Raw genomic sequence first — 56,658 nt, forward strand, 5'->3', positions numbered from 1 at the left:
GCCCAGTACGGCCAGGACGACGGCCCGTGCCTCCAGGCGATGCGCACGGGCCGGGAGGTCAGCGTGCCCGACACGCTGCGGGAGAGCCGCTGGGCCGACTACCCCGCCTACGCCGCGGTCTGCGGCGCCCGATCCTCCCTGTCGTTGCCGATCGCCCCGCACAGCCACACGGCAGGAGCGCTGAACTTGTACGCGCCCGCCCCGCACGCCTTCGACACGGCCGACCTGACGGCGCTGAGGCTGCTCACCGCACAGGCCACCGGCGCCATCGCACTGGCCCAGCGCATCGCGGACACCGAGGAGTTCGCCGCGGACCTGGAGGCCGCCCTGCGTTCGCGTACCGTCATCGACCAGGCGATCGGCGTCGTGGTCGGCCAGCAACGCTGCACCCCGGAGAAGGCCTTCGACGTTTTGCGCACCGCATCCCAGCACCGCAACATCAAACTGCGCGAACTCTGCGCCGAGCTGATCGCCAGCATCACCGGCGAGGTCCCGCCCGAGAGCCGCATCCAGCCCCGGGGCTGACGCGCCGCCCGGCCGTCGTGCCGTCAGGACGCCGGGTACGGGCGGTCGGGGAGCGGCCGGGTCGGATGGGCGTGGCGATCAGCAGGATGTCGGCGGCCAGGACCTCACCACGTCCGCGCCCTCCCGTGCGAAGGCCAGGGCCACCGCGCGGCCGATGCCCGAATCCCCGCCGGTGATCAGGGCCTTGCGGTCGACGAGCAGGTCACTGCCCCGGTAGGAGTCCTCGCCGTGGTCGGGCGGGGGGTCCATAGGGTCGGTCCCCCCCGGGTGCTGCTGGTCCTGCTGGGGGAAGTCCGGGCGGGGTTGGAGCCGGTTCGGGTCCTGCGGCTGTTCGCCACTCGTCATGGTGCTGTCTTGCTGCTCGACGGTGACCGGGGCTCTGGGTGCCCCTCCATATTCGACCGAAACACCCCGTCGGCGGCGGCGCACCCCGGGTGAGCCGCGTCTCACCCGGGCTCCACGACTTGTCTATGCAACGAGTTGCATAGCAGGATCGCCGTATGGCCCTCGACCACGCGATCCTCGTCTCCCTGCTGGAGCGGCCCGGCTCCGGCTATGAGCTGGCCCGGCGGTTCGAGCGGTCCATCGGCTACTTCTGGACCGCCACCCATCAGCAGATCTACCGCGTCCTGGGGCGCATGGTCACCGACGGCCTCCTCCTGGTCCGCGAGGTGGAGCAGCAGGGCCGGCCGGACAAGAAGGAGTACTCCGTCACCGGGCCCGGCCGTGCCGCCCTCGCCGCGTGGCTGCACAAGCCGATCGAGCCGGAGAGCCTGCGGCACGATCTCGCCGTGAAGATCCGGGGCGCGGCCTTCGACGACCCGGCCGCCCTGATCGACGAGGTCGAGCGCCACCGCCAGGCGCACCGGGACCGGCTCGCGCACTACCTCGCCGGGGAGCTGCGCGATTTCACCGCGCCCGACGCCCCCGCGCCGCAGGACGCCGGTCAGGAGCTCCAGCACGTCGTGCTGCGGGGCGGCATCGCGTACGAGCGCATGACGATCGCCTGGCTCGACGACGTACTCGCCACGCTCCACCGGCTCGAAGCGGCGGGCCCGGGCGCCTGAACGGCGCGCCGCCCGCCCACCTCCGTACCACCGACGAAACCCTCACCCTCCCGGAAGGCACCCGCCATGGCCGACTCCGCGTCGCTCCTGTTCAACCCGCGCACCTACGACCCCGAGCACTTCGACCCGGAGACCCGCAGGCTGCTCCGCGCCACCGTCGACTGGTTCGAGGCGCGCGGGAAGCGCCGGCTGATCGAGGACTACCGCTCCCGCGCCTGGCTCGGCGACTTCCTCGACTTCGCCGCGCGCGAGGGCCTGTTCGCCACCTTCCTCACCCCCGCCTCCGCCGCGGGCAAGGACGACCAGCGCTGGGACACCGCCCGGATCGCCGCCCTCAACGAGATCTTCGGCTTTTACGGCCTCGACTACTGGTACGCCTGGCAGGTGACCATCCTCGGTCTCGGCCCGGTCTGGCAGAGCGACAACGCCGAGGCCCGCGACCGTGCGGCCGAACTCCTCTCGCAGGGCGAGGTGTTCGCCTTTGGTCTCTCCGAGAAGACCCACGGCGCCGACATCTACTCCACCGACATGCTGCTGACGCCCGACGGCGACGGCGGCTTCCTGGCTTCCGGCTCCAAGTACTACATCGGCAACGGCAACGCTGCCGGTCTCGTTTCCGTCTTCGGCCGCCGCACCGACGTCGAGGGCCCCGACGGTTACGTCTTCTTTGCCGCCGACAGCCGCCACGAGGCGTACCGGCTCGTGAAGAACGTCGTCGACTCCTCCAAGTACGTCAGCGAGTTCCGCCTCGCCGACTACCCGGTCGCGCCCGCCGACATCCTGCACACCGGCCGAGCCGCCTTCGACGCCGCGCTCAACACCGTCAACGTCGGCAAGTTCAACCTCTGCACCGCCTCCATCGGCATCTGCGAGCACGCGATGTACGAGGCCGTCACCCACGCGAGCAACCGCATCCTCTACGGGCGCCCCGTCACCGCGTTCCCGCACGTGCGCCGGGAGCTGACCGACGCCTACGTCCGGCTCGTCGGGATGAAGCTGTTCAGCGACCGCGCCGTCGACTACTTCCGCTCCGCCGGACCCGACGACCGCCGCTACCTCCTCTTCAACCCGATGACGAAGATGAAGGTGACCACGGAGGGCGAGAAGGTCATCGACCTCATGTGGGACGTCATCGCCGCCAAGGGCTTCGAGAAGGACAACTACTTCGCCCAGGCCGCCATCGAGATCCGGGGCCTGCCGAAGCTGGAGGGCACGGTCCACGTGAACCTCGCGCTGATCCTCAAGTTCATGCGGAACCACCTGCTCAACCCCGTCGACTACCCGGCCGTCCCGACCCGCCTCGACGCCGCCGACGACGCGTTCCTCTTCCAGCAGGGTCCGGCGCGCGGCCTCGGCTCCGTACGGTTCCACGACTGGCGCACCCCGTTCGACGCGTACGCCGACGTGCCGAACGTCGCCCGCTTCCGCGAGCAGGCGGACGCCCTGTGCACCTTCGTCGAGACGGCCGCCCCCGACGAGGAGCAGAGCCGCGACCTCGACCTCCTCCTCGCCGTCGGCCAGCTCTTCGCCCTCGTCGTCCACGGCCAGCTGATCCTGGAGCAGGCCCGGCTGACCGGCCTGGACCAGGAACTGCTGGACGAACTGTTCGCCGTGCTCGTCCGCGACTTCTCCGCGCACGCCGTCGAACTGCACGGCAAGGACTCCGCCACCGAGGACCAGCAGAGCTGGGCGCTGGGCGCGGTCCGCCGACCCGTCGTGGACGCGGACCGTTCGACGCGGATCTGGGAGCGCGTGGAGGCGCTGTCGGGGGCGTACGAGATGGGGCAGTAGACCGCCTACGGCCGGGGCGGCACCGGGGGCCGCTCCGTTTGCGGGGTGGTGTACATCGCGTTTGAGTGGGAGGGCCCCCTCGCCTTCCCTGGAGCAGACATGTCGATGGCGTTCGGTTCCCCTCTCGGTCCGTCCGATCCGTTCAGCGATCTGCTGAACCGGTTCTTCGGTATGTCGCCCGCCTCCTCGCCCCCCGCCATGCAGCGCGTCCCGATCGGGCGGCTGCTGACGGAGTCCTCCCACGAGCTGCTGGGCCGGGCGACGAGCAAGGCGGCCGAGGACGGCACCGCGGACCTCGACACCGAGCATCTGCTGTGGGCGGCGACCCAGGTCGAGCCCTCGCGCGGGCTGCTGTCCCGGGCGGGGGTCGACCCCGACGCGCTCGCCTCCCAGCTCGACGATGTGCTGCCCCGGGAGTCCGCCGAGCCCTCCGCCGAGCCCGGGCTCACCCCGGCGGCGAAGCGGACCCTCACCGCCGCCTATGCCCGCTCGCAGGCGGCCGGGGTGTCCTACATCGGGCCCGAGCACATCCTCGGCGCGCTCATCGACGACGCGGACTCCGGGGCCGGGCGGTTCCTGGGGCCGGACGATCTCGACGTGGGGAAGCTGCGCGGCGCGGCCGACCGGGCGGCGGGGCCGGAAGGGGCCGCCGGCGGGGCCAAGCAGCCTGCGACGACCCTGGACGAGTTCGGCCGGGACCTCACGGAGGAGGCGAAGGCGGGGAAGCTCGATCCCGTGGTCGGGCGGGCCGAGGAGATCGAGCAGACCATCGAGATCCTCTCGCGGCGCTCCAAGAACAACCCCGTCCTCATCGGCGAGCCCGGCGTCGGCAAGACCGCCATCGTCGAGGGCCTGGCCCAGAGCATCGTCGCGGGTGAGGTCCCCGACACCCTCAAGGACAAGCGGGTCGTCTCCCTGGACCTGTCCGGCATGGTCGCCGGAGCCCAGTACCGCGGCCAGTTCGAGGAGCGGCTGAAGAAGGTCATCGAAGACGTGCAGAAGGCCGAGGGGGAGATCATCCTCTTCATCGACGAACTCCACACCGTCGTCGGCGCGGGAGCCACGGGCGAGGGCTCCATGGACGCGGGCAACATGCTCAAGCCCGCCCTCGCCCGCGGGGAGCTGCACGTCGTCGGCGCGACGACGATCGACGAGTACCGCAAGCACATCGAGAAGGACGCCGCCCTGGAGCGTCGCTTCCAGCCCGTCCTGGTGCCGGAGCCCACCGTCGAGGAGACCGTACAGATCCTCGAAGGGCTGCGCGACGCCCACGAGGCCCACCACCAGGTCCGCTTCGCCGACGGAGCCCTCACGGCCGCCGCCGAGCTGTCCGACCGCTACATCGGCGACCGCTTCCTGCCCGACAAGGCCATCGACCTGATGGACCAGGCCGGGGCCCGCGTACGGCTGCGCAGCGCGAACCGCTCCACCGAGGTCGTCAGCCGCGAGGACCGCCTCGCGAAACTGCGGCGCGAGAAGGACGAGGCCGTCTCGGGCGAGGAGTTCGAGAAGGCGTCGGACCTGAAGCGGCAGATCGTCGAGGTCGAAGGAGAGCTGGCCGGGATCGAGGAGCGCCGCGAGGGCGTCGTCTCGGTCACCTCCTCCGACATCGCCGACATCGTCTCCCGCCGCACGGGTATCCCCGTGTCCCAGCTCACCGCCGGCGAGAAGGAGAAGCTCCTCAAGCTGGAGGAGGAGATGCACGCCCGGATCGTCGGCCAGGACGAGGCCGTCACCGCGGTCTCCGAAGCCGTACGCCGCAACCGCGCCGGCATGGGCGACCCGAACCGCCCCGTCGGCTCGTTCCTCTTCCTCGGCCCCACCGGCGTCGGCAAGACGGAGCTGGCCAAGACGCTCGCCGAGCTGCTGTTCGGCCAGGACGACCGCATGATCCGCTTCGACATGAGCGAGTTCCAGGAGAAGCACACGGTCGCCCGGCTCGTCGGAGCCCCTCCCGGATACGTCGGTTACGACGAGGCCGGCCAGCTCACCGAGAAGGTCCGGCGCAACCCCTACAGCGTCGTCCTGTTCGACGAGGTCGAGAAGGCGCACCCCGACGTCTTCAACACGCTGCTCCAGATCCTCGACGACGGCCGCCTCACCGACGGACAGGGCCGCACCGTCGACTTCCGGCACTGCGTCGTCATCATGACGTCCAACATCGGCGCCCACCGCATCCTCGCCCACGAGGGCGACGCCGCCGAGCTCAAGGACGAGCTGATGGAGGACCTGCGCGGCCGGTTCCTCCCCGAGTTCCTCAACCGCATCGACGACATCATCGTCTTCCACAGCCTCACCGAGAACGACCTGTCCGAGATCGTCGATCACCTCCTGGACCGCAGCAAGCACCGCGTCCACGCCCAGGGCATGACCCTGGAGGTCACCGAGGCGGCGAAGAAACTCCTGGTCGCGCACGGCTACCAGCCGGAGTTCGGCGCCCGCCCGCTGCGCCGCACGATCCAGACGGAACTGGACAACCGCGTCGCCTCCCTGCTGCTCGGCGGCGAAGCCGACCCCGGGGACACGATCGTCGCCGACGTGGTCGACGACTCCCTGCACTGCACCATCCGCAAGGGCGACGGCGACGGGGAGACCCGCGCCGCCGACACCCCCGACGGCGAGGAGTGAGCGATGTCCCATCACCACCACAAGTCGAACGAAGAGGTCGAGGGCGACCCGGACACCGGCCACAGCCGGGGCATGCCCCGCCGCCCGGACGAGAAGCGTCTCGACGAGCGACTGGAGGAGGACCGCGAGGAAATGGGCCTCGACCTGGACGGGAAGAACCGGAAGAAGAAGACCGACTAGAGCCCAGGTCCGGGCAAGCGTCGTGCCGCACACCTGGCTGGTAGCCGCGCGGCCTCCGCCCAGGTCGCGGCCGTCCGGTGGGCGGGGGGCGTCGGCGGTACCGGTGTTCGCCCGGCCGGAGTGAGAGCGGGCCCGCGACCGCTCAGGCGCCCGGCACCACCGTGATCCTGACGTGTTTCATGATCGGCTGATCGCTCTGGGTGCTGTAGTCGCCCAGCGCGCACAGCACGTTCATCTCCGGCATGTACCCGGCCGCACAGCCGCGCGGAATGTCGTACGGGATCGCCGTGTAGCCGTTCAGGAACCGCCGGCTGCCGTCCTTCGCCGTGCTCGTGATGTCGACAGGACCCATGTCGGCGATCCCGCGCTCGCGCATGTCGGCCCGGTTCATGAAGATCAGCGTGCGCAGGTTCTTGATGCCCCGGTAGCGGTCGTTGTCGGAGTAGATGGTGGTGTTCCACTGGTCGTGCGACCGCATCGTGCCGAGCGCCAGGGTGCCGGGCTCGGGCACCACGTCGGGCAGCGGGGCCGCGGAGAACTCGGCGCGCCCCGACGGGGTCAGGAAGACCAGCTCGCGCGCGGGCTGCTTGATCCGGAAGCCGAGGGGCAGCCGCACCCGGCGGTTGAAGTCCTCGAAGCCGTCCAGGGCTTCGGCCATCGTGTCCCGGATCCGGTCGTAGTCCTCGATGTACCAGTCCCAGGGGGTCTCGCTGTCCGGCAGGGCGGCGCGCGCCATCCCGGCGACGATGGCCGGCTCGGACAGCAGGTGCGGGGAGGCGGGGCGCTTCATCCCGAGGGACAGGTGGACCATGCTCATCGAGTCCTCGACCGAGGTGCTCTGGACGCCGCCCCGCTGGTGGTCCTTCTCGGTGCGCCCGAGGCACGGCAGGATCAGGGCCGCGCGGCCGTGGACGACATGGCTGCGGTTGAGCTTGGTGCTCACCTGGACGGTGAGGTCGCAGGAGCGCAGCGCCGCGTACGTGGCCGGGGTGTCGGGCGCGGCGAGCGCGAAGTTGCCGCCCATCCCGACGAACACCTTCACCGCGCCCTCCTGCATCGCCTGGATCGTTCCCACGGTGTCCAGGCCGTGTTCGCGCGGCGGGTCGATCCCGCAGGTCTCGGCGAGCCGGTCCAGGAACTCCTCGGTGGGGCGGTGGTCGATACCGCAGGTGCGGTTGCCCTGGACGTTGCTGTGCCCGCGCACGGGGGAGGGGCCCGCGCCCTCCCGGCCGAGATTGCCGCGCAGCAGCAGGAGGTTGACGATCTCGCGGACGGTGTCGACGCCGTGCTCGTGCTGGGTGAGGCCCAGGCACCAGCTGACGATGGAGCGGTCCGCCTCCTCGTACACCTGCGCCGCCTTCAGGATCTCGGCGCGGCTCAGCCCGGACTGGTGCTCCAGCTCCTCCCAGGGCGTGGCCTCGCACAGCTCCCGGTACTCCTCGAAGCCGGTGGTGTGCCGGTCGATGAAGGTACGGTCCAGGGCCTTCGGGTCGCTCGCCGACTTCTCCAGGACCGCCTTGGCCATACCGCGCAGCAGCGCCATGTCACCGCCGATGCGCGGCTGGAGGTTGAGCGTGCTGGTCTTCGTGGTCTTGAACAGCGCCATGTCCGTGAAGTCGTGCGGCACGATCGTGCGGGTGGCCGCCGCCTCGACCAGCGGGTTGACGTGCACGATCTGCGCGCCGCGGCGGTCGGCCTCGGCGAGGGCGGTCAGCATGCGGGGCGCGTTCGACGCGGCGTTGACACCCAGGATGAACAGGGCGTCCGCGGACTCCCAGTCCTTGAGATCGACCGTGCCCTTCCCGGTGCCCAGGGAAGCCTGGAGGGCCCGCCCGCTGGCCTCGTGGCACATGTTGGAGCAGTCCGGCAGATTGTTCGTGCCCAGCTCGCGGGCCATCAGCTGGTAGAGGAAGGTGGCCTCGTTGCCGAGCCGGCCGGAGGTGTAGTACGCCGCCCGGTTCGGGCTGTCGAGCCCGCGCAGAGTCGATCCGACCAGGGCGAACGCCTCCTTCCAGCTGATCGGCACGTAGTGGTCGGACTCGGCGTCGTACACCATCGGCTCGGTCAGCCGGCCCTGGTTCTCCAGGTCGTAGTCGCTCCACCCGTACAGCTCGGTCACCGAGTGCGCGGCGAAGAACTCCCGTCCCACGCGCTTGGGCGTCATCTCCCAGGTGACGTGCTTGATGCCGTTCTCGCAGATGTCCAGGTGCAGGCCCTTGGTGTCGTCCGGCCACGCGCACCCGGGGCAGTCGAAGCCGCCGTTCTCGTGGTTCATCCGCATGATCGCGCGCGGTCCGTCCACCAGCGCGCGTTCCTCCACCAGGAAGCGGGTCACGCTCTTCGCCGCTCCCCACCCGGCGGCGGGATGGTGGTAGGGCCGGAACTCCGGATCGCCCTCCGGGACGGGACCGACCCGGGGCTCCAGGGGCTCCTGCGCTTCCTTGCCGGTGCTCACGTCCTTGTCGATGCTCACGGCGCTTCCACTCTTTCACCTGCGATGACGGCGGGTCGATGGACATGGTGGGACGTAAGGGGTCCTTCCGGCAGGCTATGCCCGGGGTTTCCCGGCTGCCAGTCGGCTGCGGGGCCGTTGCCGGTCGGCTCCGACACCGCTCCGGGACTGCTCCGACACCGCTGCGGACGCCGCTCCGGAACTGCGGGCCGGATCACCCGCGCATACGCTGACAGGGTCCGGCCCCGGCTGCGGGGAACGCCTCGCGGCACGGGGCTCAGGCCCCTCGGGCAGCCACGTGAGGCCCCCTCCATGAACCACCTGAACCACATGAACAGCTACCGTCGGTTCCTGCTCCCCGCCGTTCCCCGGCTCGCGGGCTCCGCGCTGGTCGGAGCCGCCGTAGGCGTGCTGGTCGGCGTCCTCCTCACCAACGCGCCGCTGGGCTTCCTCGTCGGCATCGCCCTCGCCCAGACCGTCTTCGTCGTCACGGGATGGCTCGTCCTGTGGCCGATGGACGCCGCCGCGACCCACGACAACGCCCGGCGCGAGGAGTTCCGGCCCGTCGCCGAGGAACTCGTCGTCGTCACGGCCGCCCTCTCCGGTCTGGTCGGCATCGTGCTGTTGCTGCTGATCGGCGACTCGGACCTGAGCCACGCGGCGGCCGCCCTGGCGCTCGGCGGCGTGTTCATGTCCTGGGCGGCACTGCACCTGATGTACGCCGCCCGCTACGCGTACATCTACCACCAGACGCCCGGCGGCGGGATCGACTTCAACATGAAGGAACCGCCGCGCTACATCGACTTCCTCTACTTCAGCTACAACCTCGGCATGACGTACCAGGTCTCCGACAACAACGTCTCCACTTCCAGGATCCGCGCGGTCGCCCTTCGGCACTGCCTGCTGTCGTACATCTTCGGCGCCAGCATCCTGGCCACCACGATCAACCTGGTCGCCGGCATCGTCACCGGCTGAGGGGCCGGGGCGAACGGATCAGTACTCGGGGAGCGTCAGCCGCCGGGTCACGCGCAGCGCCGAATCCAGCAACCGCGCCCTGACCTCCGTGGTCCGGTACATCCGGTCCGACCGGAACGAGATGCCGATGGAACCGACCTGGTCACCGCTGTACACCGGCACCGCCGCGCACGTCGTACCCCGTGAGTACTCCCCCCGGTCCATCGAGAGCGGGCCCGCGGCGGCGTCGAGCTCCCGCAGCAGCTCCTCCCGGCGCGTGATCGTGCGGGGGGTGAGGTCGGCCAGGGAGTGCAGGGATAGATAGTTGGCACGTGCCTCCGCGTCCAGCTCGCGCAGCACGCTCTTGCCGAGCGCGGTCGCGTGCCCGGCCTCCTGGAAGCTCACCCAGACGTTCACCCGGGGTGCCCGCGGGCTGTCGACGATCTCCAGGACCCGGATCTCGCCCTCGTCGTAGAGCGTCAGATAGACGGCGGCGGACAGGTTGTCGCGCAGCGAGGACAGCAGGGCGCGGATGCGCTCGTGCGACGCCACGCCGTCGTCGGCGGTCAGCAGCCCGGGGCCCCGCTCGTGGAGGGCGAACGCACCGTCGTCCAGCTCGTCCAGATAGCCGTCCCGGGCGAGCTCGTGGAGGAGCCGCCGGGCGCTGAGCTCCGGCAGCTCGGCCGCCCGGGCCAGCTGCTGTACGGAGGCGCCGTCCGGGTGTGCGCCGACGGCCTCCAGCAACCGGAGGTCCTGCCGGACGGACACCGTCGGCTCGGGGCCGGCCTGGTCACCCATGGCACCAGGATGGACCCGGCGCCGGGGAGCGGCAAGGCCGGTCCTCCGGCAGGACGCACGCCCGGCGGGTGACGCGCCGGGCGTTCGGTACGCTCTCGTCTGATCTTCGGGGCACGTGCGGGCTCCGGACTGCCGTGACCAGGGGGATGGTTCCTTGATGAGCAGCGCGACTTCGACCGATCCGTTCCAGCCGCTCAAGGCCGACGACCCGGCGGTGGTGGGCGGCTACCGACTGGCCGCCGTGCTGGGCGCGGGCGGCATGGGCAAGGTGTATCTGTCGTACACGCCCGGCGGCCGGCCCCTGGCGCTCAAGGTGATCCGGGCCGAGTTCAGCGAGGACCCGGAGTTCCGGCGGCGCTTCCAGCAGGAGGTGCGGTCGGCGCAGCGGGTGCAGGGGCTGTACACCGCGCCGGTCATCGACTCGGACACCGAGGGCGCGCAGCCCTGGCTGGCCACGGCCTATGTGCCGGGCCCCTCGCTCGCGCACGCGGTGGCCCGGCACGGCGGGCTGCCGTTGCGCAGTGTGCTGCTGCTGACCGTCGGGGTGGCCGAGGCGCTCGGGGTCATCCACGGTGCGGGCATCGTGCACCGCGACCTGAAGCCCGCGAACGTCCTGCTCGCCGCCGACGGCCCGCGGGTCATCGACTTCGGTATCGCCCGGGCCGCCGACACGACCGCCCTGACCGGTACGGGCGTCAGCGTCGGCACCCCGGCGTTCATGGCGCCGGAGCAGGCGGCGGCCGGCACCGTCACCCCGGCCACCGACGTCTTCGCCCTGGGCCAGATCGCCGCCTACGCCGCGATCGGCGCGCCCGCGTTCGGCGAGGGGCCCTCGCACGCGGTGCTCTACCGGATCGTCCACGAGGACCCCGACCTCAGCCGGCTGCCCGACGAACTGCGCCCCCTGGTCAGCCGCTGCCTCAGCCGCGACCCCGCCGACCGCCCCGCCCTGGCCGACATCATCGCGATGTGCCACGAGATCTCGCCCGAGCCCCTGCGCCAGGGCGAGGACTGGCTCCCGCAGGCGGTCGCCGGGTCGATCACCGAGCGGCTGCGGATGCCCGCCCCCGCGCCGGCGCCGCCCCCGCCGCCGAGCGCCGCGCCGACGCCCACCGAGTTCGCCCCGGCGAACGCGCCGACCCCGCCGCCGGGATCCCCCCACCACACCCCCAGCGGTTACGCGGTCGCCGCCGCGCCGACGCAGACCGGGCCTGGTACTCCGGGTGGGCCCGGCGCCCCCGCGGCCCCGCCCCTGGCGCCGGGAGTCCCGGGTACGCCGGGAACCGTGCCGCCCGGCCACTGGCCGCAGCACACCCACCCCCAGGGCTACCCCACCCCGCCGCCCCAGCGGCAGTCCGGATTCGCCCAGCCCGGCTTCCAGCAGCCCGGCTTCCAGCAGCCGGGCTGGGGCCGGCCAGACTTCCAACCCGCCGGGCCCCGGCCCAAGCGGACCGGCCTGATCGTCGGCGCTTCGGTCTTCGCCGCGCTGATCGTCCTCGGACTCATCGGCAAGCTGGTGCCGGACGACTCCGACAGGACCGGCAAGGGTGACCGGGCCACGTCGTCCTCCGACGGCGGTTCGAGTGGCAGTGGTTCGGGCGACAAGGCCCGTCAGAAGCCGGTCGACCCCAGGCCCGTCTCGTACAAGGGCATCGACGTGACGGCGAACTACGCCCTGAAGCTCGCCGACCATCCGCCCCGGCCGGTGGAGGACGAGGACAGTGGCGTCAGTTACGGCAAGGGGGACTTCTACTTCTACCGGGACGACCTCTTCGGCGACGAGAGGGTGGGCAGCGCCAACGGGAAACTGGTGGTGCTGAAGAACTCGCAGAAGGGCTCGCTGGAGGTCTGCCGCCAGGAGACCCGTTTCACCGAGAAGATCGAACTCGAACAGCTCACGTCCGGGTCGCAGATCTGTGTGCTCAGCAAGACCGGACACATCGGCGTGGTGACCTACCGGGGCAAGTCGGGCCCGAACGACCCCAGTCGCTACATCACCATCGACGTGACGGTCTGGCGCAACGCCGAGGAGGCGCAGGAGAGCTGACGGGCGATCAGCTGCGGTGCCTCAGCACCTCGCGCCAGGGCGGACGGGCTTCAGGCCGACCAGATAGGCGTCGACCTTCTCCGTGACACAGGCGCCCCCGCGCCCGTACGCCGTGTGCCCCATCCCCTCGTACGTGAGCAGCATCCCGCCCGGGAACTGGTCCGCGAGGCTCACCGCCTCCTCGTACGGGGTGGACGGGTCACCGGTGGTGCCGACGACCAGCACCGGCACCACCCCGTCGGCGTCGACCCGGTGCGGCGTCCGGTCGCCGGACGGCCAGCCGCGGCAGGTGAGTTCGGCGGTCACCCCGGCCGTGCCGTAGACCCCGGCGGCCTTCTCCGCGCGCGGCAGGGCGTCCCAGTAGGCGTCCAGGTCGCGCGGGTGCGGGACGTCCAGGCAGTTGACCGCGGTCAGCGCGGCGCCCTCGTTGTCGACGGGGGTGAGGTCCTCGGTGGCGGCGCCCTCGTCACCGCTCTCCTCCTCGGTGCCACCGCCGGTGTTCTCCGGAGCGGGGTCCTCCTCCGTCGGGGCCGGCTCCTCCTCCTCCTCCTCGTCCAGCGCGCCCAGTTCGGTCGCGTCCCCCGCGTCTGCCGCCGCCAACGCCCGGGAAAGCGGATCCCATTGGTCCTCCGGCGTGTACATCGCCATCGACACCGCGTCGAGTACGGCTGTCGCGTCCATCCCGCCGTACTCCGCGTACGAGCTGTCCTCGGAGACCGGCAGAGGCTCGCGTTCGGCGCGCGTGTAGAGCCGTTCGATCAGCGCGCGTATCGCGTCGGGGCTGTCGGCCGGGCAGCTGTCACCCGCGACCTCCGCGCAGTGGTCGGCGTAGTCGTCCACGCTCCGCCGGAACCCGGCCGACTGGTTGAGCACCCGCTGCGACCAGTCCAACGACGGGTCGATCGCCCCGTCCAGCACCATCGCGCGGACCCGGCGGGGGAACAGTTCGGCGTACGCGGTGCCCAGACTCGTCCCGTACGACCAGCCCAGGTAGGTCAGTTCGCGCTCGCCCAGCGCGGCGCGGAGCACGTCCAGGTCGCGGGCCGCGTCCTGGGTGCCGACGTGCCGCAGGAGTCCGCCGCTGTGCCGCTCGCAGTCCTCCGCGGCGGCCCGTGCCCCCTCGTCGGCGGCGGTGCGCTCCTCCTCCGTACGAGGGTGGAGCGGCGCGACGCCTTCCGATACGGAGGGCTCCGTCGCGTCCTCCTCGCCCTCGGCCTCGTCGTCGCTCGCCGTGCAGGTCAGGGCAGGGACACTCGCCCCGACCCCGCGCGGGTCGAAGGCGACGATGTCGAAGCGGTCGCGGGCCGCCCGGCCGAACGCCTCGTCCATGCCCTCTTCGAGGGACTGGACCCCGGCCGCCCCCGGCCCGCCCGGGTTGTAGACGAGTGAGCCGATGCGCCGTTCCGGCTTCCCGGCCTCCGCACGCGCCACCGGCAGGACGAACGTTTCGCCGTTGCCCGGGTCGTCGTAGTCCCGGGGAACGGTCAGCCGCGCGCACGCGTACCCCTCCGTGTCGCACTCCGTCCACCGCAGCCGCTGGCCGTAGAACGGCTTGAGGCCGGGCCGGGACGCGGGGTCGGCCGAGGCCGGGGCGGTGGTGGCCCGCCCCGGCCCGGCGGCCGGTCCGGCCGTGCAGGAGGTGAGCGCGACCGAACAGGCCAGCGCCCATGCGGTGACGAGGGCGGGGCGGCGGACGGAACGGCGGACGGGGTGGTTCAACGGAGTGCTCCCGGGGATCGGACCGTGCGGTTCCCCGGCAGCATTCCTCGTCGATGCTTAAGGTTTGATGAGTCGGCCCGGCGGCGACCGCGCAGCCCCTCGTCAGCCCTCCGACGACGGCCGCTCGCCGTTCGGCAGGCGCAGCACGAACCGGGCCCCGCCGCGCCGCCCGGGTCCGGTCGTGAGGCTGCCGCCATGGGCGTGCGCGACCCACGAGGCGATGGACAGACCGAGCCCCGTCGACCGCGATCCGCTGCGGAACCGGTCGAACAGCGCGCCCGCCACCTCGGGCGGCAGCCCCGGCCCGGCGTCCTCCACCGTCACGGTCGTCGACGGCCCGTCGGCGGCCACCGTGACTTCCACCTCGGCCGGGGCCCCGGGCGCATGGCCGTGGACGAGCGCGTTGCCGACGAGGTTGGCCACGGCACGCCGTACGAGGTCGGGGTCGGCGACCACGACGGCCTCCCGGGTCTCGACCGTCACCCGGTGGCCGTCCGTCGGCGCGTCCTCCACCACCGCCTCCACCAGCTGGTCGAGACGCAACGGCTCCACCGCGAGCACGGCCGTCCCGGACATCAGCCGGGCTCGCGTGAGCAGCCCGTCCACCAGCGAACCCATGCCCTCGGCCAGCCGTAGCGTGCGACGGTGCACGTCGGTGCTGTCGGTGTCCCCGCGCAGCGCGGTCTCGGCGAGGGTCCGCAGCGAGGCCGCCGGGGTCCGCAGGTCGTGCGCGGCGTCCGCGAGGAACGACTCCTGCCGGTCCAGGGCCTCCAGGGCGGGCCGGACCGCCCGGCCCGACAGCAGATGCCCGACCAGCGCCGACAGGCACACCAGCAGGGCGCAGCCGCCGGTCACCCGCCAGGCGAGCCGCCGGTGGTCGGCCTGCTGCGCGGCGGTGTCCGCCACGGTGACCAGGGCCCCCTGCGGGCGGGTGTCCTCCTCGGCCTCGGGCGGGTAGAACGGCAGGGCGAACAGGCGGACCGGTTCTCCCGTGGTCGTACGCCCGTCGAGGGACCGTTCCTCGTCGGCGTTCACGGCCGCCGCGGCCGCCCGTCGTACGGCGGCGCCGCCGACGGTGAGGCACGGCTCGCGCGGCGCGTGCTCCACGACGAGGTCCGCCGGGGCGATCCGCCGCGCGTCCCGCGCGGCGTCCGGCGGGACGGACAGCAGGTGGAGGGGCGGGCAGGCGGTCCCGGCCGTGTCGAGCAGCACCCCGGCGTCCAGCCGCCCGTCCTCGTCGGTCTCCAGCAGCCCGAGCGCCCAGTTGGTGTCCGCGCTCATCGTCCGGTCCATCTGATCGCGCCAGCGCACATCGTCGGCGCGCACCGCCCAGGCGGCCATCGCCACCAGCCCCACCGCGCTGGTCAGGGCGAACAGCAGCGTGATCCGGCGGCGGAGCCGACGCACCCGGGCCGTCGGCGTGAGGGGGCGGGAGCGCCGCGACGGCGGGCGTACGGCTCCGGTCACGAGGCCGGGTCTTCCGCCACGGCCAGCCGGTAGCCGGTGCCGCGCACGGTGTGGAGCAGCGGGGGAGCGCCGAGCTTGCGGCGCAGCTGCGAGACCAGGACCTCCAGCACGTTGGACCGGTGCTCGGCCATCTCGTCCCAGCAGCGTTCGACCAGCTCCGCCCGGCTGACCGCCTGGTCGGCCCGGTCCGTCAGCACCTCCAGCACCGCGAACTCCCGGCTGGTCAGCGTCAGCAGCACCCCGCCCCGCCGCACCCGCCGCCGCGCTGTGTCGATCTCCAGATCGCCGACCCGCAGCACCGGCGGGGTGACGGCCGGGGCCCGGCGGCACAGGCTGCGCACCCGGGCGACCAGCTCCGGGACGGCGAACGGTTTCACCAGATAGTCGTCGCCGCCCCGGGCGAACCCCTCCACCCGGTCGGCGACGGTGTCCCGGGCGGTCAGGAACAGCACCGGCACCGCCCGCCCGGAGCGCCGCAGCTCCTCCACGTACTCCGCGGCGTCCCCGGCGGGCAGCATCCGGTCGAACACGACACAGTCGTACGCGGTGACGAACAGCGCCTCGTCGGCCTGCGGCAGGTCGACCGCCTCGTCGACGGCGAGCCCGGCGGCGCGCAGGGCCGCGGCCACGCCGAAGCGGAGGTTGGCGTCGTCCTCGACCAGCAGCACTCTCACGCCGTCACCCTAACCGCGCCGGGCGATGCCCCTGACCCGCAGGTCAGGGCCCGGCCGCCCACGTCAGGGCCCGGCCGCACGCGGATTCAGCGCCCGACCAGCTCCCCGTCCCGGGCCACGATCCGCCCGCCCCGCACCACCATCTCGCGCCGCGGCAGGTCCACCACGACCTGGGGCAGGCACTCCCCGCGCACCAGCAGGAAGTCGGCCGGCGAACCCGGCTTCAGGTCCGCCTCGGGGAGCCCCAGGAGCCGGGCCCCGCCGTCGGCACCCGCACGGAAGGCCGCCTCCAGCTCCTCGTCGAGGCGGGCGTCCCGCACCCAGGCCAGCAGGTGTGAGCGGTGCAGCATGTCCGCGTTGCCGAAGGGGCTCCAGGAGTCCCTCACGCCGTCGGAGCCGAGGCCCACCTCGACCCCGTGCTCCCGCAGCCGGTCGATCGGCAGCACCAGGTCCGAGGAGGGGGCGACCGTCGTCAACGAGATCCCGGCGTCCGCCAACTCGGCGGCTAGACGGTCGAGTTCACGCTCGGGCAGGCCGGGTACACAGAAGACGTGACTGACCGTCACCTTTCCCTGGAGCGACAGCGCCTTGGTACGAGCGATGATCCCGCGCAGCGATTCCATCCCCGTCGCGGCCCGCTCGTGCAGATGGACATCGACGCCCACGCCGTGCCGGTCGGCGATGCCGAAGACGATGTCGAGCTGTTCGTCGAGCGCCTCGTCGAACCCGATCGGGTCGATGCCCCCGACCCGGTCGATCGCCCCGGTGCGCGCGGCCTCCTCCAGCAGCTCCTTCGTCCCCGGTGTCCGGACCACCCCGTGCTGGGGGAACGCGACGATCTCCACGTCGAGCGCGTGCCGCAGCGCCCGACGGGCGGATCCGACGCCCTCGACGCCCACCAGGTCGTAGGCGGGAGCGACGTCGACATGGGCCCGCATCGCCCGGGTTCCCTGGGCGACGGCATGGCCCATCAGGCGTTCCGCGCGCTTCTTCAGCGGCGTGCGGAGCGCGTGGTACAGCTTCACGTCCTCCTCGGTGTACTCGGCGATGGAGCTCGCCGGGTTCCGGGTCACCCAGGGCTCGCCCCACGCCGTCTTGTCGGGGTGGATGTGCGCGTCGACCAGGGTCGGCAGCGCGATCCGGCCCTGGCAGTCGACGACCTTCGCACCGCGCGGCGCGGGGCCGGCGGTGACAAGGCCGTCGACGACCGTGAGGTCGACGGGGTGCTGCGCGCCGTAGGGCCGGACGTTCTTGAACACCGTGGCGCGGGCGTGGCCGCCCGTGCGGTCGGGCTGTTCGGTGATCCGGTCGGCGGCGGTGGGCGCGGCGGGCGTCCCGGCGGGCCGGGCCTCGGCGGCCTGCGCCCCCGTGGCCGCCGAGGCGCTGAGCGTCGCCGCGGTGCCCGCGACGGCGGCGGCCCCGGCCAGCATCGAGCGCCGGGAGAGACCGGCGGTGGCGGATGCGGTGGACTCGGCGTGCATCTGGACTCCTTGGAGGAGAGGGAAGGGCGGGAGGGGAGAAGCGAGGAGAGCGGGAGGGAGGGGGTGGGGACGCCGGGTCAGGCGGCCGCTACCGCGAACCCTGCCCGGACCACGCGCGCCGGGCGGCTCAGCACGCCGAGGTCCGCCAGCGGATCGCCGTCCACGACGAGGACGTCGCCCGCGAAGCCCCGTGCCAGCCGACCGGCCGTGGAGTCGAGGCCGAGGAGCCTCGCGGCGCCCGTGGTCGCCGTGCGGATGGCGTCCAGGGCAGAGAGCCCGGCCGCGTGCATCAGCTCCACCTCGCGGCCGATCGGGTCGACCGTTCCGCCCGAGGAGTCCGTGCCCGCCGCCAGGGGGACGCCCCGTTCGTGCGCGGCGAGGACCGCCCGCTTCAGGACCGGGAGATAGGTGCGGCCGCGCTCGGCCAGGACCGGGTCCGAGGACTCGGCGAGCCCGGCGATCGCGGTGAGCGTCGGCGTGAAGTACGTACCCCTGCGGGCCATTTCGCGCAGTGTGCGCTCGCCGACGAACGCCCCGTGCTCCAGGGAGCGGATGCCGGCCGTGACCGCGTCGTGGCAGCCCTTCTCGCTGTAGCTGTGGCAGAGCACCCCCTTGCCCCGGCGCCGGGCCGCCGCCACGATCGTGGACAGCTGCTCGTGGTCGTACACCTGCACCAGCGGGTCCTGCTCGGGCAGCCCGGCCCGCTCGTTCACCCGGGTCTTGATGGTGTCGGCCCCGCGCGCGAGGTTGACCTCGACCACCCGGCGCAGCGCCTCGGCCGAACGCACCCCGTCCCGCAGCCGGGCGAGCGGCGCGAGGTCCGGGTCGGCGAGGATCGTGTCGCCGAGGTCCGGGGTGACGAAGACACCCGCCGCTCGGAGGCGGGGCGCCCGCTCCGGCGCCTGGCGGGCCAACTCCCGTACGGCGATGTCCTGGTAGAAGTTGGTCGAACCGCTGCGCGCGCTCGTCGCGCCCTTGAGGACCGCGTCGCGCGCCTCGGCCGCCGTGTTGAGGTGGATGTGGGCGTCCACCAGGCCGGGCAGGATCCACTGCCCGTGGGCCCGCAGCACCGGTACGCCGCCGGGGACCCGGCCGACCCGTCCCCGGGACCCGGCCGCCCGGACGACGCCCCCGGCGATCACCACGACCGCGTCCTCCGTGACCTCGCCCGTCGCCGGGTCGAGCAGCCTGCCGCCCTCGACGACGAGATCGCCGCCCCGGCCCGGTGCCTCCCCGCGCCGGGCGCCGGACGACGCGGACGCGGACGGGGCCGTTCCCGCCAGCACGGCCGAGGTGCCGGCGAGCGCTGCGGCACCGGCGAGCACGCCCCGCCTGGTCAGCCTGCCGGAAGGGGGCGGGGTGTTCTCGACGCACATGGGAGGGCTCCTTGGGTCGCGGAGGGATCGCGGAAGCGAGCGGGAGCATTTTGTATACCAGAACTGTCCCGATTCCGGGAAGGAGTGATTCCGCTCCCCGCGCGTGCAGGGAACGTGCAGGAAATGGGCTTTAACCTTGCGAGGCCCTCGAAGGATCGGTGTGATTGGTATACAAAGAGTCAGGCGTCGTCGAACAGGGATCGCAGGGCCACGGCCCGGCTGTCCCGCACGTGCAGCAGCGTGCTCGCCGCGGCCGACTCCTCGTCGCCCGCCGCGATGTACCGGAACATGACAGCGTGCTGCTCCCGCATGTGCTGCGGCTCCTCCCGCATCCCGAACAGCAGCTGGAGCTGTCCGCTCAGCTGCTCCATGGTGCGGGCCAGCATCGGGTTGCCGCTCAGGGCCACGATGTCCTCGTGGAAGGCGGTGTGGGCCGCGACCTCACGCGTGCCCTCGTCGTCGGACGCCGCCTCCTCCGCCCGGTCGAGGGAGGCCCGCAGCGCCGTGACGCCCGGCGGCTCCACCGGGGCCGACCCCGCCACCCGCCGCGCCGCGAGCCGGGAGGCCTGGACCGCGAGCGGCTCCCACACCTCGTACAGGTGCTCCACATCGGCCCGCTCCAGCCGTCGCACCCGGACCCCGCTGTGCGGCAGCAGCTCCAGGAGCCCTTCGCCCACCAGGGCGCGCAGCGCCTCACGGACCGGGACGCGGGACATCCGCAGCTCCTCGGCGACCTCGCGCTCCACGAGCCGGGCGCCCTGCGGATAGCGGCGGTCGACGATCCGCTGCCGGACCGCGTCCCGTGCCCGGACGCTGAGCGACGTACGCTCCGGCCGGACGTCCGCACCGGGCGCCGGGCGGCCCGGAGCCGTCGCCCGCTCGCCCCCGGGACCGCCCGGCCGCGTTCCGTTCCGCCCTGCGCTGCTGCCCGCCACGTACGCCATCCTCCGCTCGGCATGCCTCCGGCCGAGGATACGCGGGCCCGCGGCTCTCAGGCCGTGCCCGGTGTCCGCCCGTCCGGCAGGAACAGCACCGAGTTGATGTACCGGTCCCGGTGCGGGACGAAGGCCCGGCGCAGCAGACCCTGGTGCACCAGGTGCTCGGTCCGCGCCTGATGGGCCACCAGGTCGAACCCCTCCAGCGGAATCCAGCGCCCGCCCGCCAGCAGCCAGCCCGCGTAGCCCTGGCCGGTCAGCAGCTCGACGGCCGGGGCGATCGGGCCGAGCCGGCTCTCCAGCTCGATGAGCAGCGCCGGGCGGTCCCTGCGCAGCAACTCCGACGCGCCGAGCAGCGCCGCCTGTTCGGCGCCGTCGACGTCCATCTTCACGAAGCCCACCCCACGCAGCCCGAGACCGTCGACGGTGATCGACGGCACCTCCAGACAGTGCGCGTGGATGTCGCGGCGGGCCAGCGAGGACACCCCCCGGTCGCCCCGGTCGCCCTCCGGGAACCACAGCTGTGCCGTGCCCGCCCGGTCGGTCGCCGCGCCCTGGACCACCCGGGCGTTCGGCGGCAGGGTCCGGCGCAGATGCTCCGCCAGATGCGGCACGGGCTCGACGGTGACCACCTCGGCGCAGCGGGCGGCCAGCCGCCGCGACCAGGGCCCGTACCAGCCCCCGATGTCCAGGGCGATCCCGTCCGCCGGGCAGAAGTCGGCGAGCCGCCGCAGCTCGGGTTCGAAGCGCGGATACAGGGCGACGGCGGCGGAGGCGACGAGGCCCTCGGGCAGCCGGGACGCCACCGCCGCGGCGAACGTGGTCACGTGGCCGAGGCCTTCAGCCGGGTGAGCAGGCGCTCGTGGTCGTCCGCCTCGACCTTCCGGCCGGACGAGGGAAGCAACTGCGGTATCCCGTCCACGATCGGGTAACTCAGGCGCAGCCGCGGGTTGTACAGCGCCTCCTCCTCGGGAAGCAGGGACAGCGGGCCCTTGTCGAGCGGACAGGCCAGGATCGTGAGCAACGGGTCGTCGGTACGCATCAGGGGCTCCTCGGGAGTCATCGGAACGACAGCGGAAGGTACGTCAGGGGGTCAGGCCGCCGCGGCGGGCGGCGGATCGTGCCGCGGCATGGCCAGCAGGACGGACAGGGCGAGCGCCGTGCCGCCCACCCGCAGGGCCAGCAGCAGCGGATCATCGGGCAGGCTCTCGCCGAACGCGAGCGTCCCCAGGACCGCGGTGAACAGACAGGTCACCGTGGTGCAGACCGGCACGATGAGGGACGCCCGGCAGCGCTGCAGCGCCGCCTGCGACATCACGAGACCGGCCCCCGCGGTGAACAGCAGCAGATACGGATACGGGGACCCGAGCAGCGACAGTGCGGCCTCGCCCAGGTCGGTGGTGGTCAGGCGGCTGGACGTGCCCTTGATCGCCAGGGAGCTGACCCCGTAGAGCAGGCCCACCGCCACGCCGTACCCGATGCCGCTCGTCGGGACCCGGTGCCGTTTGGCCGCCAGGCTCTCGACGCGTACGTACAGCCAGACGCCCGCCGCCAGTGCCGGCACACAGACCAGCAGCACCAGCGTCCACGGGGCCCCTCCGCTCACCACGTCCTCGCCCTCGCGGACCGAGGCCACCACCATCAGCAGCGCCACCAGGACCCCGCCCAGCGCATAGCGCTCGCGGCCCGTCGACTCCTCGCCCAGCACCGCCGACGACAGCAGCAGGAGCAGCACCAGGCCGGAGACGAAGATGCCCTGCGCCGCCGCGATCGGCAGCGCGCGGTAGACGACCAGCTGCGCCCCGAACCCGGCCGCCAGCGCCAGCGCGCCGACGATCCACAGCGGACTGGTCGCCAGCACCCGGATCACCTGGAGCGGCCGGCCCGCCGACAGCGCCGGCAGCGACCCCAGGGCCCGTTTCTCCACCACGAACCCCACGCTGTACAGCGCGTTGGCGACCAGCGCCGCGCCGACACCCCACCACATGCGGCTACCTCCGCCGCGCGTGGGCCAGCAGGATGGAGGACGCCCCGGGCAGCGCGCACGCCGCCCGGTCCAGCAGGCGCAGCGGACGCGGCACCCCGTGGAAGGGAGCGCCCTTGATCGTCACGTCGGTGAAGCCGGACGCCGTCAGGAACGAGCGCAGCGCACGGGCCGTGTAGAGCCGCAGATGCCCCACCACCTCCGACCCGGGACGGCCGTGGATCCCGCGCAGACTGACCTCCGAGAACACCGGCTGCACCCCGGCGAGCAGCAGCGCCCGGTTGTACCAGGCCGCCAGGTTCGGGGTCGACAGCATCAGATGGCCACCGGGCCGCAGCACCCGCCGCAGCTCGTCCAACGCCTGGTCCGGGTCGACCAGATGCTCCAGGATCTCGCTGAACAGCACCGCGTCCGCGCACCCGTCGGCCAGCGGCAGCCCGCCGTGCTCCAACTCGCCGCGCACCACATGCCCCATCCGGGGGCGTGCCCTGCGCAGCGCGTCCTGCGACCAGTCGACCCCGATCAGCCGGTGCCCGGCGAGGAACGGGGCCGCCGTGGCCGCCGCCGTACCGTCGCCGCACCCGATGTCCAGGATCACCTGCCCCGGCGCGTCCAGCGCGTCGGCCAGCAGCCGGGCCTGCCGCAGGGTGCGCCCGTCGCCCGAGGCGACCGGGACGGACGGGTTCTCGTAGAAGTCCCGCAGCCCGGGGGAGGGGGACGTAGTGCCGGTCATACGGCCTCCGAGGACGTCGCGGCCAGGTGGCGGGTGAACAGGTCCAGCAGCCTGGCGCCGTCGCCCTCGCCCAGCAGGGTGCGCGACCAGCGCAGCGCCAGATGCAGCCGGCCACCCGTGGACGCCGTGGTGAAGGTCAGCCCCCGGGGCATCCGGGCGGGCGCGGAGAACCACACGGCCGTCGCCCGGCCCGCTTCACCGAAGTCCAACGGGTACGGAATCCGCCCGATGTTGCTCAGGAGCGTCGTCGAGGTCCACGGACCGGCCGCCACCCGCAGCCCCCGCGTGAGGGCGGCCCGGGCCGCCACCGGCAGCAGCGGCACGGTCAAAAGCCCCGCACCGTGACCCAGTTGAGGGCGTGGCTGGGCCTTGAGCGCCCGGGTCCGCTCGGCGGTCGTCCGCAGCAGCGCCGCCACGTCCGCCCCCGCCGCCACCTCGGCCGCGGTGAACCCGACCTCCACCAGCCGGGTGCCGTTGCCGATCGGCATCTCGGGACCCCGGGGGCGGTCGTCGACCGGCATGGTGATCCGCAGCGGCCGCCGGTCAGCCCCCGGCGCGCCCTGCGCCCGGTTCCAGTCGGCCACCGTCAGGGCGGTGGCCACCATCAGCTGGTCGTTCACCGTGTACGGTGCGCCGGACTCCCGGCGCGGCACCGGGAGTTCGGCCAGCAGCAGGGCGTTGCCCGGCACCGGGGCGGGCCCCGGCGAACCCGGAGCCACCTGGGCGGGCCGGGCCAGCGCCGGGGTCCGGGACTGCCGGGGCAGCGCGGCGGCGGCCGGCCGGGCCGGGGCCGGCGACGGCGGAATCGGAGACCCGCTGTAGATCTCCGCGGCCGTCGCCGCCAGCCGCATGCACGCCGGACCGTCCAGGGCGGTGTGGTGCACGGTGAACAGCAGCACACAGCCCTCCCGGTCCGGCTCCCGGACCACGTCGAGCCGCAGCGGCGGCGAGGCGGTCAGCGCCGGGGCGCGGTCCAGCGCCCCGGCCCGCGCCCGCTCCAGCGCACCGGGCGCACACGGCGGGAAGGAGACCGGGTCCGTGTCCGGACCCTCGGTCAGCTCCCACTCGTACCGCCGGGCCAGCGGCCCCCGGGGCCGCTCGCGCATCAGCGCCCGGGGGTGCCGGGCCAGCGCGGCGGCGAACGCGGAGCGCAGCCGTTCCTCGTCGACCCGGCCCGGCAGATGGATCTCGATGTGCACCGTGCTCGGCTCGGCGTCCTGCGCGCAGTGCCGGGCCACCTCGTCGACGACCGGGAACGGCACCCGGACGGGCTGCCCGGACGGCTGGCCGCCGCCCGGGGCCCGCTGGTGCTGCGTGGTCGCCATCAGGCGTCCTCTCCCTTCGCCGGGTGCCTGCCGTCGGCGGACAGCGTCCGGCCCGACGGCGGAGCGGGCTGCGCCGGGAGCTGGACCGTCGGCCTGTCGTCGCCCGCCGGGGCCGGCTCGGCCGCGTCCTGGCCGGCCCGGACCGCACGCCTGCCGAGCGGTTCCCGGCCCACGGTGACCAGTGCGGCGAACAGCCCGATCAGGGCGAGGAGTTGAGCCGTGGCACCGAAGGCGCCCTCACCCGTCGTCGTACTCTCCCCGGTGCCCACCGCGGCGACAACCCCCGCGGCGGCCATCGCCGCGAACGCCACCGGAACGAGCAGCCGCGGCCGGAAGTGCGCCAGCACGGCGAGCAGCGGAACGGCGACGGCGACCGGACCCGCGATCACCACACCCACCAGGGTGAGAGCGATGGTGCCCAGGATCAGACCCGGCCCCGGCGGCGCCGGCAGCTCCTCGGTCTCCTCCCGGCCGGAGCCCTTGCGGCCCACGAGGGCGAGCACCACGAGCGCCAGGAACAGCACGCCCGCACCGATCAGACCCCACTGGTAGATCTTGGCCGGCTCGTACTCCAGGGTGACCGTGCCGCCCTCGCCCTCCGGCACCAGCCAGGCCTGCTGCCAGCCGTCGATCCGCAGCGGCGTCAGCTCCTTGCCGTCCAGGGTGGCCTTCCACCCCTTGTTGTGGTTCTCGTGGATCTGGAGGTAGGAGGCCTCACCGGCCCCGACCTCGACGGTCCGCCGGTCGCCCTCGCCCTGCTCGACGTCCACCGAGCGCGGCGTCGCCGCTGCGGCCTCGGTGGTGCCGTTGCTCAGCGTCACGTCGGTGATGGCCAGCGGACCCTCGTCCCCCGCCTGCACGGTGGTGGACGAGGCGGCCAGCTCGACCTTGCTGTCGTCGGTGCACAGGGAAACCTCGATGGGCCTGCGCTGGGTCAGATCCCGCACCCGACCCTCGGCCCTGGTCTCCATGTACGTGCCGCCGACGGAGAGGACCGGACCCTTGCCGCAGGGCAGGCTGAACTTCTGGTCCGGCTTCGGCTGCGGCGAACGGAACTCCTCCAGCGCCGGGATGTAGACCTCGCTCAGCCCGACCGGCAGCTGCAACTGGCCGTCGGCCACCGGGTTGTGCACGGTCAGCGGTGCCGTCTTGGAGATGGTGATGTCCATCCGGTCGGTGTTGACGGGCGAGAAGCGGGCCATGCCGTTCTCGTCCACCGAGGCCACCGCCGTACCGTCCGGCGAACTGATCTGGACCTGTTCGGCGCGGGCCGACAGACCCCCGGCCGCGGCGAACACGATCTCGCCGACCGGCCGCTTCTCGGGCCACGTCAGGCGCAGTACGGGACGCTCGCCCGCGATCCACGCCGTCGTGAGGTCACCGTCGGTCAGGTTGCGGGGGCTGAGGTTGGTGCCCAGGCGCGCCGTGGAGTCGGCGGTCACCTCGATCTTGTCCCGCTCACCCGTCAGCTCGAACAGCAGCTTGTCGAGCGCCTCTCCGGGCACCGGCAGCGCGGTCGCCGACACGGTGTAGTCGCCCGCCTCCGGCGCGGTGAACTGCCGGCCGAGCCCGACCTCGGCGGCCACGGACGACAGACCGCCCGGGTCGCTGCCCCGCTTCAGCGAGAACATCGTCGCGTCGGCGCCCTCGCGCGGCGCGTCGTTCGGCAGCTCCAGCATCCGGGTCACCTGCACGCCGGGAATGGCGATGTCGGTGAATCCGGCGCCGGTCAGCCCCGGGCGCCCCTGCTGGGACTCCAGGATCGTCACCTTCAGCCAGGCGGCCTGCCCGGTGGGCGCGGCCACCTGCTGCGCCGAACCGTCGGTCCGCAGCGGGCTGTCCTTGGAGCCCTTGTCGGTCTCCACCCGGATCACGGTCGGCGCGGCCCGGACATTGCCGCTGGGCAGCGGCGTCACCTGGATCGAGCCGGGGATGTCCGTGGGGGTGGAGAAGTCGACCCGCACCCACTCGCCCTTGGGCGCGCCGGGGGAGCCCTCCGCCCAGCCGGTCGCCGGGTTGCCGTCGAACGCGTTGACCGGGTCGTACTGCGGCAGATGGAACAGCCAGTTGCCCACCGAGGACGCGCTGACCGACTTCGCCCCGCGGATCACCGCCGTCGTCTGGTGCTTCGCCCCGGACGTGGGCAGGATCTGCCGCGGCTCACGCCCCGGGTCCTGCGCCGACTCCTCGGCGTTGCGCTCGTCGGCGGTGTACGTGTACGAGGTGTTCGAGTTGACCAGGCCGAACCGGGTGTCGGCGCGCCGCAGCCCGTCGCCCGCCGCGTACAGCGACGGCCGTCCCAGACCCGGGTGCGCGTCACCGGCCAGCACGGTCGGCCGGCCCTCGATGGCGCCGTTCGCCGACAGCGGCAGCAGCGACTCGGGGCCACCGCTCACCACGGCCGTCGAGGCGACCGGGGTGGCCTCCGCCCGCCCGGGGCGCTCGGTCCCCTTCGGCGGTTCGTAGATCTCCACCGCCCGCTGGCGCGGATACAGGCCCTCGACCTGCACCGGGGTGTCCGCCGCGATCCGTCCGGCGGTCATCACCGGCCCGTACCCCTTGACACGGCTGTAGCCGGACGCCTCCAGGGTGCGCTTCACCGTGGTGGAGGGGACATAGCCCAGCTGGTCCGGGTCCAGGTCGTTGCGGACCACGACGTAGTGCAGCCCGGCCCGGTTCAGGTACTCGCTGAGTCCGGGGACCTCGCCGCCGGAGGTCAGGGCCTGCTCGACGGCGTCCATCGCCCGCCGGTTGCCGGGCGTGCCGAAGGGGACGTAATCACGCTGTGCGTACGGCGATTCGGCCAGCACGTCCAGCGGCTGGTCGATCGGGGAGCCCCAGGTGTAGATGCCGTGCGCGGTCGCCGGGACGACGAGCGCGCGGTCGTCCGGCGAGTTGTTCTTGAGCCAACTCCCGGTGCTCTCCCAGTAGTCGGGGACCTTCTGGAACGAACCCGTCTGGAGGATCGAGCCGTTGAGGTACGGCCAGGCCAGACCGGGCAGCACGACCGCGGCTGCGACGACCGGCGCGAGGCGGCGTATCCGGGCCGGGTTGCGGTCCCGCCGGGCGGCGGCCACCGTGGCGACGCCGACGATGTGCGCCAGCCCCAGGGCCAGGGCCAGCGCCAGACCCGTCTGGAACTTGTAGATGTTCCGGAACGGCACCAACCAGGTGTCCAGCCAGTCCTGCACCGTGCCGTGGAACAGACCGCCCAGCGCACCGCCGTACCCGGCGAGCGTGACGAGCGCCACGGACAGCACGGTCAGCACCAGCCAGCGGCGCTCGGGCAGATCACGCCGCGCCAGACCCGCCAGACCCAGAGCGGCGGCCAGCGCCGAACCGAGGATCGTGACGGTCGAGGTCGCGACGGTCCAGCCGGCCGGCAGCCAGGCCTCGCCGAAGTTCAGATAGCCCACCCAGTTGCCGGCGCCGCGCAGCACCTCGGTCGCCGACATGGTGGTCGTGGTGGTGTACGAGGACTCCACGTACGGCATGAAGTTCTCGCCGAAGGTCCCCAGCAGCAGCAGCGGAACGATCCACCAGGCGGTCGCCATGATCACGCCCGGTATCCACCACAGCAGCAGCCCGCGCTTGCGCGGACCGCCCGGCCGGGACAGCAGATACAGCCCCACCGGCAGCAGCGAAGCCAGCGTGGAGGCGGCGTTGACCCCGCCCATCAGCGGGATCAGCAGCGCGGACCGGACCGCCGCGATCCGCGGAGTGAGGCGCGGGTTCGTCAGCGGCAGCAGCACCCACGGCAGCAGGGCGCCCGGCAGCGCGGCGGCCGACGTCGAGCCCACCACGATGGTGTACGTCGGCCACAGCGCGTAGACGACCGCGCCGAGCAGCCGGGTGGCCGGTGAACCCACCCGCAGCCGCTCCGCGAGCCGCAGCGCACCCCAGAAGGCGGTCGCCACGATGATCGACAGCCACAGCCGCTCGGCCAGCCAGGTGGGCACCCGCAGCAGCTCGGCGGTGCCGTAGTACGGCAGCATCGGCACGAGATAGCCGATGTACTGGTCGGCTATCCCGCCGAACCCGGAACGGCTGTGCCACAGCTCGCCCAGGTCGCCGAGGAACCGGCCGGGGGCCGTGACGACACCGAGCTTGGTGTCGAAGGTCATCCGACCCGGCGACACCGCCAGGAACGCCGCGAAGACGGCGGCCCAGAACCCCAGGAGCCAGCGCCGGGAGCGCGCCTGCGGCGGGCCGTCGGCGGGCACGGTGGGCTCGGGACCCGGGCCGTCCGGGGCCGCGGGCCGGGGTGGGTGGACAGCGCTGGTCATGAACACCGCCGGAGAATGAGGAGGAGGTTCCAGGTGGCGAATTCCCGCAGGACGGGGATCCGCGGCACGAGCTGGGGAAGGACGGGCCAGTAACGCGAGCGTGCGGACACGACGGTCACGTCACTACGGCTCCGGACATGGCGCAGCGTCTCGCCGACGCCGATCCGGAAGAGGTTGTCGCCGAGGCGGTGCTTGGCCGGGCGGCCGGTGCGGCGCTCGTAGCGGCTCCGGGCGCGCTCGGCGCCCAGATAGTGCCAGGGCGCCCACTCGTGGCCGCCCCAGGGCGAGTACCAGTTGGTGAAGGAGACGTAGATCAGACCGCCCGGGCGGGTCACCCGGGCCATCTCGCTGAGAAAGGTGTGCGGATCGGCCACGTGCTCCAGCACGTTGGAGGAGAAGCAGACGTCCGCCGCACCGTCGGCCAGCGGCAGCAGATAGCCGTCGGCGACGACGGTGTCCGCACGCTCGCCCGGGCCGATCTCGGCCGTGTCCGGTTCGAAGAGGTAGCCGTGCGCACCGCGCCGACGGAACTCCCGGGTGAAGTAGCCGTCACCGCCGCCGATGTCCACGACGACCTTGCCCCGGACCGGACCGTGCCGCTCCACCTGGTCCGCGGCGTCGCGGGCCAGCAGGGTGTACGCCGTCGCCGGATCGCCCTGCTCGCGCATGAAGGCGCGGAACAGGGCGGCCGAGCGCCGGAAGGAAGGGTCTTTCACGCGCTCGCACCGATCGCCGGGGCGTTCACGCCGCTGGTCGCCTCGGCGGCGACCGCCATGAACTGCCGGACACTGCTTGTCCACCGGAACGCGGCGGCCCGCTCCCGGGCCGCCTTGCCCATGGCCTCGCGCCGCTCGTCGTCCAGGGCGAGCGCGCACCAGGCCGCGGCGAAGGAGGAGGCGCCCCGGGCCAGGATGCCCGTGACCCCGTCCTCGACGGAGTCGCGCAGCCCCGGCACGTCGAAGCCCAGGGTCGGGGTGGAGCGTGCGCCGGCCTCCGTGACGACCAGCCCCCACCCCTCCACGGCCGCCGGATGCAGCAGCATCCACGACGCGCAGAGCAGCCGGTGCTTCTCCGCCTCGGTGACATGCCCGGCGAACTCCACACCGGGGCCGGCGAGCCGCTCCAGACGGGCCCGCTCGGGGCCGTCGCCGACGATGACGAGCCGGCCACCGGTGACCGGCCGGACCCGCTCCCACAGCTGGAGCAGCAGATCGATGCGCTTGTAGTCGACGAGCCGGCCGAGCGCCGTGAACAGCGGGGTCTCGGACCGGTCGCCCTGCGGCTTCGGCTCCTCGACGCCGTTGTGCACCACCCTGATCCGGTGGTCGGGCACGCCCAGGTCACGCAGCGCGCCCGCCGTGGACGGGGACACCGCGATCATCAGGTGGTCGCGGTAGGCCCGGGACAGGGCCCAGTGCTCCAGCCGCCGGCCGGCCCGCGCCACCGGCATCGGGAACCGCATGTCCCACAGGTCGGTGTGCACATGGTTGACGAGGCACACGGTGGGCCCGCGGTGCCACAGGGGCGCGAGGTACGGCATGCCGTTGCAGACCTCGACCAGCAGGTCGCAGTCGCCGACCTGCCGGGCGAAGGCGGACCGCGCACCGAGGTAGTGCCCCAGGGTGCCGCCCGCCGAGACGACTCGGTAGGGCCTGCGGGCGGCCTGGCCGCCGCACAGGAGGGTGACGTCGTGGCCCTGCTCGGTGAGGCCCGAGGCGAGCCGGTCGATCAGCAGCTCGGAGCCGCCGGCGGCCGGGTTGCCCAGGTCGCGGTGGGCGAGGAAGACGATGCGTCGCGGGGTCGCGGGGACCCTGGAGGACGCCGGGCCCTGACCCTGGCGCGTGACTGCATCGAGCAGTGGGGGAGGTACGTGCTGGGGCATTGGGCGCTCCAACTCGGCTCGGGGTGCGGGAACTCGCGGACGAGCGGAAAGAGGGGGGAGAGGGTTGTCCGCGGACGGGCGAAAGAACGGAAGACGGAAGGGGACGGGAGGGTACGGGAAACGGAGGGGCGTACGGGGCGGGGCGGGGATCGCACATGATGTGACGGAAAAGGGAAGACCGGGGGGCCGTGCTCTGGTGGGGATAGACAGTTTTCGGCACGGGTTACCGCCCGGCTACTCACCGGAGCAACAACTTGCGGGTAACTCAGGTGTGCGTACTCGTCATCATGTGAGTGTTCTGGGCCTCCGGAGCCTCCCGGCGCCCCCGGACGACGAGGACGACGCCCACGACCGTGAGTACGAGCCCGATCCCGGCCGCTCCCGTCGGGGCGGTCTCACCGAGCATCGCCAGCCGGTCGCTGTCCGCGGACGCCAGCTCGACCTGCTTCTTCTGGGTCGCCTCGGTGAACTCCACCCGCTTGCTCTCCAGCAGCACCACGGCGTCCTTCTTCGAGCCGGGCGCGCGCAGTGTCTTCTTCGGGCCGATCGCCGCGTTGATGATGCGGCCGGTGCGCTTGTCCACGACCAGTTCGATGCCGCTGTTGGAATACCACTCCTCGGCCAGCACCTGGGGCGTCTTCTTCCGGTCCACGAGCAGCCCGGGCACCTGACGCACCCCGGTCTTCGTGGGCTCGACCTCGCCCTTGAACAGGTAGCCGGCGTAGCCCTGGATCTTCTTCTCGCCCTCGAAGGAGAGCCGCACCACACCGCCGAGCGTGCTGTCCCACCAGCGGTAGGCGCGCTTCTCGACGTCGAAGGGGAACTTGAGGTAGGCCTCCCCGTCGAACGTCGGGGACTCCTCGCAGCAGTGCACCGGCTCGTTGGTGGTGCGGTCGGTCACCCAGCGCTCCAGCGTCCACTGGAGGGCGTCACGGGGATCGGAGGCGGGCAGCGTCGCGTCGTGGTCGACGGACGTGGACACGTCCCAGACGGCGTTGCCGCTCTTCTCGCTGTCGGCCACGTCCCCGCGCACCTGCCGGGTGATCGTGATCGTCTCGTCCTCGACCGTCTCCACCTTGCCGGTGTCGAAATAGCTTCCGGTACCGGTGAACACGGTGGTGGTGTCGATGTCTGTCGGGGTGCGCTTGGCATGCGGCTGGACATACCAGACGAGCAGTGGTGCGAGGACGAGCAGAAAGACCCCCGCCCCCAGCAGAACGAGCGAGAGGGGTGAAGCATTGCGGCGCATCCGGGCACTCCTGGGTCGAAATCTCTTCGCGGAGGTGCACGGGCCCCGGGCCGGTCAGCCCTTGATTGGCGTGAACAGTAAGCAAGGCCTTGACGAGATGTCAATGACCTGTCGACACTGTGTGGGAGCCGGAGGGGCCCGGCTCAACGGGGTGGGGATCGCCTCCAGCAAGGAGCTGACCCGACTATGCGCAGACTCATCGCCGCTCTTTCCACCGCCGTGGTGGCCGCGGCGCTCGCCGTAGGTGCGGCGGTCGGTGTCGTGGCACTGCTCGACGCCACCCCCGACCAGCCCAATACGCCACTGATCAGCTACGACACCGCACCGGCGGCTCCATGACGCGCACGGCCTGGCAGGAGGTGCCCCGGTCCCAGCTGGACCGGTTCGCCACCATCGCCCTGTCCGAGGCCCCGGAGCTCGCCCAGACGATCCTGCACGCGATCCGCCGGGACTACCCCTACCTCCACCTCGTCGAGGACGAGTCCGGGGAGCCGCTGGCCCTGGTCGGCATCCGCCGTGCCATCGAGGGGTTCGTCGACAACCTGACCTCCGGCGCGCACCCCCGCGTGCCGCCGGAGATGTTCCAGGAGTTCGGACGGGGCGAGGGCCTGGAGGGCCGCAGCCTCGACTCGCTCCAGGCCATCTACCGCTTCGGCGTCCGGCTCACCTGGCGCAGGCTCGCCGAGATCGGCCAGCAGGTCGACATCCCGGCGCCCGCCATGTACGAGCTGGCCGAATCGGGATTCGAGTATCTGGACGGGCTCGTGGAACAGTCGGTACGGGGCTACGCCGAGGCGGCGGCCCGGCGCGCCAGCGAACGCCTCCGCCTCCAGCGCCAGCTGATCGAGATGCTGCTCATGGAGCACCGTGTCGAATCGACCCGGACCCTGGCCGAGCGGGCCGCTCGCATCGGCTGGGAGCTTCCCGAGACGATCGCGGTGGGCGTCCTCATCCGCCCCGCCCGGGAGGCGGTGGCCCCGGCCGTCGGCCAGGGCATCCTGCTGGAGATGGAGAGCGAGCAGCCGCGCATCGTCATCCCGGACCCGGACACGGCGGGCCGCGTGGAGACCCTGCGACGGGCCACGGCGGGCTGGTCCGGGGCGATCGGCCCGGCGGTCCCGCTGGCCGCCGCCGCGACCTCGCTGCGCTGGGCGGAGACGGCGGTCCAGCTGATCAAGAAGGACCTGCTCCCGCAGGGCGAGGTGCTGCACTGCACCGAGCGCGTGGAGGAGCTGGTCCTGCTGCCGGCCCAGGAGCTGATCGACGCCTCCGCCCGCCGCTGCCTCGCCCCGCTGGACGGCCTCAGCCCGACCCAGTCGCGGCGGCTGGCCGAGACCCTGCTCGCCTGGATCGAGACCCCCGGCGGCGCCCCCGAGGTGGCCGCCCGCCTCGGCGTCCACCCCCAGACGGCCCGCTACCGGCTGCGGCAGATCCGCGAGCTGTGGGGCGACGCCATCGACGAACCGGACCAGCGGTTCGAGATGCTGCTCGTGCTCCGCGCCCAGCGGCTGCGGGGCGACCTGGCCCCGGCTCAGGGGTGAGGCCGAAGCCGACGCGGCCCGCACGTCCTCGGACGTGCGGGCCGCGGTGCGTTCTGCGCCCGTTCTAGACCGGGGTGACGTACGCCCCGGCGATCCCGCCGTCGACCAGGAAGTCCGTGGCGTTCACGAACGAGGAGTCGTCGCTCGCCAGGAACGCCACGGCGGCGGCGATCTCCGTCGGCTCGGCGAACCGTCCGACCGGGATGTGGACCAGCCGCCGGGCGGCCCGCTCCGGGTCCTTGGCGAACAGCTCCTGGAGCAGCGGGGTGTTGACCGGCCCCGGGCAGAGCGCGTTGACGCGGATGCCGTTCCGCGCGAACTGCACCCCCAGCTCGCGCGACATCGCCAGCACCCCGCCCTTGGACGCGGTGTACGAGATCTGCGAGGTGGCCGCGCCCATCCGGGCCACGAACGAGGCCGTGTTGATGATGGAGCCCCTGCCCTGCGCGCGCATGTAGGGGATGGCCGCCTTGCAGCAGAGGTAGACCGAGGTGAGGTTGACCTCCTGCACCCGCTTCCACGCCTCCAGACCGGTGTCCAGGATGGAGTCGTCGTCGGGCGGCGAGATCCCCGCGTTGTTGAACGCGATGTCGACCGACCCGTAGGTGTCGTGGGCGGCCTTGAACAGGGCGTCCACCTCCTCGGCGTCGGTGACGTCGGTCCGGACGAAGAGCCCGGCGGCCTCCTCGGCGGCGGCCTTGCCGCGCTCCTCGTCCACATCGGCGCAGACGACATGGGCGCCCTCGGCGGCCAGCCGCCGCACGGTGGCCAGACCGATGCCGCTGCCGGCCCCGGTGACGACGGCGGTGCGGCCGACCAGGCGGCGGCAGACGGAAGAAGTGTCGGTCATGGTGCTCAGGCCTCCGTGCTGATGAAGACGTTCTTGGTTTCGGTGAAGGCGGCCAGGGCGTCCGGGCCGAGCTCGCGGCCCAGACCCGACTGCTTGTAGCCGCCGAAGGGGGTCGAATAGCGCACGCTGGAGTGCGAGTTGACGGAGAGGTTGCCCGCCCGCAGCCCCTGGCTCACGCGCAGCGCCCGGCCCACGTCCCGGGTCCAGACCGAGCCGGAGAGCCCGTAGTCGGTGGCGTTGGCCAGCCGCAGCGCGTCCGCCTCGTCCTCGAACGGCAGCACGACGGCCACCGGCCCGAAGACCTCCTCGACGGCCACCGGAGCGTCGGGCGCGACCCCGGCGAGGACGGTCGGCGGGTACCAGAACCCGGGCCCCTCGGGAGCCTTGCCGAGCATCGCCCGTACGCCGTCGGCCTCCCGGCCGCCGTCGACGAGCCCCCGGACCCGGTCCCGCTGGACGGCCGAGATCAGCGGCCCCATCTGCGTCCTCTCGTCGGCCGGGTCACCCACCACGACGGCGGACACGGCCGGGACGAGGGCGTCGAGGAACCGGTCGTACACGGACCGCTCGACCAGGATCCGGGTCCTGGCGCAGCAGTCCTGACCCGCGTTGTCCAGGAAGGACATCGGGGCGGCCACCGCCGCGGCCTCCACATCGGCGTCGGCGAAGACGACGTTGGGGCTCTTGCCGCCCAGCTCCAGGGTGAGCCGCTTCACGCGCTCGGCGCAGCGGGTCATGATGTGCTTCCCGGTCCGGGTGGAGCCGGTGAACACGATCTTCGCGACGCCCGGGTGCTCGACCAGCGCGCTCCCGGCCACCGGGCCCTCGCCGGGCAGCACCTGGAAGAGACCCTCGGGAAGGCCCGCCTGCAGGGCGAGTTCGGCCAGCCGCAGAGCGGTCAGCGGCGTCGTCTCGGCGGGCTTGAGAAGGACGGCGTTGCCCGCCGCGAGGGCCGGGGCGAGGCCCCAAGCGGCGATCGGCATGGGGAAGTTCCATGGGGCGATGATCCCGACGACGCCCAGCGGCTCCAGGACCGTGAAGTCGATGCCGCCCGCCACCGGGATCTGCCGGCCGAGCAGCCGTTCGGCCCCGCCCGCGCTGTAGTCGAGCAGATCGCGGACGTTGCCCGCCTCCCACCGGGCGTTCCCGATGGTGTGACCGGCCTCCCGGACCTCCAACTGGGCCAGTTCCTCCAGGTGTTCGTCGACGACTACGGCGAATCGGCGCAGCAGCCGGGCCCGGTCGGCGGGCGCGGCGGCGGCCCAGGAGCGCTGGGCGGCCGCCGCACGGGTGACGGCGGCGTCCACATCGGCGGCGGAGGCGGCGGGGACGGTGGCGATGACCTCGGCGGTCGCCGGATTGAGGACGTCCAGGGTGGGTTGTGACACGTACGGACCCCGATCAGGGAAGCGGGTGGTGGTCAGAGGCGTTCGAAGGATCAGAGGCGTTCGAAGGAGCGGCGCAGCTCCCAGTCGGTCACCGCGGAGTCGTACGCGGCCAGTTCGACCCGGGCCATGTTCAGGTAATGGGCGACGACCTCCTCGCCGAACGCCTCCTTGGCGATCTGGCTGGCCTCCCACAGTTCGGCGGCCTCGCGCAGGGTCGTCGGCACCTGGTCGTATTCGGCGGTGTAGGCGTTGCCCGTACAGGCCTCGGGCAGCTCCAGCCGGTGCTCGACCCCGTACAGTCCGGCGGCGACCAGTCCGGCGACGGCCAGATGCGGGTTGACGTCGCCGCCGGGCAGCCGGTTCTCGAAGCGCATCGAGCGCCCGTGGCCGACGACCCGCAGGGCGCAGGTGCGGTTGTCGACGCCCCAGGCGACCGCGGTCGGGGCGAAGGAGCCGGGCTGGAAGCGTTTGTAGGAGTTGATGTTGGGGGCGTAGAGGAGGGAGAAGTCCCGCAGGGCGGCGAGCTGCCCGGCCAGGAAGTGGCGCATCACCTCGGACATGCCGTCCGGGCCTTCGCCCGCCATCACGTTCTCGCCGTCCGCGTCGGTCAGCGAGAGGTGGATGTGGCAGGAGTTGCCCTCGCGCTCGTCGTACTTGGCCATGAAGGTCAGCGAGACGCCCTCCTGGGCCGCGATCTCCTTGGCGCCCGTCTTGTAGACGGCGTGCTGGTCGCAGGTGGTGAGCGCCTCGTCGTAACGGAAGACGATCTCGTGCTGGCCGGGATTGCACTCGCCCTTGGCGGACTCGACGGTCAGCCCCGCCCGCTGCATCTCGTTGCGGATCCGGCGCAGCAGCGGCTCGATGCGGCCGGTGCCGAGGATCGAGTAGTCGATGTTGTACTGGTTGGCCGGGGTCAGCCCGCGGTAGTCGCGGTCCCAGGCCTCCTCGTAGCTGTCCCGGAAGACGATGAACTCCAGCTCCGTGCCGACCTGGGCCGTCCAGCCGCGCTCCGCCAGCCGGTCGAGCTGGCGGCGCAGGATCTGCCGGGGGGCGGCCACCACCGGACTGCCGTCGTGCCAGGCGAGATCCGCGATCAGCAGGGCGGTCCCCTCGTGCCACGGGACGGGGCGCAGGGTGGCGGGGTCGGGGACCATGCCGAAGTCGCCGTAGCCGTTCTCCCACGAGGACATCGTGTAACCGTCGACCGTCTGCATCTCGGTGTCCACGGCCAGGAGGTAGTTGCAGCCCTCGGTGCCGTGCTCCAGCACCTCGTCGAGGAAGAACCCGGCCGCGAACCGCTTCCCCTGAAGCCGGCCCTGCATGTCCGGGAAGGCCAGCACCACGGTGTCTATCGACCCGTCCGCGACCCGTGAGCGGAGCTCCTCGATGCCGAGCGGGGGTGTGCGGTCTGCCACGGGATGCCTCCTTGGGTGAACCGGGAGGCTTAAGGTATGACAGAGAACCATTGCTTGGGAAGGGGATCCGCCAGTGGCCACGAGCGGAAGAGCGGACGACACCCGTCCGGCGGCACGGGCAGGCGACAGGGAAGGGGCCGCGGGCGATCCCGCGCCCGGCCCGCTGGACTCCGTGCTGCGCCCGGTCCGCGCGGGCAACGGCTTCGAGGAGGCCCTGGAGCAGATCCTCCAGCTCCTGCGCCTGGGCCTCGTACCACCGGGCGAACGCCTGCCCTCCGAACGTGAGTTGTCCCAGCATCTGCGGATCAGCAGGGTGATGCTGCGCGAGGTCCTCAAGGTCCTCCAGGACCAGGACATGGTCGAGAGCCGCCGAGGCCGCTACGGAGGTACCTTCGTCCTGCCGCGCACCGCCGCCCCCGACGGCAGCGGTGAACTGCGCCGCCGCATCGCCGCCGTCGACGTCGAGGACACCCTGCGCTTCCGTGAGGTGCTGGAGGCCGGAGCCGCGGGCCTGTGCGCCGAAGGGCTCACGGCGGAGGCCGAAGACCGGCTGCGGGGGGCGCTCGACGCCACCCGGGGCGCCCGGCTGGAGGACTACCGCCGCCAGGACACCCTGCTCCACCTCACCCTCGCCGAACTCTCCGGCTCCCGTACGCTCGCCGCCCAGTACGCCGGCGTCCGGGCCACCCTCAACGAACTGCTCGACTGCATCCCGCTGCTGGTGCGCAACCTGGAGCACTCCCAGCAGCAGCACGCGGCCGTCGTCGAGGCGGTCCTCGACCGTGCCCCGGACGCGGCGCGCGAGATGATGCGGGAACACTGCGGCGGCACGGCCGCCCTGCTGCGCGGCTTCCTCGCCTGAGCCGGGGGTGTGGCGCCCGGGTCCACGGCGTCCGGCGAGGCGCATCCGTAACCACTCTTTAACGCACGCCCCTTGCCAGGCGCCGCCACGTTCCACAAAGGTGTGCCGACGAACCTTTGATCGAAGCAGTTCCAACGATGAAGTCGACCCACATCTGGAGCGCCTCATGGCTCAGGGAACCGAAACATCCGCCGGACCCCCCGGTGACGCGAGCCCGGCGAAGTCCGGCACGGACGCGTATCTGCACCGCCGGACCCTGCGCCGCGGCAGCGCCGGCTGGCTCCTGCTGACCGGACTCGGCGTCGCCTACGTCGTGTCCGGGGACTTCTCCGGCTGGAACATCGGCCTGTCCAAGGGCGGCTTCGGCGGACTCGCCGTGGCCATGGTCCTGATGGGCGTCATGTACGCGTGTCTGGTCTTCGCGCTGGCCGAACTCTCCGCCATCCTCCCCACGGCGGGCGGCGGTTACGGCTTCGCCCGGCGGGCGCTCGGCACCTGGGGCGGCTTCCTGACGGGGACGGCCATCCTCATCGAGTACATCCTCGCCCCCGCCGCCATCTCCCTCTTCATCGGCGACTACGTCGAATCGCTCGGCCTGTTCGGCCTCACCTCCGGCTGGCCCGTCTACCTCGCCTGCTTCGCGATCTTCATCGGCATCCACCTCTGGGGCGTCGGCGAGGCGCTCCGCTTCAGCATGGTGGTGACCGCCATCGCGGTGGCCGCGCTGCTGATCTTCGCCGTCGGCGCGTTCACCGAGTTCGACGCGGGCCGCCTCAACGACATCCCGGCCGACGCCTCCGCCTTCGGCTCCTCCTCCTGGCTGCCGTACGGACTCCTCGGGATCTGGGCCGCCTTCCCCTTCGGCATGTGGTTCTTCCTCGGGGTGGAGGGCGTGCCGCTCGCCGCCGAGGAGGCCAAGGACCCGGTCCGCTCGATGCCCAGGGCCCTGGCCATCTCGCTGGCCGTGCTGGTCTTCCTGGCCCTCATCACCTTCGTCTCCGCCACCGGCGCCCAGGGCGCGAACGCCATCAAGGAGGCCGGAAACCCGCTCGTGGTGGCCCTCCAGGGCGACGGCGAACCGACCGCCCTGAGCCGCTTCGTGAACTACGCGGGCCTCGCCGGACTCGTCGCCTCCTTCTTCTCCCTGATCTTCGCCGGCTCCCGCCAGCTCTTCGCCCTCTCCCGGGCGGGCTACCTGCCCCGCTTCCTCTCCCTCACCAACCGCCGCAAGTCCCCCTACCTCGGCCTGCTGATCCCCGGGGTCATCGGCTTCACGCTCGCCGCCTGGAGCGGCAACGGCGGCCGGATGCTGAACGTCGCCGTCTTCGGCGCCACCATCAGCTACGCGCTGATGGCCCTCTCCCACATGGTGCTGCGTCGCCGCGAACCGGAGCTGCCGCGCCCCTACCGCACCCCCGGCGGCGCGCTCACCTCGTCCGTCGCCTTCGCTCTGGCATGCTCGGCCCTGGTGGCGACCTTCCTGGTGGACCGCGACGCGGCGTTCATCGCTCTCGCCGTTTACGCGGTGGCGCTGGCCTACTTCGCCTTCTACAGCCGTCACCGGCTGGTTGCGGGAGCCCCGGAGGAGGAGTTCGCCGCACTGGCGGCGGCCGAGGCCGAACTCGCCCGCGACTGAGCACACCGGGCACCCCCGGCCGCCCACGCCATCCCCGACCGATCCGAAGGAGTACGTTCCATGCCCCGGCCCGTCATCGGCATCAGCACCTACCAGGACCCCGCCCGGTGGGGGGTGTGGGAGATGCCCGCGGTGCTGCTGCCCGCCGCCTACCCGCGCCTCGTCCGGGCGGCGGGCGGGCTCGCGGTGCTGCTGCCGCCCGACGACGCCGAGGACGCGGCCCGGGACACCGTCGCCGCCCTGGACGGGCTGGTGATCGCCGGGGGAGCGGACGTCGAGCCCGCCCGGTACGGGGCGGTCGCCGACCCCCGTACCGGCCCCCCGGCCCGCGAACGCGACGCCTGGGAGCTGGCGTTGATCCGGGCGGCCATCGACCAGCGGGTGCCCCTGCTCGGCATCTGCCGGGGCATGCAGCTGCTCAACGTCGCCCTCGGCGGCACGCTGATCCAGCACCTGGAGGACCACACCGGCGGCCTCGGCGTCTTCGGCAGCCACCCGGTGACCCCCGTGACCGGCACCGCCTACGCGGACGCCGTCCCCGAGACCGCCATGGTGCCCGCCTACCACCACCAGGCGGTCGACCGCCTCGGCACCGGCCTGGTGGCCTCCGCCCACGCCCCGGACGGGACCGTGGAGGCCCTGGAACTCCCGGACCGCGCAAGCCTGGTGCTCGGGGTGCAGTGGCACCCGGAGATGGGCCAGGACACCCGGGTCATGGCCGCCCTGGTCAGGGCCGCCGGGGAGCGGGCGGCGCCGACCCCTCGAACCCCGGACGGGCGTAGTCGGGCCCGGCGAACGCCGGTGAGCTGAACCGGGAGCCGCGCCCCTCGCCCGCACCCGGCGCCGCCGCCCCGGCCAGCTCCTGGAGAAGGAACGGCCGGATCCCTCGGTCGCGCAGCGCCACGAGCCACAGCTGACGGGCCTGCGCGAGTGCGGGGGAGTCGGCGGCGGACGGACCGGGCACGGCCACCGCGTCCGCCGCCGACTGCTTCGCCGCCGTCCGGTAGAGGGCGACCGCACTGACCAGGGCCGTGGCCGCCGCGACCGCCAGACTGAACCAGCCGACGCCGACCAGGGTGTCCGCCAGGGCGGACAGGGCACCGGCGAGCCGCAGACCGTACCCGAGCAGCAGGAACGTCGCCGCAGCCACGGCGGCGAGCACCGGCGTCAGCACCCCGAGGACCGCCAGCACCCCGGCCCCCGGCCGCTCCTGATCGCCGGGACCGGAGAGCGGCGCCGCCCCGTCACCCCGTCGCCCGCCCTGCGCGCCCCGCGCCCGGAGCCGCAGAGCCGTGTACCTGCGGTACTCCGCGTCGGCGGCGGCCGTCGTGCGCGCCACGGCCGCCAGACCCCGGACGCGCAGCCGGTCGACGGGGGTTCCCGAGAGCTCCAGCAGACGCCGGATCTCCGAGGAGGCGATCACCTCGTCGAGCACGCTCGCGTAGTCGGACCGGTCCTCGTCCCCGAGCCGGGAAGGTCTGCCCATGCTGTCCCTCGGTCGATAGGTGCGTCGATCGTCGATACGTGTGGGGCGAGGAGCTACAGGTGCTGCGCGACCGCGGGCATGAGGTCCTGGAAGGTCCGTCCGTCCGCCGCCGCGCCGATCGCGGTCATCTGCCAGCCCGAGCCGGTCCGCTGCACCTTGGCCATGATCTGGGCGGTGTGCCGCCCGCCACCGGTCAGGGTGTACCGGGCCAGCTCCTGGCCGTTGCTCTCGTCGACCAGCCTGCAGAAGGCCGCCTCGACCTCCTCGAAGGTCTGGCCGGTGAACGAGTTCACCGTGAAGACGATCTGGTCCACATGGGCGGGTACGCGCCGCAGGTCGACGACGATGGACTCGTCGTCGCCGCCCTGGCCCGCCCCGCCGACCCGGTTGTCCCCGGTGTGCTGGACCGAGCCGTCGTCGCTGACCAGATGCTGGAAGAAGACCACGTCCTGCGGGTCCCGGCCGGCGAAGAGCACCGCCGAGGCGTCCAGGTCGATCTCGCGCGCGGTCAGCCGCGCCAGAAACCCCTTGCGGGGAGCGGACTTCCAGCCGAGACCCATCCGTACGACGTCGAGCTCGCCGCCGCCGGACTTGGTGAGGCTGACCTGCTGGCCCTTGGTGAGGTTGATCGTCATCGTTCCGCCTTCCGTGATCGTGTCCGAGCGGTTCAGAGACTGACGCCGAAGTCGGCGACGATGCCGCTCAGCCCGGATGCGTAACCCTGCCCGACCGCACGGAACTTCCACTCCGCGCCGTGCCGGTACAGCTCGCCGAAGACCATCGCCGTCTCGGTGGAGGCGTCCTCGCTGAGGTCGTAGCGGGCGATCTCCGCGCCGCCCGCCTGGTTCACCACCCGGATGTACGCGTTGCGGACCTGGCCGAAGCTCTGGCCCCGGCTCTGGGCGTCGTGGATCGAGACCGGGAACACGATCTTCGCGACGTCCGCGGGCACCGAGACGAGATCGACCTTGACGATCTCGTCGTCGCCCTCACCCTCGCCGGTGAGGTTGTCGCCGGTGTGCTCGACCGAACCGTCGGGGCTCTTCAGGTTGTTGTAGAAGACGAAGTGCCCGTTGGACAGCACCTTGCCCGACTCGTCGCAGAGCAGCGCGCTCGCGTCCAGGTCGTAGTCGGTGCCGGTGGTGGTGCGGACGTCCCAGCCGAGACCGACGAGGACCGCGGTCAGCCCGGGAGCCTCCTTGCTCAGCGAGACGTTTCCACCCTTGGCGAGGCTCACACCCATGATCTTCTCCCTTTGTCCGGCAGCGGTGAAGAAAATCTACAGCACTGTAGATTTGCCGGGCCAGGAGGCGGGCGGGCCGCGGGCGGGAGTCGTCCGCCCCGGCCGGGGACGAACGGTCTCACGCCGGTCGGTGGCCGGTCCCTCCGCCGACTGGATACGATTCCCCGATGTCCGGCGGGTCCAGCGCCACGGCCGGGCGGCCGAACGGGGAGAGCCGGACGGCGAGCCGGAGAAGACGGAGAGAGGGGCCGCGCCGTGAACGCCGAAAGAGCCGGTGGCGATCGGGAGACGCCCGCCCGCAGGCGCGGCCAGGGCGAGCTGGAGGCCCAGGTGCTGTCGGTGCTGGGCGAGGCGAGCGAGCCGGTGACCGCCGCCTGGGTGCTGGAACGGCTCGGCGCGGACCTCTCGTACAGCACGGTCATCACCATCCTGACCCGGCTGCACGCCAAGCAGGCGGTCGCGCGCACCGGGCGGGGGCGCCCCGTCCTGTGGGAGCCCGTCGCGAACGAGGCGGGCCTGGCCGCCCTGCGGATGCGCCGGCTCCTCGACAAGCAGAGCGACCGGGACGCGGTGCTCTCCAGCTTCGTCTCCGTCCTCTCCTCCCACGACGAGGACCTGCTGCGGTCCCTGCTCGCCGAGAGCGGACCCGACGGCACCGGCGCGCCCTCGGACCGGCCGGAGCGCTGACGATGGGGGTCTTCGTCTACCTGCCCCTCGTGCTGCCCCTGACCGCGCTGCCGATCGCGCGCCTGGCCGAACAGCATCTGCACCCCCGCAGGGCGGCCCGGCTGCTCACCACCGTCGCCGTCATCCTCGCTTCCTGCAGCCTGCTGTGCCTCGGACTGCTGGTGGTCGTGGGCACTGCCCAGCTGCCCGGCAACCCGCTGCCCGACGGCTGGTCCGACGACGAGGTCCGCGAGGCCGTACCGCACGACGCGTTCGCGGGCAAGGCGTCCATCCTGGCGCTCGTCGTGGTGGCCGCGGCCTGCGGATTCACCGTCCACCGCCACTTCCGCTTCCGGTCCCGGGCCCACCGGGCGCTCCGCGGACTGGGGCGGGCCGGCGACGTCGCCGTGCTGCCCGACGCCGTCCCGTACGCCTACGCGCTCCCCGGCTCCCCGGGGCGGGTGATGGTCTCCACGGCCATGCTCGCCTGCCTCGAACCGGCCGAGCGCCGGGCGCTGTTCGCCCATGAGCGGGCCCACCTGACCGGGCGTCATCACCGGCTGCTGCTCGCGACCCGGCTGGCCGGCTGCGTCAACCCCCTGCTGTGGCCGTTGCTCGGGGCCCTGGTCTACAGCACGGAGCGCTGGGCGGACGAGGAGGCGGCCCGGGTCACCGGCGACCGCCGGCTGACCGCCCGCGCGGTCGGCAAGGCGGCGCTCGTCGCCCGCCCGATGCCCGGCGGAGCGGCCTTCGCCGCCTTCGCCACCGCGGGCCCGGTGCCCCGCCGGGTGGCGGCGCTCCTGGGGCCGGTACCGCCGGACCGGAGTTGGCCCCCGGCCCTCACGCCGGCCGGGGCCGCCGCGCTCGTCGCCGCGGCCGGGACGACCGTCTCCGCACTGTCCTCGCTGAACGCGGCCGTCGCTCTGTTCCTCGTCCTGGAGGCGGCGACCCCGCTGTAGCAGGTGTCCGTTCAGTAATGAGATGCCCCTTTGGCGTACGGTTCTCGTCACGGCAGCCACCCCCGGACTGCCCATCTACTCCGCTGTAGAGTTCATGGACCGCAGGCCCGACCGTGGGCAGAGCCGGGAACGTACCGGCGCGGCGGAGCGGGCCCCACCCCTCCACACAGTGGCTGGAACCACCCAGCCGGACAGGAGCCACGCGTTGTATGCCAGTACGGGCCCTTCGGGGCCTGACCTTCGCCCTCCGGGGCCTGACTTCCACCGCATCCGGCCCGCCGCCGACGAGGCGGCCACGGCCCGGCCCGGACGCCGCTCCCACGGGGCGGGAAACCGGTGATCGCCGCGCTGTTCGGCCTCCTGGCCGTCTTCGTCCTGACCGCGGGAACCGGCTACTTCGTGGCCCAGGAGTTCGCCTACGTCTCGGCCGACCGCCTCACCCTCTCGCGCGAGGCGGCGGCCGGTGACAAACGGGCCGCCCGCGCCGTGAAGGTGCTGGAGCGTCTCTCGTTCATGCTCTCCGGGGCACAGCTCGGCATCACCGTCACCGGGCTGATCGTCGGCTTCCTCGCCGAGCCGTCCGTCTCCACGCTGCTGCGGCCCGCCCTCAGCGGCACCGGCGTACCCGACGGCGTGGTCTCCGGCATCTCCGTCGTGCTGTCCTTCGTGGTGGCGACCGTCATCCAGATGGTCCTGGGTGAACTCGCCCCGAAGAACCTGGCCCTCGCCATCCCGGAGCGGATGGCGAAGTCCCTGGCCGCCTCCACTCTGATCTACCTCCGGGCCGTCGGCCCGGTGATCCGTATCTTCGACAGCGCCGCCAACCGGCTGCTGCGCCGGATCGGCATCGAACCCGTCGAGGAACTGCACCACGGCGCCACCCTGGAGGAGCTGGGCCACCTCATCGGCGAATCCCACGAACAGGGCGAGCTGCCCGCCGCCACCGCCGAACTGATCGACCACGCCCTGGAGTTCTCCGAGCGGACCCTGGGCGAGGTGATGATCCCGCGCGCCGACGTGGCGTTCGTCCGCCGCGACGCCCCCGCCACCGAGGCCGTCGAGCTGATCGCCCGGCACGGGCACTCCAACTACCCGGTGCTCGGGGACCACCCGGACGACCCGGCCGGCGTCATCGGCGTACGGGAGCTGATGCGGCTGCCCGCCGCCGACGTCGCGAGCACCACCGTCGGCTCCCTGGCCCGCCGCCCCCTCCTGCTGCCGGAACTGCTCAAGCTCCCGGCGGCGGTCGCGCAGATGCGGGAGCGGGACGACGAGTTCGCCGTGGTCCTGGACGAGCACGGCGGTCTCGCCGGGATCGTCACGTACGAGGACATCGCCGAGGAGCTCGTCGGGGACATCGCCGACGAGTCCGACACCGTCGTCGAACTCGCGGTCGCCGACGGCTCCGGCTGGATCGTGGACGCCGGCCGCCGCCTCGACGAGATCGAGGAGGCCACCGGGATCGAACTGCCCCAGGAGAGCGACGACTACGACACCCTGGCCGGACTGATCATCGACCGGCTGGGCCGCTTCCCGACGGTGGGGGACCGGCTGACGGTCTCCGGTGTCCGGATCGCCGTCCGCTCGCTGGACCGGCACGTCGCCGAGTACGTCCGCATCGAGCGCGAGGACCGCACCGCTGAGCCCGATCGGACCGCCGACGCCGATCGCACCGGACAGGAGCCGCAGGCATGAGCTTCCCCCTGGCCCTCTTCGTGACCGTCCTGCTGCTGATCGGCAGCGGCTTCTTCGTCGCCGCCGAATTCGCCCTGGTCGCCTCCAAACGACACCGTATGGAACAGGCCGCCGCTCGCGGGCAGCGCGGTGCCAAGGCCGCGCTCGCCGGAATGCGCGAACTGTCGCTGATGCTGGCGGGCGCCCAGCTCGGCATCACCATCTGCACCCTGGGCCTCGGCTCCGTCTCCAAGCCGGCCATCTCGCACGAGCTGGACCCGCTGCTGGAGAAGCTCGGACTGCCCGCGGCCCTCAGCTACGGCATCGCCTTCGCGCTCGCCATGATCGTCGTCGTCTTCCTGCACATGGTCGTCGGCGAGATGGCCCCCAAGTCCTGGGCCATCGCCCACCCCGAGCGCTCCGCGATGCTGCTGAGCCCGGCCTTCCGGGCCCTGGTCAACGCCGTACGGCCGCTGATCCGGCTGATGAACTGGATCAGCAACGGCCTGGTGCGGCTCTGCCGGGTCACCCCGCGCGACGAGCTGACCTCGGTGCACAACCGGGACCAGCTCACCCACCTCATCGAGGAGTCCGAGCGGCTGGGGCTGATCAGCCACGGCGACTCCGGCCTGATGACCCGGTCCCTGACCGAACCGCAGGCCCCGGTCTCCACTCTCCGGATCCCGGCCGAACGGATCGCGACCGTCCCGGCCGACGCGGGACTCGACGAGGTCCTGGCCACCGCCGCCGACGCCGACCGCACCCGCCTGCTGGTACGGGACGGGGAGGAGGTCCTCGGATCGGTGCACGCCCGGGACGCCCTCGTGGCCCGCGCCGGAGGCCGGGCGGTCCTCGCCCGGGACCTGGCCCGCCCGGTCCCGGAACTCGCCCCGGACGCCACCGCGGCGCACGCGGTGGAGCAGTTGCGCGAGCGGCGCGCGACGATCGCCGTCGTACGGGACGGGGAGGGCCGGATCACCGGACTGGTCAGCCTGGACGACCTGCTCGCCAGGCTGCTGCACCCGCCGACGGCCGCCTGAGCGGCGCTACGGGTCCCGACGCTCGGTCGTCTCCCCGCGGATCACCCGGGGAGTCGGCCGGGCGTCGTCGTTCGCGGCGCCAGGGCCGGTGCCCGGGGGAGCGGGCTGCGGGGTGTCCTGCTCCTTGAGGGCCCGCTTCTCGCTCTTGAGGATGCGGGCGGCCTTGCCGGCGGACCGAACCAGATCCGGCAGCCTCTTGATGCTCAGGACCACCACGATCACAAGAAGAACGAGGGTGAGTTCGCCGATCCCCAACATGGCTGCTGCTTTCTCTGGAGCCGTCTACGACGGAGATAATCTACAGGTCTGTAGAGCAGGTCCGCCCCGACGAACTCGATCAGATCAAGGAGCACTTCGTCGACGTGGCCCGCCGCGCCCCGCGCCCCGCCGGCGGCTCGGACCCGGAGCCGGAACGAGGCGGAACGCCGTGTTGAGGACATGGTCGGCCACATCGCGCGATGGCTTGTCCGTGAGGTCGGTGAGCAGCCGGGCCAGCAGGTCGAGGAGGAACGGCGAGCCCATGACGTACCGGTTGAGGACCGGCTGGAAGCCCGAGCGGCTGAAGACCAGGTCGGCCGCGGTGTTGCCGAGCCGGTAGTAGCGGCCCCAGCGGCGGTTCATCTCCACCGGGTAGCCGCGCAGTACCTGTTCGCGGCGGGGGCCTTGGGGGTGCGCCAGGGCGAGGGCCGCGGTCTCGGCGGCCACCTCGCCCGCCTCCATCGCCTGGGCGATGCCCTCGCCGTTCCAGGGGCTCACCATCCCGCCGGAGTCGCCGACCAGCAACAGCCCCCGGGCGTACAGCGGATGGCGGTTGAAGCCGAGGGGCAGGGCGGCGCTGCGCACCGGGCCCTCCGCGTTCTCCTCGCGCAGCCCCCACTGCTCCGGGGTGCGGGCCAGCCACTGGTCCAGGGTGGCGCGCAGGTCCGCCTTGCCGTGCCGCCGGTGGGGAAGCGCTCCGAGCCCGACGTTGACCCGGCCGTCGCCCATCGGGAAGATCCAGCCGTAGCCGGGAAGGTACGGGCCCCCGTCCGGGAAACGGAGGTCGGCCCACAGCTCCAGGTACTCCTCCCGGGAGCGTTCGGGGCTGCGGTAGTAGCGCCGGGCGGCGGTCGCGATCTGCCGTCGCGGGTCCCGCTCCAGGCCCAGCGCCAGGGCGAGGCGGGCGGACGCCCCGTCGGCGGCGATGACGACCGGCGCGCGGAAGCCGGCCGGCTCCGGCACGTCCGGGGAGTCCGAGGACGCGACGACCCCGGTGACCCGGCCCGCCCGGTCCGTCAGCGGCCGCTCCGCCTTCCAGCCGCTGTACAGCCGGGCCCCCGCCGCCACCGCGTGCCGGGCCAGGATGTCGTCGAAGTCGTGCCGGCTGCGGGAGAGGCCGAAGTCCGGGTAGCGGCCCAGCGACGGCCACTCGATGTGCACCCGGTGCTTCCCGGCCACCCAGCGCATCCCGCGCGAACGCGTCCAGCCCGGTGCGGTGATGTCGACGCCCATCCGGATGAGCTGGTGCACCGCCCGCGGGGTGAGACCGTCGCCGCACACCTTCTCCCGGGGGAAGCGGGCCTTCTCCAGCAGGATCACGTCGACTCCGGCCCGTGCCAGGTGGTACGCGGCCGAGGAGCCGGCCGGGCCCGCCCCCACCACGATCACCTGGGCGTCCGTATCCGTACGGGACTCCTCCCGTGCGCCCGCGTCCGTCGGCTGCTCCCGCATGACCACCCCTTCGTCAACGGCCGTTGCCTGCCGGGGCGGCAGCCCCGGGCAACATCATCGATCAGGAAGGGCCGGGGCGGTACCCGGCGTCCGGACAACGGGGATGGCGGGGGCGGGCCGCCCGTCCGGTGCGTCAGCCCTCGCCGCCCCGGGCCGCCGCCGCGGCGACCTGGTGCAGCGTCCGTCCCGTACGGGCGGACCGGGCGTGGTACGGGTCGGGCGAACCGGGCCGGCCGCGAACGGCGAGGCGGTCGTTGGCCTTGATCAGCAGCCAGGCCTCATGGCCGCCGCTGTCCGGCTCGTCGCCCTTCTGGATGCGGGTGAGCGCGAACTCGCCGTGCAGCTTCGACCCGTACAGCCAGAACGTCGCGTGACCCAGCTCCAGGGACTCGGAGAAGGGGACGGAGTCGCCCTGCCCGTCGTGTCCGAGCGGCCGGTAGGTGCCCTGGTCCCAGACGATGACCGTGCCGCTGCCGGACTCGCCCCGGGGGATGACCCCCTCGAACTCGCGGTACTCCAGAGCGTGATCCTCCGTCGGCACGGCGAGCCGGCGGTCGCTGGGGTTCTCCGAAGGTCCGCGAGGCACCGCCCAGGACTTCAGTACGCCGTCGACCTCCAGCCGGAAGTCGAAGTGCAGCCGTCGCGCGTCATGGATCTGCACGACGAAGTGGGGCCGCGGTGTGCCGTCGTTCTCCACGTCGTGCTCCCTTCGCCGCCCGGTCCGTATCTCCACTCTGCCGCCGCCCCGGGGGAACCGCACGACGGGGCCGCTGCCTTCAGGTGCATATGCCAACGGGGCATGCCGTTCCTTCTCCGGTCCGGACCAAGTTATTGACGGCTCCTGTGGCACTCCCTTAAATCAAGAATTGAAATATGCGCCCGAGGTGATCGCCCCAACCGTTCACCTCTCGGCGTTGACCTGTCATGCGCATGCCCTCCATCTGTATGTCCCCCCACGCGAAGTGATGTGATGACCGTGCACCCCACGCACTCCACGGCGCGCAGCGTCTCCCGGCGCCGCCGCGTCGCCCTCTACGCGGCCTCGCTGCTCTGCTGTTCCGCCATCCTCACCGCACTCCCCGGCGGAGCCTCCGCCGCGCCCGCAGGCGACTCCCCGGCCCCCGTGCCAGGAACCATGGCCGTCGCCTTCGAGGACCAGTTCGACGGGCCGGCCGGCGCCGGTGTCGACGGCGGCAAGTGGCAGATCGAGACCGGCGACAACGTCAACAACCACGAGCGGCAGTACTACACGCCGGGCAACGACAACGCCGCGCTCGACGGCCAGGGCAACCTCGTGATCACCGCCCGGAAGGAGAACCCGGGCAACTACCAGTGCTGGTACGGGGCGTGCGAGTACACCTCGTCCCGGCTCAACACGTCCGGGAAGTTCGCCGCCGCCTACGGCCATGTCGAGGCCCGGATCAAGATCCCGCGCGGCCAGGGCATCTGGCCCGCGTTCTGGATGCTCGGGGACGACTTCGGCAACGTCGGCTGGCCGAACAGCGGCGAGATCGACATCATGGAGAACGTCGGCTTCGAGCCCGGCACGGTCCACGGCACCCTGCACGGCCCCGGCTACTCCGGCTCAGGTGGGATCGGCGCCGCGTACACGCTTCCCAACGGGCAGGCGTTCGCCGACGACTTCCACACCTTCTCCGTCGACTGGGCGCCCGACTCCATCACCTGGTCCGTCGACGGCAACGTCTTCCAGCGGCGCACCCCCGCCGATCTGGGCGGCAACCAGTGGGTGTTCAACAAGCCCTTCTTCCTCATCCTGAACCTCGCGGTCGGCGGCTACTGGCCCGGCGACCCCGACGGCTCCACCCGGTTCCCGCAGCAGATGGTCATCGACTACGTCCGGGTGACGACGTCGTGACGGCCGACGGCTGACCGGGAGCCCTGAAACGTGGACGGCGGCAGAGGTGCTCCTGCCGCCGTCCACCCATCCACATCCCCCGTCCACCCGCCCGCCCCGTCCGGCACGAGAAGCGGAATAGCATGATCCTCATGGAACAGCGCACACTCGGCAGGACCGGCCGTGACGTCTCGGTCGTCGGACAGGGCACCTGGCAGCTCGGCGGTGACTGGGGCGAGGTCGCGGAGGACGACGCGTTCGACGTCCTCGACGCGGCCGTCGAATCCGGCGTCACCTTCTTCGACACCGCGGACGTGTACGGGGACGGCCGCAGCGAACAGCTCATCGGCCGCTACCTCAAGAACCGCCCCGACGCGGACGTCTTCGTCGCCACCAAGATGGGCCGCCGCGCCGACCAGGTGCCGGAGAACTACGTCCTGGACAACTTCCGTACCTGGAACGACCGTTCCCGGGCCAACCTCGGCACCGACACGCTCGACCTCGTACAGCTGCACTGCCCGCCCAGCAGCGTCTACTCCTCCGACGCCGTCTACGACGCCCTGGACACCCTGGTCGCCGAGCAGCGGATCGCCGCCTACGCGGTGAGCGTCGAGACCTGCGCCGAGGCTCTCGCCGCCATCGCACGCCCCGGCGTCGCGAGCGTGCAGATCATCCTCAACCCGTTCCGCCTGAAGCCGCTCGACGAGGTCCTCCCGGCGGCCGCCGCCGCGGGCGTCGGCATCATCGCCCGGGTCCCCCTCGCCTCCGGCCTGCTCTCCGGCAAGTACACCGAGGACACCGTCTTCGGCCCCGAGGACCACCGCACGTACAACCGGCACGGTGAGGCGTTCGACCAGGGCGAGACGTTCTCCGGCATCGACTACGCCACCGGCGTCGCCGCCGCGGCCGAGTTCGCCGGGCTGGCCCCGGAAGGCGCCACCCCCGCGCAGACCGCGCTGCGCTGGATCATCCAGCAGCCGGGCGTCACCAGCGTGATCCCCGGGGCGCGTTCGGTGGAACAGACCCGCGCCAACGCAGCTGCCGCCGCCCTGCCGCCGCTGCCGCAGAGCACGCTGGACGCCGTGCGGGAGCTGTACGACCGGTCGATCCGCGGGGAGGTCCACGGCCGCTGGTGACGGCGACGGGCCAAGGGGCGGCGAGCGGGACTCAGTCGTCCTGCTCGTCCTCCCCGTCCCCGTCCCGGTCTCTGTTCCTGTCCCCGTTCCCGTTCCCGTTCCCGTCCCTGTCGACGTCCTGCTGCCGCGTGCCCTGCTGCTGATCGCCGTCCCCGACGTCCTGCGAAGGAGCCGAAGGAGCCGAGGGGGTCGACGGGGTCGAGGACGGGCTCTGGTCCGGTGTACCGGCGGAACTGGAGTCCGGGGAGAACAGGATCATCCCCAGATACACGGCGGCCAGGAACGTCGCCGTGCCCGCGATGGCGCTGGCCACCCTGGGGCGCCGCCGGATCGCCTCGCGAGTACTGCGACGGCGGGCCGGAGCCGAACGGGCCGGCGCCTGCCGTCTGCGCCCCGTGGGCCCCGGGAGCCGGTACGTCGTCGGGCCGACCGGTGCGGACGGGGCCGCGGGAGAGGGCTTCGGGGCCATGGGTGCGGTCGCCCGGTGCGACGTGGGCGTCTGCGCGGGGAGCGGCTCCGGCCGGCCGCGCCAGGCGTCGGTGCGGAACCAGTCGGAGACCTGCTGCGCGGTGGGCCGCTCCTCGGGCTGTTTGGCCAGCAGCCCGAGCAGATACGCGTCGAAGGCGGCGGAGATCTCCACCCCGCGCTGCCGCAGTGGGACCGGTGGGGTGTCGACATGCTGGTACAGCGTCGCGGTCGCCGTGTCGGAGCGGAACGGGGGCTGCCCGAGCAGCAGTTGATAGACGACGCAGCCCAGGGAGTACATGTCGGAGGCCGAGTCGGCGGTACGCCCCAGGGCGCGCTCGGGGGCCAGGTAGAGGCTGGTGCCGACGATGTGACCGGCCGTCGTCAGCGCGGTGGAGGGATCGTCGACGAACTGGGCGATCCCGAAGTCGCCGATCTTCACCGAACCGTCCGCGTCCAGCATGAGGTTGCCCGGCTTGATGTCGCGGTGGACGATCCCCTGGCGGTGCGCGGCGGCAAGGCCGGCGGCCGCCTGACCGGCGATCCGGGCGACCAGTTCGGGATGGACGCGCTCCTGGGCGGCCAGCAGGTCGCCGAGGCTCTGCCCCTCGACCAGCTCCATCACCAGGAAGAACCGGTCCTCCCAGGCGCCGAAGTCGAACACCGCCACCAGGTGCGGGTGGCTCAGCCGGGCGGCGGTCTGGGCCTCCAGCCGGAAGCGGGCGGTCGACGAGGCGTCCGCCTGGTCCCCCAGCAGGAGCTTCACGGCCACGGCGCGTCCCAGCACCTCGTCCGTGGCGCGCCACACCTCGCCCATGCCGCCACGACCGATGGGGGATACCAATCGGTACCGACCAGCTACCAGCACCTGTACACCTATCTCGAATGGTGGCCCGCTCCGGCTGTCGGCACCCCGGGGCACCCGGTCTCCGGCGGAGTCCTGGGCGGTGCGGCGAACGACATGATCAGGATATCGGTCCGGCGGAGCCCGGATGCCCCGACGGCCCCTTCACCGGGCCCGGCTGACGGCCCGCCACGCATTCCGGCCCGCGCCATGTGCGCGGACGCCGTCGCGGCCGGGGCGTTTCCCGGGTGCCGGACCGTCCGCCGGAACACCTCTCCGGTCAGCCCTGAACGCTCCCGGGGCCCGGCCGGTCCCGGTCGCCCGCCGCGCGGCCCACGGACTCCACCAGCGGCAGCACCCGGTGCGCCACCCGCTCGCGCAGCGCCACATCGGTCCGGGTCCTGACGACCCCCGGCAGCTGGATCAGCCGCTGGATCACGTCCTCCAGGTGCCCGTTGTCCCGGGCGACGACGCGGGTCAGCAGATCGCCGCCGCCCGTCGTCGAGAACGCCTCGATGATCTCGGGCACGGCCGCCAGCGCGTCACCCACCTCGACGAGATGCCCCTGGGTGACCTCCAGGTGGACGAAGGCCAGCACGGGGTGGCCGAGCGCGGCGGGGGAGAGGGTCGGACCGGTGCCGGTGATCACGCCGTCCCGCTCCAGGCGGTCCAGCCGTGCCTGCAGGGTGCCGCGGGCCACGCCGAGGATGCGCGCGTACTCACGGACGCTGGTGCGCGGCTGCTCGATCAGCAGGCGCAGGATCCGGGTGTCGAGAGCGTCCACCGCCATGATCCGCCGATCTCCTTCCGAGCCGTCCTGTCCGGCCCCGACTGTACCCAGGGTGAGGGGGCCGTCCCGGACCGTCGAGGCGGCGGCAGGCGCACCACCCCTCATCCGCGGCTGTCCGTCACCCGCGGTCCTCCGTGATCCGCGAGTGTCCGGCACCCGTCACCCGGACGACGACGACAGGACAGCCATCACCACGACCGTCAGACCGAACTGGGCCACGGCCGCCGCCCAGAACCGCCCCCAGCACAGGGCCAGCCCGATCGCCGCCAGCACGCCCCCGCTCCACAGCAGCTCCGTCATCGGGAGGACGGGGTCCTCACCGTTGTGCGCCGCGGCCCAGCCCTGCATACCGACGGCCAGCCAGGCGCCGCCGCCCACCAGGAGGTCGAGCGGTAAGAGGCCCAGGAACACCAGAAGGTTAGATGTGCCGGTGCGCGGCTCGCGCCGCCGCCCGAGCCCGGCCGGGCGTACACCCATGTCTCTGTCCAGGTCCATGTCGGGATCCTGCGCCGGGGAGGCTCTCCGGGGGATGAGTACGCGTACTCATCCCCCGGATGGTCCGTTGGCATGCTGATGGCCGACCTGCCGACCATTCCACTGGTCCATTGGTACAGGATATTCCTCCCGGTTTGATCCAAGCGCCCGCCGGATGCTGCAATGGTGGCGTCGATGGCGCTGCGGACTTCCGCGGCGCCTTTTTCATGCGAGTTCTGCGGCGGCGCGGAAGGGGTGGAAGCGTGCTGAAGAGGGTGTTCGTGGCGCCGGACCCGGGGCGGGTCCGGCTGCGCTTCGCCTCCCGTGCCGTGCTCGGCATCGGTCTCGCCGTCGCGCTGTGCGGGCTCGTCGGGCATTCCCTCGTCGCGGCCATCACCGGCGGCCTCGCGGCTCTGCTCGCCCTCTTCACCGTGACCGACCCGACGGTGCGCGGGCAGGCGGTCACCACCGCCCTTCTCCCCGCCGCCGGTCTGCCCGTCCTCGCCGTCGCGGCGGTCCTGCACGACCAGCCCCTCGCCCGGGACCTGATCTTCCTCGCCGTGATGGGTACGGGCGTGTACGCCCGGCGCTGGGGACCGCGCGGTCACGCGCTGGGCGTCTTCGCCTTCATGATGTTCTTCGCCGCCCAGTTCCTGCACACCGAGCCCGGCCAGCTGCCCGAGCTGTACGCCGCCGTGGCGCTGTCCCTGTGTGCCTCGTCCATCGTGCGCTTCGGCCTGTGGTGCTACGAACGACGGCTGCCGCTCCCCGCCCAGCCCGCTCCGCCGGAGCTCCGGGGCCGGCTGCGCGTCACCACCCGGCAGGCCGTCCAGGCCACCCTGGGCGGGGCCTTCGCGCTCGGCATCGGGCAGGTCCTGTCCGACGAGCGGTGGTACTGGGCGGTCGGCGCCACCTGGTGGGTCTTCGTCAACACCACCTCGCGCGGCGAAACGCTCGTCCGCGGATTCCGCCGCGTCCTCGGGACCGTCATCGGCATCGTCTCCGGCTTCGCCGTGGCCATCCCGCTCGACGGTGCCGCCGTCCCGACCGCCCTCGTCGTCGCGATCGGCGTCTTCGGCATCTTCTACTCGGCGGCCGTCTCGTACAGCTGGATGATGTTCTTCGTGACCCTGATGGCCGGCATGCTCTACGGCGCGCTGGGCGTCCTGGGCGCCGCCCTGCTCTGGCTGCGCGTCGCGGAGACCGCCGTCGGCGCGCTCGGCGCCGTCCTCGCCGTGCTGCTGGTCCTCCCCGTCACCACCCACGCCATCACCGACGCCTGGATCCAGAAGGCGCTGCGGTGCGTCCACGCCTGCACGGCCGAGGCGGCCGACCGGCTCGCCGGGTCCACGCTCGCCGACCCCGCCCCCCGCGTCGCCGAACTGGAGATGCTGCTCGGCCGGGTCCGGCTCTCCCTCGCTCCGCTGGTGCACCCCCTGAGCCCGCTGCCGGCCCGCAAGGCGCGCGCCCGCCAGGTGATCGCGCTGCTGGACGACTGCGTACGGGAGGTGCGGGGGCTGGCCTCCATCGCCGCCGACCCGGACGCCTCGCACGACGCGCGGCTGTCGGCCGCGTGCTCCCGGGTGGAGGCGGCCGTCGAGGCCCTGACCGCGCCCGAGGGCCCTCGGGGCTTCCACCTGCCCGAGCTGCCCGGCGTCGCCGTGGACCCGGCCCTGGCCCACCTGCACGGTCTGGAGCGGGCGCTCGCCGGACTCGTCAGCCCGCTGAGCCACGCTCCCGGAGCTGCGGCCACCAACGCCTGACCTTCGGAGGCGGCACCCTTCCCCGCACCGTCGAGGCGCTCCTTTTGCCCGTGCATGTCCGCCATGGCAGCCTTGCCCGTAAGGGGAGAAACAAGGCGAGAGTTCGTTGCCGCCGTCCTCCACCGGGCGGTGGCCCGAGCATGTGGAGATGGACAGCGTGGCAACATCCCTGCAGCACCAGCCGCATCCCGGACACGACCACGCGCACGGCGAAGGCTGTGGGCACGTGGCGGTCCCTCACGACGATCACGTCGACTACGCGCACGACGGTCATCTGCACCGTGAGCACGAAGGCCACACGGACGAGTGCGAGGCCGCCGGGCATCACGAGCATGCCGGCCACGACCACGTCCACGGTGAGAGCTGCGGGCACGTGGCGGTCCCGCACGGCGACCACCTGGACTATGTGCACGACGGCCACCGTCACGCGGCTCACGCCGGCCACTGGGACGACCACTGACCCCGTCCCGGGTCGGCTGAAGGCGACGGCCGCTCACCCGGTGAGCGGCCGTCCGTCCCGTACGGTGAAGCCCCGGATTGGTCTGGACCGCAGCGGCCTGCCTGCTACCGTCACCCGTGAAGATCGCGGCGATGGTGAAGAGGGGTAGCGCGATGAGCGGCAACAGCGCCGGGCGGGCATTCTTGGGGTCGTTCACCTCGGCGGGCGGGCTCGGCGTCACCGCCGCGTCCGTGGACCGGGAGACCGGAGCCCTGACCGTCCTCGGGTCCACGGACGCCGTGCCCGACCCCTCCTTCCTCGCGGTCGGCCCCCGTGAGAGCGGCACGGTCCTGTACGCCGCCGGGGAGAGCGCCCCGGGCGTCGCCGCCGCCTTCACCGTCGACGAGGACGTACCGACGCTCCTGGCCCCGGCGCAGGCTGTCGACGGGGACGCGCCCACCCACCTCGCGCTCGTCGCGAACCACCTGGTCACCGCCAACTACACCTCCGGCAGCGTCACCGCCCTGCCGGTCCTCGCCGACGGGTCGCTCGGGGCGGCGGCCTCGGTGCTCCGGCACGAGGGCAGCGGCCCCGACGCCGGCCGCCAGGAGGCCCCGCACGCCCACCAGGTCCTCGCCGACCCCTCCGGGAACTGGCTGGTCAGCGTGGACCTCGGCACCGACTCCGTACGCGTCTGCGCCCTGGACCCCGCCACCGGCGCCCTGCGGCTGCACGGCGAGACGGCGCTGCGCCCGGGCACCGGCCCGCGCCACTTGGCCTTCCACCCCTCGGGCGCTCTCGCCTACGTCCTGGGCGAGCTGGAGCCGGTCCTCACCGTGTGCCGCTGGGACGCGGCGACGGGCCGCCTC

Annotated in this window: 50 protein-coding genes and 1 pseudogene (2 of these 51 running past the window's edge); 21 read left to right on the forward strand and 30 right to left on the reverse strand. The window is 72.7% G+C overall.

From position 1 onward, the window contains the following. A protein-coding gene (locus IE140_RS31020; RefSeq protein WP_373296203.1) for a GAF and ANTAR domain-containing protein crosses the window boundary here: on the forward strand, positions 1-525 show its 3' portion. 204 nt of this gene lie to the left of the window's left edge; only the last 525 of its 729 coding nucleotides appear in the window; the start codon falls outside the window, past its left edge; it ends in the stop codon at positions 523-525. 90 nt (positions 526-615) lie between these two features. On the opposite strand, the pseudogene IE140_RS31025 reads toward IE140_RS31020, so the two are convergent. Beyond that, a pseudogene (locus tag IE140_RS31025) lies at positions 616-870 on the reverse strand (NAD(P)-dependent dehydrogenase); the annotation flags it as partial. A 155-nt stretch (positions 871-1,025) separates the two neighbouring features. Between IE140_RS31025 and IE140_RS31030 the strand changes: the two are divergent. The 4 genes from IE140_RS31030 (at position 1,026) to IE140_RS31045 (ending at position 6,191) form a co-directional block, all read left to right on the forward strand. Next, the gene (locus tag IE140_RS31030) at positions 1,026-1,592 is read left to right on the forward strand and encodes a PadR family transcriptional regulator (RefSeq protein WP_150196287.1); all 567 of its coding nucleotides are present in this window, start codon (positions 1,026-1,028) and stop codon (positions 1,590-1,592) included. 66 nt (positions 1,593-1,658) lie between these two features. Continuing rightward, entirely contained in the window at positions 1,659-3,383 is a 1,725-nt protein-coding gene (locus IE140_RS31035) for an acyl-CoA dehydrogenase family protein (RefSeq protein ID WP_150196288.1), read from the forward strand. A gap of 99 nt (positions 3,384-3,482) precedes the next feature. Beyond that, positions 3,483-6,011, forward strand: a complete 2,529-nt coding sequence (locus IE140_RS31040) for an ATP-dependent Clp protease ATP-binding subunit (protein ID WP_150196289.1) — start codon at positions 3,483-3,485, stop codon at positions 6,009-6,011. A 3-nt stretch (positions 6,012-6,014) separates the two neighbouring features. Beyond that, a complete protein-coding gene (locus IE140_RS31045) occupies positions 6,015-6,191 on the forward strand; it encodes a hypothetical protein (RefSeq protein WP_167533518.1) in 177 nt (58 codons plus the stop codon). Between the two features lie 142 nt (positions 6,192-6,333). On the opposite strand, the gene IE140_RS31050 is transcribed toward IE140_RS31045, so the two are convergent. Next, a complete protein-coding gene (locus IE140_RS31050) occupies positions 6,334-8,664 on the reverse strand; it encodes an FdhF/YdeP family oxidoreductase (protein ID WP_150196290.1) in 2,331 nt (776 codons plus the stop codon). A gap of 291 nt (positions 8,665-8,955) precedes the next feature. Here IE140_RS31050 and IE140_RS31055 point away from each other — a divergent pair, with 291 nt between their 5' ends. Continuing rightward, on the forward strand, positions 8,956-9,618 hold the full coding sequence (locus tag IE140_RS31055; protein WP_373296204.1) for a DUF1345 domain-containing protein: 663 nt from the start codon (positions 8,956-8,958) through the stop codon (positions 9,616-9,618). 18 nt (positions 9,619-9,636) lie between these two features. On the opposite strand, the gene IE140_RS31060 is transcribed toward IE140_RS31055, so the two are convergent. Beyond that, entirely contained in the window at positions 9,637-10,395 is a 759-nt protein-coding gene (locus IE140_RS31060) for an IclR family transcriptional regulator (protein ID WP_150196292.1), read from the reverse strand. Between the two features lie 157 nt (positions 10,396-10,552). Between IE140_RS31060 and IE140_RS31065 the strand changes: the two genes are divergently transcribed. Further along, complete coding sequence (locus IE140_RS31065; protein WP_189460896.1) at positions 10,553-12,442, forward strand: serine/threonine-protein kinase; 1,890 nt, start codon at positions 10,553-10,555, stop codon at positions 12,440-12,442. A gap of 21 nt (positions 12,443-12,463) precedes the next feature. On the opposite strand, the gene IE140_RS31070 is transcribed toward IE140_RS31065, so the two are convergent. The 15 genes from IE140_RS31070 to pgfA form a co-directional block, all read right to left on the reverse strand. Beyond that, the gene (locus IE140_RS31070; RefSeq protein ID WP_150198217.1) at positions 12,464-14,161 is read right to left on the reverse strand and encodes an alpha/beta hydrolase; all 1,698 of its coding nucleotides are present in this window, start codon (positions 14,159-14,161) and stop codon (positions 12,464-12,466) included. A gap of 102 nt (positions 14,162-14,263) precedes the next feature. Further along, positions 14,264-15,628, reverse strand: a complete 1,365-nt coding sequence (locus tag IE140_RS31075) for a sensor histidine kinase (RefSeq protein WP_150198215.1) — start codon at positions 15,626-15,628, stop codon at positions 14,264-14,266. Further along, entirely contained in the window at positions 15,625-16,296 is a 672-nt protein-coding gene (locus IE140_RS31080) for a response regulator transcription factor (RefSeq protein ID WP_150198219.1), read from the reverse strand. Before IE140_RS31080 ends, IE140_RS31075 begins: the two co-directional genes overlap by 4 nt. Positions 16,297-16,388: 92 nt before the next feature. Beyond that, positions 16,389-17,783 (reverse strand): amidohydrolase family protein, encoded by a 1,395-nt coding sequence (locus IE140_RS31085; protein ID WP_150198213.1) that lies wholly within the window; start codon positions 17,781-17,783, stop codon positions 16,389-16,391. A 77-nt stretch (positions 17,784-17,860) separates the two neighbouring features. Continuing rightward, positions 17,861-19,159 carry an amidohydrolase family protein gene (locus tag IE140_RS31090; protein ID WP_093437851.1) on the reverse strand — a complete coding sequence of 433 codons (1,299 nt, stop codon included), beginning with the start codon at positions 19,157-19,159 and terminating at the stop codon, positions 17,861-17,863. Positions 19,160-19,338: 179 nt separating this feature from the next. Further along, positions 19,339-20,103 carry a GntR family transcriptional regulator gene (locus IE140_RS31095; protein WP_150197530.1) on the reverse strand — a complete coding sequence of 255 codons (765 nt, stop codon included), beginning with the start codon at positions 20,101-20,103 and terminating at the stop codon, positions 19,339-19,341. 47 nt (positions 20,104-20,150) lie between these two features. Continuing rightward, positions 20,151-20,921 (reverse strand): FkbM family methyltransferase, encoded by a 771-nt coding sequence (locus IE140_RS31100; protein ID WP_150197531.1) that lies wholly within the window; start codon positions 20,919-20,921, stop codon positions 20,151-20,153. Next, a complete protein-coding gene (locus tag IE140_RS31105) occupies positions 20,918-21,136 on the reverse strand; it encodes a Trm112 family protein (protein ID WP_032769417.1) in 219 nt (72 codons plus the stop codon). The genes IE140_RS31100 and IE140_RS31105 overlap by 4 nt, the downstream gene beginning before the upstream one ends. A 51-nt stretch (positions 21,137-21,187) precedes the next feature. Next, positions 21,188-22,081: a hypothetical protein gene (locus IE140_RS31110; RefSeq protein ID WP_093437846.1), complete on the reverse strand. Its 894-nt coding sequence runs from the start codon at positions 22,079-22,081 to the stop codon at positions 21,188-21,190. Positions 22,082-22,085: 4 nt separating this feature from the next. Continuing rightward, positions 22,086-22,811 (reverse strand): class I SAM-dependent methyltransferase, encoded by a 726-nt coding sequence (locus tag IE140_RS31115; RefSeq protein ID WP_069739616.1) that lies wholly within the window; start codon positions 22,809-22,811, stop codon positions 22,086-22,088. After that, on the reverse strand, positions 22,808-24,136 hold the full coding sequence (locus tag IE140_RS31120; protein WP_150197532.1) for a condensation protein: 1,329 nt from the start codon (positions 24,134-24,136) through the stop codon (positions 22,808-22,810). Before IE140_RS31120 ends, IE140_RS31115 begins: the two co-directional genes overlap by 4 nt. After that, positions 24,136-28,422: an alpha-(1->3)-arabinofuranosyltransferase domain-containing protein gene (locus IE140_RS31125; protein WP_189460898.1), complete on the reverse strand. Its 4,287-nt coding sequence runs from the start codon at positions 28,420-28,422 to the stop codon at positions 24,136-24,138. Before IE140_RS31125 ends, IE140_RS31120 begins: the two co-directional genes overlap by 1 nt. Then, a complete protein-coding gene (locus IE140_RS31130; protein WP_032769410.1) occupies positions 28,419-29,138 on the reverse strand; it encodes a class I SAM-dependent methyltransferase in 720 nt (239 codons plus the stop codon). Before IE140_RS31130 ends, IE140_RS31125 begins: the two co-directional genes overlap by 4 nt. Continuing rightward, the gene (locus IE140_RS31135) at positions 29,135-30,304 is read right to left on the reverse strand and encodes a glycosyltransferase family 4 protein (RefSeq protein ID WP_093437837.1); all 1,170 of its coding nucleotides are present in this window, start codon (positions 30,302-30,304) and stop codon (positions 29,135-29,137) included. The genes IE140_RS31130 and IE140_RS31135 overlap by 4 nt, the downstream gene beginning before the upstream one ends. A 265-nt stretch (positions 30,305-30,569) precedes the next feature. Next, positions 30,570-31,553, reverse strand: a complete 984-nt coding sequence (pgfA, locus tag IE140_RS31140; RefSeq protein WP_150195353.1) for a cell envelope lipid trafficking protein PgfA — start codon at positions 31,551-31,553, stop codon at positions 30,570-30,572. A gap of 186 nt (positions 31,554-31,739) precedes the next feature. Between pgfA and IE140_RS31145 the strand changes: the two genes are divergently transcribed. Then, positions 31,740-31,892: a hypothetical protein gene (locus tag IE140_RS31145; RefSeq protein WP_165891020.1), complete on the forward strand. Its 153-nt coding sequence runs from the start codon at positions 31,740-31,742 to the stop codon at positions 31,890-31,892. Beyond that, positions 31,889-33,094 (forward strand): PucR family transcriptional regulator, encoded by a 1,206-nt coding sequence (locus IE140_RS31150; RefSeq protein ID WP_150195355.1) that lies wholly within the window; start codon positions 31,889-31,891, stop codon positions 33,092-33,094. Before IE140_RS31145 ends, IE140_RS31150 begins: the two co-directional genes overlap by 4 nt. Positions 33,095-33,158: 64 nt before the next feature. On the opposite strand, the gene IE140_RS31155 is transcribed toward IE140_RS31150, so the two are convergent. Genes IE140_RS31155 through IE140_RS31165 form a run of 3 tightly spaced genes read right to left on the reverse strand, consistent with a single transcriptional unit; the run spans position 33,159 to position 36,747 of the window. After that, positions 33,159-33,944 carry a 3-oxoacyl-ACP reductase gene (locus tag IE140_RS31155; RefSeq protein WP_150195357.1) on the reverse strand — a complete coding sequence of 262 codons (786 nt, stop codon included), beginning with the start codon at positions 33,942-33,944 and terminating at the stop codon, positions 33,159-33,161. A 5-nt stretch (positions 33,945-33,949) separates the two neighbouring features. Continuing rightward, entirely contained in the window at positions 33,950-35,332 is a 1,383-nt protein-coding gene (locus tag IE140_RS31160; RefSeq protein WP_150195359.1) for an aldehyde dehydrogenase family protein, read from the reverse strand. A 50-nt stretch (positions 35,333-35,382) separates the two neighbouring features. Then, positions 35,383-36,747, reverse strand: a complete 1,365-nt coding sequence (locus IE140_RS31165) for a glutamine synthetase family protein (RefSeq protein WP_150195361.1) — start codon at positions 36,745-36,747, stop codon at positions 35,383-35,385. A gap of 73 nt (positions 36,748-36,820) precedes the next feature. Between IE140_RS31165 and IE140_RS31170 the strand changes: the two genes are divergently transcribed. From IE140_RS31170 to IE140_RS31180, 3 genes are all read left to right on the forward strand, one after another. Further along, entirely contained in the window at positions 36,821-37,609 is a 789-nt protein-coding gene (locus IE140_RS31170) for a FadR/GntR family transcriptional regulator (RefSeq protein WP_150195363.1), read from the forward strand. Positions 37,610-37,775: 166 nt separating this feature from the next. After that, a complete protein-coding gene (gene eat, locus IE140_RS31175; protein WP_150195365.1) occupies positions 37,776-39,245 on the forward strand; it encodes an ethanolamine permease in 1,470 nt (489 codons plus the stop codon). A 60-nt stretch (positions 39,246-39,305) separates the two neighbouring features. After that, positions 39,306-40,055 (forward strand): gamma-glutamyl-gamma-aminobutyrate hydrolase family protein, encoded by a 750-nt coding sequence (locus IE140_RS31180; protein WP_150195367.1) that lies wholly within the window; start codon positions 39,306-39,308, stop codon positions 40,053-40,055. Here the strand turns inward: IE140_RS31180 and IE140_RS31185 are convergent. Genes IE140_RS31185 through IE140_RS31195 form a run of 3 tightly spaced genes read right to left on the reverse strand, consistent with a single transcriptional unit; the run spans position 39,973 to position 41,974 of the window. Beyond that, complete coding sequence (locus IE140_RS31185) at positions 39,973-40,731, reverse strand: hypothetical protein (protein WP_150195369.1); 759 nt, start codon at positions 40,729-40,731, stop codon at positions 39,973-39,975. The two genes, IE140_RS31180 and IE140_RS31185, sit on opposite strands and share 83 nt — an antisense overlap. 53 nt (positions 40,732-40,784) lie before the next feature. Next, positions 40,785-41,366, reverse strand: a complete 582-nt coding sequence (locus IE140_RS31190) for a TerD family protein (RefSeq protein WP_032780049.1) — start codon at positions 41,364-41,366, stop codon at positions 40,785-40,787. Positions 41,367-41,398: 32 nt separating this feature from the next. Then, complete coding sequence (locus IE140_RS31195; RefSeq protein WP_032780050.1) at positions 41,399-41,974, reverse strand: TerD family protein; 576 nt, start codon at positions 41,972-41,974, stop codon at positions 41,399-41,401. 255 nt (positions 41,975-42,229) lie between these two features. Here IE140_RS31195 and IE140_RS31200 point away from each other — a divergent pair, with 255 nt between their 5' ends. The 4 genes from IE140_RS31200 to IE140_RS31215 all read left to right on the forward strand — a co-directional run bounded on the left by IE140_RS31200 (position 42,230) and on the right by IE140_RS31215 (position 46,313). After that, complete coding sequence (locus tag IE140_RS31200) at positions 42,230-42,661, forward strand: BlaI/MecI/CopY family transcriptional regulator (protein ID WP_093437812.1); 432 nt, start codon at positions 42,230-42,232, stop codon at positions 42,659-42,661. 2 nt (positions 42,662-42,663) lie between these two features. Continuing rightward, the gene (locus IE140_RS31205) at positions 42,664-43,599 is read left to right on the forward strand and encodes a M56 family metallopeptidase (RefSeq protein WP_150195371.1); all 936 of its coding nucleotides are present in this window, start codon (positions 42,664-42,666) and stop codon (positions 43,597-43,599) included. 336 nt (positions 43,600-43,935) lie between these two features. Beyond that, positions 43,936-45,294, forward strand: a complete 1,359-nt coding sequence (locus IE140_RS31210) for a hemolysin family protein (protein ID WP_093437808.1) — start codon at positions 43,936-43,938, stop codon at positions 45,292-45,294. Continuing rightward, on the forward strand, positions 45,291-46,313 hold the full coding sequence (locus IE140_RS31215) for a hemolysin family protein (protein ID WP_093437806.1): 1,023 nt from the start codon (positions 45,291-45,293) through the stop codon (positions 46,311-46,313). The genes IE140_RS31210 and IE140_RS31215 overlap by 4 nt, the downstream gene beginning before the upstream one ends. A 6-nt stretch (positions 46,314-46,319) precedes the next feature. On the opposite strand, the gene IE140_RS31220 is transcribed toward IE140_RS31215, so the two are convergent. The 3 genes from IE140_RS31220 to IE140_RS31230 all read right to left on the reverse strand — a co-directional run bounded on the left by IE140_RS31220 (position 46,320) and on the right by IE140_RS31230 (position 48,720). Continuing rightward, positions 46,320-46,571 (reverse strand): twin-arginine translocase TatA/TatE family subunit, encoded by a 252-nt coding sequence (locus IE140_RS31220; protein ID WP_109177554.1) that lies wholly within the window; start codon positions 46,569-46,571, stop codon positions 46,320-46,322. Between the two features lie 84 nt (positions 46,572-46,655). Continuing rightward, a complete protein-coding gene (locus tag IE140_RS31225; RefSeq protein WP_109177553.1) occupies positions 46,656-48,023 on the reverse strand; it encodes a geranylgeranyl reductase family protein in 1,368 nt (455 codons plus the stop codon). A gap of 133 nt (positions 48,024-48,156) precedes the next feature. Next, positions 48,157-48,720, reverse strand: a complete 564-nt coding sequence (locus IE140_RS31230; RefSeq protein ID WP_032769377.1) for a DNA polymerase ligase N-terminal domain-containing protein — start codon at positions 48,718-48,720, stop codon at positions 48,157-48,159. Positions 48,721-48,993: 273 nt separating this feature from the next. Here IE140_RS31230 and IE140_RS31235 point away from each other — a divergent pair, with 273 nt between their 5' ends. Both IE140_RS31235 and IE140_RS31240 read left to right on the forward strand, forming a co-directional pair. Continuing rightward, complete coding sequence (locus IE140_RS31235; RefSeq protein WP_150195373.1) at positions 48,994-49,899, forward strand: glycoside hydrolase family 16 protein; 906 nt, start codon at positions 48,994-48,996, stop codon at positions 49,897-49,899. Positions 49,900-50,021: 122 nt separating this feature from the next. Beyond that, complete coding sequence (locus IE140_RS31240; RefSeq protein ID WP_150195375.1) at positions 50,022-51,014, forward strand: aldo/keto reductase; 993 nt, start codon at positions 50,022-50,024, stop codon at positions 51,012-51,014. Between the two features lie 31 nt (positions 51,015-51,045). Here IE140_RS31240 and IE140_RS31245 read toward each other — a convergent pair whose 3' ends face one another. The 3 genes from IE140_RS31245 to IE140_RS31255 all read right to left on the reverse strand — a co-directional run bounded on the left by IE140_RS31245 (position 51,046) and on the right by IE140_RS31255 (position 53,608). Then, complete coding sequence (locus tag IE140_RS31245; protein WP_229826964.1) at positions 51,046-52,296, reverse strand: serine/threonine-protein kinase; 1,251 nt, start codon at positions 52,294-52,296, stop codon at positions 51,046-51,048. A 307-nt stretch (positions 52,297-52,603) separates the two neighbouring features. Then, positions 52,604-53,113 carry an Lrp/AsnC family transcriptional regulator gene (locus tag IE140_RS31250; protein WP_032769374.1) on the reverse strand — a complete coding sequence of 170 codons (510 nt, stop codon included), beginning with the start codon at positions 53,111-53,113 and terminating at the stop codon, positions 52,604-52,606. A 159-nt stretch (positions 53,114-53,272) separates the two neighbouring features. After that, entirely contained in the window at positions 53,273-53,608 is a 336-nt protein-coding gene (locus IE140_RS31255; protein ID WP_150195379.1) for a hypothetical protein, read from the reverse strand. Between the two features lie 242 nt (positions 53,609-53,850). Between IE140_RS31255 and IE140_RS31260 the strand changes: the two genes are divergently transcribed. The 3 genes from IE140_RS31260 to IE140_RS31270 form a co-directional block, all read left to right on the forward strand. Then, positions 53,851-55,350, forward strand: coding sequence for an FUSC family protein (locus IE140_RS31260; protein ID WP_150195381.1), 1,500 nt, complete (start codon positions 53,851-53,853; stop codon positions 55,348-55,350). A 148-nt stretch (positions 55,351-55,498) separates the two neighbouring features. After that, positions 55,499-55,810, forward strand: a complete 312-nt coding sequence (locus IE140_RS31265; protein WP_032769369.1) for a hypothetical protein — start codon at positions 55,499-55,501, stop codon at positions 55,808-55,810. A gap of 152 nt (positions 55,811-55,962) precedes the next feature. Then, positions 55,963-56,658, forward strand: the 5' portion of a protein-coding gene (locus tag IE140_RS31270) for a lactonase family protein (RefSeq protein ID WP_150195383.1). It continues 366 nt past the right edge of the window; only the first 696 of its 1,062 coding nucleotides appear in the window; its start codon is at positions 55,963-55,965; its stop codon lies off the right edge, out of view.

This window comes from Streptomyces parvus (genome assembly GCF_014648875.1).
Classification (GTDB): Bacteria; Actinomycetota; Actinomycetes; order Streptomycetales; family Streptomycetaceae; genus Streptomyces; species Streptomyces parvus.

Bases quoted from the DNA above. Each gene is read 5' to 3' on its own strand.
- IE140_RS31030 (WP_150196287.1), top strand. From the start codon at position 1,026: ATGGCCCTCGACCACGCGATCCTCGTCTCCCTGCTGGAGCGGCCCGGC.
- IE140_RS31035 (WP_150196288.1), top strand. From the start codon at position 1,659: ATGGCCGACTCCGCGTCGCTCCTGTTCAACCCGCGCACCTACGACCCC.
- IE140_RS31040 (WP_150196289.1), top strand. From the start codon at position 3,483: ATGTCGATGGCGTTCGGTTCCCCTCTCGGTCCGTCCGATCCGTTCAGC.
- IE140_RS31045 (WP_167533518.1), top strand. From the start codon at position 6,015: ATGTCCCATCACCACCACAAGTCGAACGAAGAGGTCGAGGGCGACCCG.
- IE140_RS31055 (WP_373296204.1), top strand. From the start codon at position 8,956: ATGAACCACCTGAACCACATGAACAGCTACCGTCGGTTCCTGCTCCCC.
- IE140_RS31060 (WP_150196292.1), bottom strand. From the start codon at position 10,395: ATGGGTGACCAGGCCGGCCCCGAGCCGACGGTGTCCGTCCGGCAGGAC.
- IE140_RS31065 (WP_189460896.1), top strand. From the start codon at position 10,553: ATGAGCAGCGCGACTTCGACCGATCCGTTCCAGCCGCTCAAGGCCGAC.
- IE140_RS31085 (WP_150198213.1), bottom strand. From the start codon at position 17,783: ATGCACGCCGAGTCCACCGCATCCGCCACCGCCGGTCTCTCCCGGCGC.
- IE140_RS31090 (WP_093437851.1), bottom strand. From the start codon at position 19,159: ATGTGCGTCGAGAACACCCCGCCCCCTTCCGGCAGGCTGACCAGGCGG.
- IE140_RS31095 (WP_150197530.1), bottom strand. From the start codon at position 20,103: ATGGCGTACGTGGCGGGCAGCAGCGCAGGGCGGAACGGAACGCGGCCG.
- IE140_RS31105 (WP_032769417.1), bottom strand. From the start codon at position 21,136: ATGCGTACCGACGACCCGTTGCTCACGATCCTGGCCTGTCCGCTCGAC.
- IE140_RS31110 (WP_093437846.1), bottom strand. From the start codon at position 22,081: ATGTGGTGGGGTGTCGGCGCGGCGCTGGTCGCCAACGCGCTGTACAGC.
- IE140_RS31115 (WP_069739616.1), bottom strand. From the start codon at position 22,811: ATGACCGGCACTACGTCCCCCTCCCCCGGGCTGCGGGACTTCTACGAG.
- IE140_RS31120 (WP_150197532.1), bottom strand. From the start codon at position 24,136: ATGGCGACCACGCAGCACCAGCGGGCCCCGGGCGGCGGCCAGCCGTCC.
- IE140_RS31125 (WP_189460898.1), bottom strand. From the start codon at position 28,422: ATGACCAGCGCTGTCCACCCACCCCGGCCCGCGGCCCCGGACGGCCCG.
- IE140_RS31135 (WP_093437837.1), bottom strand. From the start codon at position 30,304: ATGCCCCAGCACGTACCTCCCCCACTGCTCGATGCAGTCACGCGCCAG.
- pgfA (WP_150195353.1), bottom strand. From the start codon at position 31,553: ATGCGCCGCAATGCTTCACCCCTCTCGCTCGTTCTGCTGGGGGCGGGG.
- IE140_RS31145 (WP_165891020.1), top strand. From the start codon at position 31,740: ATGCGCAGACTCATCGCCGCTCTTTCCACCGCCGTGGTGGCCGCGGCG.
- IE140_RS31150 (WP_150195355.1), top strand. From the start codon at position 31,889: ATGACGCGCACGGCCTGGCAGGAGGTGCCCCGGTCCCAGCTGGACCGG.
- IE140_RS31155 (WP_150195357.1), bottom strand. From the start codon at position 33,944: ATGACCGACACTTCTTCCGTCTGCCGCCGCCTGGTCGGCCGCACCGCC.
- eat (WP_150195365.1), top strand. From the start codon at position 37,776: ATGGCTCAGGGAACCGAAACATCCGCCGGACCCCCCGGTGACGCGAGC.
- IE140_RS31180 (WP_150195367.1), top strand. From the start codon at position 39,306: ATGCCCCGGCCCGTCATCGGCATCAGCACCTACCAGGACCCCGCCCGG.
- IE140_RS31185 (WP_150195369.1), bottom strand. From the start codon at position 40,731: ATGGGCAGACCTTCCCGGCTCGGGGACGAGGACCGGTCCGACTACGCG.
- IE140_RS31190 (WP_032780049.1), bottom strand. From the start codon at position 41,366: ATGACGATCAACCTCACCAAGGGCCAGCAGGTCAGCCTCACCAAGTCC.
- IE140_RS31195 (WP_032780050.1), bottom strand. From the start codon at position 41,974: ATGGGTGTGAGCCTCGCCAAGGGTGGAAACGTCTCGCTGAGCAAGGAG.
- IE140_RS31205 (WP_150195371.1), top strand. From the start codon at position 42,664: ATGGGGGTCTTCGTCTACCTGCCCCTCGTGCTGCCCCTGACCGCGCTG.
- IE140_RS31215 (WP_093437806.1), top strand. From the start codon at position 45,291: ATGAGCTTCCCCCTGGCCCTCTTCGTGACCGTCCTGCTGCTGATCGGC.
- IE140_RS31220 (WP_109177554.1), bottom strand. From the start codon at position 46,571: ATGTTGGGGATCGGCGAACTCACCCTCGTTCTTCTTGTGATCGTGGTG.
- IE140_RS31225 (WP_109177553.1), bottom strand. From the start codon at position 48,023: ATGCGGGAGCAGCCGACGGACGCGGGCGCACGGGAGGAGTCCCGTACG.
- IE140_RS31235 (WP_150195373.1), top strand. From the start codon at position 48,994: ATGACCGTGCACCCCACGCACTCCACGGCGCGCAGCGTCTCCCGGCGC.
- IE140_RS31240 (WP_150195375.1), top strand. From the start codon at position 50,022: ATGATCCTCATGGAACAGCGCACACTCGGCAGGACCGGCCGTGACGTC.
- IE140_RS31245 (WP_229826964.1), bottom strand. From the start codon at position 52,296: ATGGGCGAGGTGTGGCGCGCCACGGACGAGGTGCTGGGACGCGCCGTG.
- IE140_RS31250 (WP_032769374.1), bottom strand. From the start codon at position 53,113: ATGGCGGTGGACGCTCTCGACACCCGGATCCTGCGCCTGCTGATCGAG.
- IE140_RS31255 (WP_150195379.1), bottom strand. From the start codon at position 53,608: ATGGACCTGGACAGAGACATGGGTGTACGCCCGGCCGGGCTCGGGCGG.
- IE140_RS31265 (WP_032769369.1), top strand. From the start codon at position 55,499: ATGGACAGCGTGGCAACATCCCTGCAGCACCAGCCGCATCCCGGACAC.